Origin of the sequence: Halomonas sp. 5021, assembly GCF_036663435.1 — a bacterium.
GTDB lineage: Bacteria > Pseudomonadota > Gammaproteobacteria > Pseudomonadales > Halomonadaceae > Vreelandella > Vreelandella janggokensis.
In genome coordinates this window covers 1-41209 of the sequence record NZ_JAXOVU010000019.1, presented here as the reverse complement: position 1 = coordinate 41209, position 41209 = coordinate 1, and the positions used below count along the sequence as shown (strand labels likewise).

Sequence of the window (41209 nt, the reverse complement as noted above, 5' to 3'; positions counted from 1 at the left end):
ATCAGGAGCCCAACGGGTTACCCTTCTGGCCAGAGAGAATGGTAGCTAATCATTCCCTCTTGAGAGACACAAGGAGCTCAAATTGATGAGCGATCAGCAGTCATCCGCCACTAAAAAACCATCACCAAACAGAGCAAGGTACCGGCGGATGTGTAAGAGCCCAATTCATTGGGCGGGGCGATCTTTCCAGAATCCATTGCTTCAGCATCAGAGCAACCCGGTCGACTTAGGGCGGAGACAACATGCGTACTTCACGCAAGTCTAAATCAATACAGGATATTTAGTTGAACTCAATATCCCATGTAATGGTACGGTCAGTACCTGAGCATAGAGCACGAATGGTAGTAGCGGGGCTCATTTGTAAATACCCAGTGCTTTCCCAGCCAAGCACTGGGTCTCGCCGCCCCCTAGCTCGCGTCACTTCACAATCGTCTTCTTCCAAGCGACCAGTAATGTTGCGACCATCTCCCATGTCGATCACAAAGCCGTTGCCAGTGATAGACGCCTCAAGATCACGACTCAAATGCAATGAGCTTACATACTCTTTCTGGGATTCAGCTTCCAAGACGTCACGGATAATAAGCTGCTCACCAGGGGTGTATTCGATATTTCGGTTTTGGATAAAGAGGTCCTCCCGCTTGACCTGCCCCGCTATTTGAAATGCACTTTTACCCAATTGAATAGAATCGAGAAACGAACCAGTGGCAGGTAGATCCTTCGGGCCAATGGGTATGTCATTGAGTGAAATAGTGTTGTGTGCAGCTCCGCTGAGAACATATTCGCGCCATTCATCATCTTTATATCCGTACTTGCCACTATCAATGAATATCGGCCTACCATATTCAAAAAGTGAAAAACCGAGCTCATCCGCATGCTTATGTATATTCGAATACTTCATTCCCGTTACGAATAGCATTGACTCTTGCTGGGGCTGATCGGGCAAGCTACGAATGATTGCGTAACCAGAATCGGTAAAATCGCCTACCGCGAAACACTCATCGCTGGAAAAGCAGTGTGAAGGTGCCCCACTGCTATTTAATGTCGGTTGCTGTCCTGTCGAATCTCCTACTTGAACGAAGTCGTCATTCGGCCAAATCAACCACGGTTGAACTTCTCTCGCTCTGTTTAGAAGCTCTTCGACATTTTCATTTTCTAGTCGCTCAGGGTCTAAACGATCTATATTGATAACGGTAAAATAGTGATAATAAGGAGAGTGTTCTTTATGCACCCCTTCCTCAGTAAAACCATGATCGAGAATTTTTTGAAACATACGAGAAGCAAATTTCTCACCTTTGTCACATGCTGGCTTTTGACTTATAACAGTACATAGAATATCAAGTCCGAAAACTTGGAATAAACCATGGTTGCCCAGATTTATATAGTCCTCTTCCTGTAAGCGGTTTGCGTGCTCGTTTGCCATAGCAGCAATCGTTATTTCTTCATCCATTTCAACTTCGATAGCACCGCTGTAGATTTGGTCGATGATATAGCCAAGACGCATGGCGCGGATTCCAGCCGCCATATCGTACCAAGTATACTGATTGTCTCCATTTTCTTCTTTGTGGCGGTACCAATCGACCATAAAGGAAATTGCTTCATCCAGATACACAGGGTCATCAGTTTTTTCGTACTCGATAATAGCGGGATCGACCCCTCGCCAGGCATTCAGTTGGAACCTCCAATTGCTATCGTCGTATGGATCAGCTGCCCAGTCGACCGGTAGCGAAAAAGGCCAAGGCTCAACATCATCCCTCGGCTGGAAACCCGTTTCGTTAAGCTCTGCATAGTTTTGTCGACTATATAGATTTATATCTTCTTTACTTACTTTAGACTGATAATTTTCCGGGGTCTTTAAACCTTCGTTTCCATAAGAAAGAAACGCCATGAACAAAAAAAACAAAACTACGGTGGAAATAAAAAGCATAAATATTCGAAACATAGAGTACCGAAGTAACATTTATTATAAACCTTATTTAAAAGCTAAACGCATGAGCATGGCTATGTTATATAGCTGGCTATGGCTATCGGCAGAAAAAACCTAAAAAGACAACAAAGGAAGTTATTAGAGACAATATTTTATTCGCGGTTAAGCATCAATGCAATTTCTGTAGGTGCTCAACTTGCTGAACGATCAGTAAGAATCAGCCCACACAAAACTATCGCCTAGAAAAGCTAGGTATAGGGGGTTGTAAGAGCCAAATTCATTGGGCGATCAGCAATTATCCCACCACAAAAAAGCAAACCTACCTCGCACCAAAGCCAGTAATAATAATGCGCACGGTATTCAGGATGATCAGTACATCCAGCCACAGCGAGCAATGCTTGATGTAGTAAAAATCGTATTGCAGCTTACGTGTCATGCCGTCTACCTCGGCCGCGTAGCCTTGCTCTACCTGCGCCCAGCCGGTGATGCCAGGCCGAATAACATGGCGATAGCTGAAAAACGGCACATCCTGCTCGTACCACTCGGAAAGTGAGTGCCAAGTTTTTGAGCTAAGCAAAAGAGTTCGAAGATGCCACTTTCCCGATCGCCGATATGCACGCAGCGTTCAGGTGAATCGACTAGCTCAGTGGATAAACGCAAATTATCGAGCCAACGAATACTCTCTTTCTGATCATTGGATACCCGGGTAGGGTTGACCTTACGCTTGAGAGCCGAGCTTCCCTTGAACCTGTCCCTCGTCCAGAACTTGGTGGCCGTCAGGCCTAATGGCAAACCTTCTGGGGTGATCGCCAGACTAGCATGCATCAACAGACCACAGACGGTGTGTTGTTGGTGTCGTCCTTCCTTCATCTTGCGCCCGGTAGATACATTGGTGAACCTGATTTTTTCAGGTGAAGAGCATTTGAAAGAAAACTCTGTTGTATCCTGCAAGATCAGAATGGGGCCATCGGTGGCCTGGATTCGTAATGCCGAGGCTGCAAAATGCCCCTCTAATATTTTGTCTTCGCTAACATTTTCGTTGGCGAAAAAGCGATAGTCGGCCTGTGCATTCGCCCAGTCCTGGAATGCCGTGGGTAGGGATCTATCGGGTCTCTCGCCAATATCTTCCAAGATCATCCCTAACCTTCGGTTCAATCGTGCATCACTCACCCAGATCGCAGCCAGACGTTTCTTCCTCCACCCAGCGTCCCATATTCGTGCCTTTCACAACGTTGTCGAAGATACTCGACAACGAACCACAACAGTTTCCGGCTAATCAAGCGGAAACTCATATGATTGATGACTTGTGGGTAATTGCAAGGTTAGTGGACCGCTTACATAAAAACCGGGAAATCAACTTCGCCACCCCAAGCCTCATCCCTGCCCTGTACGAAGTCAGTCATCGCTTTCTCGTCAGGAAGGGATGAGTCCCATGCTTGCATGACTCGCTGTTTATCCGCTCCAGAAGCATGTATTAAAAGCTTACGAGCATCGATAAATTCATCATGCACATCTTTGCTTTTGAGAAATTCTTCTATGACAAATTTGTAAGCAGAATATAAAGAGGACAGAAGCATCTCAGAGGAGCCACTTTTTATAATTTTTGCAGTTGTGACCATTAAGAACTGTCGCCGAAATTTTTCTAACGTAGCATGCCTTTCGTCCTCATTCTTACATAGGGAGAGGCAGCGCGCCGCGCTCTCTCTTGCAGTAACAAGCCGATCAAAGTATCGCGGCTCTATGATGCTTGATGCCGGCCTAGTGATCGAATTGCGGCTTATATTATGGTAGTAGCCTATAGTTCCGCTTATCAAAAACTCCGAAACATAAAATGGCATTGCCATGGCTAGGAAATTATCTTCATATATGCAGCGCTCGGGATAAAATAGGCCATTTTTTGTGATAAACGACTTGTTGAATATCTTGGTGCATAATCTGCCAAAGCAGTAGATAAGTTGCGACCTGTTTTCATCACTCGCAATATGAGCACCCTGCCCAAGCGTCATTGATGATGATGAAATTTCTCTCTTTGAAATTTTAAAATCTATAAAATCAAAGTTGTGACATTTTGCTTCGCGCAACGTATCTATAGCACTCGGGTTCAAGTTGTCGTCAGCGTCGACAAACCACACATACTCCCCTCGCGATTTCCTGGTGCCTAGATTTCTAGCCGCGCCTGGGCCTTTGTTTATCTGAATATATAACTGAACGTTACCTAGTTTCTTATATAGCAACTCACTTAGTGCTAGGTGCTCTTCATGATCAGATCCATCATCTACAAAAATGAATTCTATATCACAAGATTTAATGAGCGAAAGCGTATCTAGAAGAGGGATGACCTTTTGAGAGACGTTGAAACATGGGATTATTATAGATAGTAACAAGTAGTAATCTCCCTGCTAATGAGCGTTTGTAGGTAGGTTGCATACCTAATGGTACACCGAAGCAACTTAACCGGCTTCAGGCTACGCGAAGATAAGCCCCGATGCGCCGCTAAAATGCTGTCACGATCATTTTATACTTTTCAGGTGATACTCTAAACCTTGTTTTTCCGCTATACCAGTCTCATGGGTGGAATATTTGCTTTTTACTCCCAATTCGCCACGGTGGCCAAACGGCTCAACACTCAAATTTTAGCCGTAGAGGTCCCGCCGCGCTACAATGTCCCGCTAGGGACCTAGCTCTCGCATAGTCTATTCTATGCCTTTTATATGCATGCCAAGCATTATGGGCTAGGCCCAGGCTCAACTATGGCGATTTTTTTACCGCCGAAAAGCCCGGCTAACCATATTCAGCATTCCCTTTGAGGTTTTAGTCGCTTCTTGCCCAGCTTCGATGTTTAATTGTTCAAGGGTATCGCTTTCGCTTACAGCATTAACAGCCTCTTTATAGTCTCCATCAAATGACAACCAATTTGCTTTAAAATTCTCACTAGTTAGTGAAGATTGTGAAAGAAATTTATTTAGATGATTATTATACACCCATAGATTGTCATTAAAGGCTCTTGCCATAATCAAGCGTCTTGTGAACTTGTTGAAAAATGTCGCCTTCCCGAATTTCGAACTACTGAACTCATAAAATATTATCCTGCGCATTGCTTTTTGGTGTTGTTCGCTTAAGTGCGGAAATATTTCTCTAGCAATCTCTACGCCATATCCAGACATGCTTTCATTGACCTGAGAAGTGATCTCTATGCTCTCAAGATCAAACTTTTTACTAAAGATGTATGAAAATATATTTTCCAAGAAAAGTGTTGTTCCAAGGTTCTTGATGGACTCGAATGGCGCTACAAGAAAGTTGTTTCCAAAGTTCTCTGAAAAATCGTCAATTACTTTTTTCCAAGAAATTTTTTCTAAGTCTATTTTATCAACAAACTCGTCAAAAGATAAAAACTCACCTTCTTTCACCTGCTGTAGATAACATGATTCTATAAAGGAATCTTGTTTCCTGATTAGCATAATTACTCGGGTTGGGTATTTCTCGAATATGAGGCCTAAAGATTTAGCGACCAGGTCTGAATGAGTATAAATACCACCATACTCATCAAGGCTACAGTGCCCAAGTATTCCCTCCCACGAAATAAAAACATCATCCGTTGGAGTTGCTTCAATCAATTCCTCTATGCTGGCCTTGGCCACCTGAATGCTCTTATGATACTTCTCCCGGGTAAGCTCTCTACCTCGTTGTGCAATGCTCCTAAAGTGATGAGCAAAATCAGATTTAGCAATCTCTTTGCTCATTAGGAATGATATGCCGTGCTCTCTCTCGAAGAACTCTCTGTTATTTCGGATATTCTCTTGTATTGTCGTTGATGCTGTTTTGTGTGCTCCGACATGCACGTAAACTTTTTTTGTCATGATAACCCTCGTGAGTCCTTGCGTAATTCCAGTTTTCGTATTTAGGAAATGTCTTTTTGACATTGCCGTCCTGTAGCCGAATATTCTCTATCATGGGCATTATGAGCACTACTGGCCATACTGATCGCTGCCTGAGCCTCTTGGTCTTATCTTTTACAGCCATCATATCAGCGGGCTTTTTCAAGCACGTCACGCGCGAGAGAGGATCGCTCGCCGAGCAGTGCCGCGCCGCTGTAAGTCAGGTGACTATAGTCACGATAGAGAATGGTTCCATCTATCTGAGTATTGCACACGCCGTCATCGCAAAGGAAGCCAAATACATCTAAGAGATCGATCCCCGCTAACTCGGCAGCGTCGGCCATCATGTCGAGAGTGTCGCCCCTGTATTCGCGATTTGCATCCATTGTTATAGTGCAGTCAGATTGCGAGCCAAGAATAAGTTTCCCCCGCGCTCGGCGTTCTAAACAGGCGCCAATGTTGGAACCATCAGCGGGCGGCGGTGCGATAAATACAACCTTCTTGCCGGACTTGTGCAACTCCATAGCCAGTGATGCAAGCGCATTCGTCACGATATCGGTGGAGACCTCCCGATCTTCATATTCACCTTTCGCTGTTTGGGTCAGAAGTAGATTGGATTCACTCAGGGGTGATTGCATTCGACCCGCAATAACAACGGTCTCGATATCTTCACTCTCCTTCGCATAGGTGAGGACATTAGAGTTGAACCTCATACAAGCTTTCGCGTATTCCAGGTTGTAAGTGCTGTTTGCTGACTGCGCGAATCGGGCAACACGATAAAGTGGATCACATCCCCCCATCGTGATCTGTTGCATGCCATACTCTCCAAGCGGTCCCATGAGAGCCGAAGACCATGCCATCGAGTATGAGTCACCCCACACCAGAACCTTCGGGTGTTCGGTGGTTTTACAACTTTCTTTGATGGAAAATGATTCGTCGGTCTTCAGAGAGCACTCAAAGGCAAGCCCATAGTTGGTTCTACGGACATGCTGATAGTCTCTGTCCGAGGCGGTAAACGCTGCGATTGCTGAAGGAGAAACAGCAATAACTGCTGAGCACCCTACCAATCCCGCAACAAACCTTCGTGGTTTCACCGGATTTATCTTTCGGAATGGTTCTTCAACGAAGCGATAGAGAGCAATACTGAGTACAAACGACAATGCTACAGCTATCCAAATAGCAGTCGTTGGCGGTTCATCCAGGTATGCTGCTCTCACGAAAACCAATATTGGCCAATGAACCAGGTATAACGAGTACGAAATATCGCCGACGCGGGCTATCGCCCTTACGGGAAGGGTGCTTTCCCAGGCCGACGCATTGTGGCCGAGAATAATCACTAGTGTTGCTCCGCAAACGAGCAATGCATCTAGGCCGGGATGAGGAAGGCCAGTTGGTAAGAAAGGAACACTAATGAGTAAGGCAATCGCGGGAATACGGGCCAGGGACAACCAACGGTTGCCGCTGAGATGTAAATGAACGATCGCCGCCAATGAACCCAGTCCGAGCTCCCACATGCGAGTGAACGGGAGATAGAAGGCTGCATCCGGATAGCGTGGTGCGAGGTAAACACTCAATGTGAAGCTGGCCACCACGATTGTCGCCACAACAAAAAGCCAGGACTTCCTCGGTACAAAGAACAACAAGAGCGGCATCACAAAGTAGTATTGCTCTTCGACGGCCAAAGACCAGAAATGCAGGAGCGGCTTAGTGTCCGCTGCTGCTGCGAAGTAGCCGGTTTGGTCCCAGATAACGAAGTTTGCTATAAATAACAATGACCCAATGACCTGTTCCTTCAGGTCATTCAGCGCGATTTCTGTGAGCAAAAAAGGTGCACAGATTAGGACGAACGCAAGTACCACAAATGCAGCGGGTAGCAAGCGTTTCGCACGTCGGAAGTAGAAGTTCAAGAAACTGAAGCTCCCAGCTTCGATCCCATCTCGAATAATACCGGTTATCAAGAATCCCGAAATGACGAAGAAAAGATCTACACCAAGATACCCAGCGAAGTCCAATTCAGTCAGTTTTGCGTGATAGAACAGAACCAGCAGGACAGCGAAACCTCGCAGAGCCTGAATATCCGTTCTTAATTTTGATTTTGGGGCGCCTGCAGGACTGATATCAGTAGACACATTTTGCCTCTTCGTAAGGTTGTTCGATCTATGACGTGTGCAACCAAAATGATGATTCTTCTTTAACGGCATAACTCTCTAGAATTTGCCGAGCGCGACATTGGCATGGATAGTCAGTTTTTTCAATTTTCTTTCGGTTTGGTGCTTCCCATAAGTGCCTTGCACTCGTAAAAATTTCGCTACTTGGATTACTCGTACGCATAACAAGGTTCAGAACCCTGGATTACGGTCTACCCCTTCGTTGAGCACTACGCTGCGCGCTACCACCACATCTCATCAACTCCACCCCTACTCCGCTCTACAAAGCCGCATCAATAGCATCTTTTTACGCCCCGCCTTGGTCCCACGGCATAGCTCCTTTTTAGGCAGCCCTACTCGCCTTTAAACAAAAGCCACTTGTTGAACGATCAGCAATGCTGACACCACAAAAAAGCGAATTCACCTCGCCCCAAACCCGGTAAAAATAATCCGCACGGTTTTCAGAATGATAAGTACATCCAGCCACAGCGAGAAATGCTTGATGTAGTAAAAATCGTATTGCAGCTTACGTGTCATGCCGTCTACCTCGGCCGCGTAGCCTTGCTCTACCTGCGCCCAGCCGGTGATTCCAGGCCGAACAACATGGCGATAGCTGAAAAACGGCACATCCTGCTCGTACCACTCGGAAAGCGAGGCTGATTCTGGCCGCGGGCCAATAAAGCTCATTTCACCGCGCAAGATATTAAATAACTGGGGCAGTTCATCCAGCCGATAACGCCTCAACACACTCCCCAATGGCGTGATGCGTGGGTCATCGCCCGATATGGTGAAATCCTCCCCACTCATATCGTGGTACATGCTACGAAACTTGAACATGTTGAAAGCACGCCCACGGTAGCCAACGCGGGGCTGCATAAAAAATACCGGCCCTGGGCTATCGCGCTTGATCAAAAACGCTATAGCCAACAGCACCGGCAGCAAAAAAGGCAGCAACACCACCGCACCGATAAAATCCATCACGCGCTTAAAACCTACATAAAATAACGGAGGCAGCAAGCTACCAAACTCATTCTCGGAAAGGCGGTCGATCTGAACGCGGCCCGAGATCGTCTCTGATATCTGCCGCGAGTGATAAACAGGAATATGGCACAGCGTGCAGGTCGCCAAAAACTTCTGCCACTCGGGGGGGAGATCCTGAGCGCGTAGATCGGCCATGACGCCATCCACCCGCAGGCCTTTCATATCAGGGGCATCCAGCATGCGCAGGACTACTTTGGTGTTACCACGGAGCCGCTGCGTATCACCAAACGGCACCACTGCCAACTTCAAGTTACGAAACCGCCGCCCCAATAAGTAGCCCACGTAAAACCACACCAGGCTTGCCACATAACCGCCAAACATCACTTGGCGGGTATATCCCTCACGGGAAAAAAACAGAACAGCCACCACCAGCAAAAAAGCGATGGATACTGTTGGCATGATATTGGCACCAAGCTGGGCACCTGGGAACCGCGACATCCGCCTCAACGTTAACGCCGACGCGGTAAACGCCAGCCCAATGGCAATTAAAGTATTACTGCGAACATCGGGCAGGTAATGCCAAAAGCCCCACCCCCAGCGCTCTAATCCCGGCAGCAGCACCGCAAGCGACATGCCTACTACAAGGTGGAATGTCAGGCTGAAGAGTAACAACTCGTACCAACGGGAATGGCGACGTTGATATTCACGCTTCATGGCTTACCAACATCATCATCTCACTTACCATGGCATTCATAATTTTGTCCCTGCGCCACTGGGCAACAAACGACTGGCGAGGGGTAATCCCCATTGCTAACTGCTCAAAAGCCTTAATCGCCCCATCTACTGAGCCGGGGGGGAAGACGGCAGCGTTATCGATCTCCTGGCTCACAAAGCGTGCGGAGTACCCAGGTAAGCCTCCCCACATTGGTTTGCCCGTGGCCGCGTATTCAAAGATTTTTGAAGGCAGAACACTATACAAAGAAGGCAAAGTATTCAAATGGAGAAATAAAACATCGGCATCTTGGTAGGCCTTGATGAGCGTATCACGGGACACAGGCAGCTCAACCACAACGTTATCAAGCCCCTGGGTGGCAACGTATTCACTCAAGGCAGCTGCGCCCCCACCATCTCCAATGATACGAAACCTAACTCGGCTGCCCAATCGGTGTGCCAACGGCGGCACAATATACTCGATCCCTTGGCCAACACCCAGGTTGCCAGCATAAAGCACTTCCACCGGCCGCTTTGCAGAAACAACAGGGTTAGATGATTGTGCAAAAGCGCCCTGCTCTACCGCCTGCACAAAAGGCAAATCTATCCCGTTGGTGTGGTAGGAAAAACGCGCTGATGGGTAACGCTTCTCAAAATAAGCCGCAAAGCCACCAGAAACTAAATTAATGTGCTGGGCACCGCTGAGCGCCCAACGCTCCGCCAGAGCGAACACAGGCGCCAATCCCCAGCCCGATTTGTAGGGCAATACATAAGGCAGGTTTTCGACAAAGTTATCTCGAATATCCAAGTAGAGTGCGGCACCGCATCGCTTTGCCATCCAACGCCCCAGCAACGTAGTAACCAAACGTGATGAGGTCGCCACAACTAAATCGTAGTCTTCTTGTTGAACGCGTTTTTTTACCTGTCGCGCATAGCTGGCAAACGCCCGCGCCTGGCCGCCCAATCCACGACCGCCGCCCGGCAAGGTTAGCCGTTCAATAGTGGCTAAACCTTGGGTTTCACACGCTAACGCGGCTTTGCCACCCGCGTAGTTCACCCGATTAGGAGCAGAGGCCAGCACATGCACTTGGCTGCCGCTAGGTAGTAAGCGCTCAAAAGCATTTACCAGCGCCTCGGCACGGAAGGCGCCGGCACTGATATCTGGGGGGTAATAAAAACTCAAAAGCAAAATATTAAGCGGCTTCAACGCACATACCCTTATGCAGAATGGGTAGGTAAAATACGCGCATACAAATCCAATAAGCCTTTTTCCTGCGCTTCCCAGTTCAGCGACTGAGCCGCTATTTGCGCATTGACACGGTAGCGCTCACGAAGTGCGGGATCATCCACCAACTTCTGGATAGCATTGGCCAGCGCTTGAGTGTCGCTATCAGGTACAAGCAAGCCCAAATCATACTTGCGGACCACCTTGCTGATTTCGGGCAGTTGGCATGCTACCAAGGGTAAGCCCGCAATAACATACTCGAATAACTTATTGGAATCCGTGGTGAAATGGTTCAAACAAGTATTTTCGATGGGTTGAACGCCGATATCTGCAGAGGCTGTATATTTCGGAAGCTCGTCAAGCGGCACAGTCGGAATGAAAAAAACGCGATTTTCCAAACCTAAAGACACAGCAAGGTGCTTCAACTCCTCATGGAGGCTACCACCTCCTACGAATACAAAGTAGGCCTCAGTAACTTGTGCTGCACACTTAACCAGACGCTCAAGTCCTCGACCAGGCTGCTGGCCGCCCTGGTAAATTACGATAGGGTAAGTCTCAGACAAGCCCAGCTCTTTCCGAATTCGACCATCTCCCTGAACAGACGCCAATCGGGGCCGGTTCTGCAACACCAAAGATCTTGGTATTTTATAAGCACGTGCAAAAAACTTCGCCCTGGCATCTGTGGTAGTAATTGTTCCAGCTGCTCTAGGCATAATTCTCTTTTCGACCCAAGCAACAAGCCGACCAATCTTTCGATAGCCTTCCCGACCGGAGCTAATTTCGTGGGCATCGTATACAAGTTCTGCTCCACAAAGGCGAGCCGCTAACCAGGCCGTGGGTAAAACATTCACATCGTGGGCATGAACTACTGCTGGTCGTAGCTTGAGAAGACTCACAAGAAAACCAACATGAGTAAACATACGGCTGGCCATCAATAAAAACAGCTCAAACCGACTCCGCTTGGCGGTATGCTTCTTTGGCTTCACAAGCATTGCACCCTGCTGATGTCCATGGCGAACAATAACGACACCCGATGAAAGCTTTTCCTCTCGAGGGGTAAGACCAAGTGTAAACAGCCCATGGACATATACTTCGTAACCTGCAGATGACAAAGTATTTGCTTCATTTTTCACACGAGCATCATTTCGGACATCATTCCATACAATCATTGCAACGCGGGACACGAAACCTCCAATGAAGAAAAAGCACTTAGGCGGGCTTGGCCGCTAACAATATTTTAGAGACTAGCGCATGAGCCTCGGCATAGCGTGCGCGCTGCAAACACTGCTCGAATTCTGAAATTAACGCTGCAAGCTGTATATTGCGAGGTTCTAACTCATTAATGTCTGCCCGTTTAGATGCAATATCCCCAAGACTCTCCATAAATGAAGGCTCATAAAGCACCGGTACAGGCAACTTCGCGCCAATAGGTTCAATGCTCCACCGGGTCCAATTGATTAAAAAGCACTCGCCGTTACCTGATTTCCACAACATTCCTGGCCTTATATCCTGGGCAATAAGAGCTAGAGGTAATAAACGCAACGTTTCCTTAATATCATTCAAGCGGATCAATAATTGTTCAACGTCATCAAAATCGGCGAGGCGGTCAAGCAAATCTCTCATTCGAATTATCGACTGCTGGTCTAAGCGCTGCCACAGCATGGGGTGAGATCGCGCATACAAAGAAACTAAATCATTTTGGGGAGACGTTGACATGAGCTGAGTACGAAATTTAACAAGTTGATCTATCGTTTCTTTTTTTCCACACCGTTTAAGGCCAGTGACATCAAAAACATGACAATGAATCCCTTCTACCGATGCAAACTTTACAATTTGGACCGATGGTAAAGATCTCTGACTAGAAAGCAAAGTCGCTTCATGCTTAGCCCAAGCAGACCGATTACTATTGAATAGCTTCATTACATACTCAAACCTACCATCATCAGTCGATACCTTTACGTGGTAACAGACAATGTCAGGCAAACCGATATCAAACCATTGTGTATCAGACTCGAATCTTTCAGAACCAACTATTTCAGCCAGCATCTCAGCAATCCAGACATCACGAGCTCTAGGCACAATCAACGGCCAAAACCCTTGGCTGCGAGAGATAGGTTTCTGGGAAAATGTATGACCATGGAAAAACAAGGCACGTAGCTGGGCTTTCTGCCCATAAAGCCCCTGGATGTCTTTTGCAAAGGTTGCTAGACGTCCAAATGTTTGCCTAGCTAGTAACAAAGCAACAACTGAAACCAGAATTCCTGGAGGACTACCTAACAGATGGTTTAGAACAATATATGCAAATGATAAAAGAAACCCAAGGCTTCCTAGCAAGCGGGAAACGGAACCTAGTTCTTTAGAGAGTTTTGAGTGAAACGAATTAGAGAAGGAAGCTACTATGCACACGAGTAGCACACATAAGCCGATATAAAGCGCAATGACGATCGCGATATCTGAGTAAAACCATGCCATGACCATCAGGCACAATGAAACAAAACCGACTGTAGCCAAATTCTGGCTATATCTTGCGTAGCCTTTTGATGCAATTTCCTGCTGATTTTCAAAAATTGCTAGTTTCTTACTACGGTTCAGTAACTTTTTACAAGCTGAAGTTGCAGCAACATCAACGATTTTTCCCGTTAAAAGATGCGCAAGATAAAAACACACAGAAGCAATGCTGAGGAATACTACCAAGCCGTCTCGACCAACATCCTGAAATACTGAAGGAAAGTATACTGGAACAGTTTCACTGCCAAGTAGCAAAACAACTTTTAGCGGTAATAAAAAACCGGCCAACATGAAAAACTGACTTAAAATGCTACACACAACCGCTAGCAGTGTCAGCCAAGGCACTACCCGCATAAATTTACGGCTCAAGGTAACTGACCAACGAAGTGCACGGCCAACTGAGTAAACAGTACTCGTCATTTCATCATCCCAAGGTCGGTTAAACACCATGCCGAGCAATCAGCTCAGCAGCAGATACAGCTCCATTAGTGACATCAGAGCTATGACCTCGAGATTCAATTTTTAATAACCTATCAACAGCAGCATCAAAAAAATCCTTGGAATATTCAACCATTACCTCATAGGGACCGTAGTGCAGAGACTGTTGAACTCTTTTTAATTGATCGTCAGCCCCGGTTTCTTTGTTAGGAATAAAAAGAGCGGGTAAGTCAAGTGTCACCGCTTCACACACCGAATTGTAACCGCCTGCAAGAACTGCAAAATCGAACGCACGGAAATACTTGCTATTAGGGTAATCGACAATTACCGAGTCTGCATTTAGGTTTACCTGTGGGTTCAATGCTATCGGCGATTGACCTAGCACGACCCGGATCCCCTTTTCTTTCAGGTTATTAATTATTTTATCTTGAACATCTTCTATACCATTGATATTTCCGGCCCCAAGTTGTACATAGGCACAAGGTTGATCTTTAGGTAGGCGCAAAATATCGCGTGCCAGATTACGCTCCATCAAATCACAGCTGTCGAGCAATGATATAGGCTCTACCTGATGAATAGACAAATTTAGTGCAACAGGGTCCTCACCTTCAGGTACAAGCTCTCCAGGCGCTACAACTGAGGAGAAACCCGATGTAAGAGACTTTAACTGAGCCTGATTAACCCCTTCTTTATATAGCCCCCGCTTGATCCAAATGCACTGAAGCTTAGAATACCCACGCATGGTTCTTCGCAAACCAAGATAAGGGATAGTGCCGTCAAACACCAAGCAATTTGGTCGATGTATGCCCAAGACATTCACAAGTGAACGATAAAAGAGCTTATTCCAAGTGATTGCATCTGACTTGAGCAGCTTAGCTGGTGTAATGTGGTGGCACTGGAAACCCTCCTTATGAACCAGCGTCACACCAATACTGGTTGTTAAAAAAACGATCTCGGCGTCTGGTTGCTCAATGCGAAGTTTCCTAGCAATGGCAAGGGAACGCGTCAGATGTCCTAGCCCAGCGCCATTGATAGGAAGAAACAAATATGTTTTTTTTCGTGGTTTATATAAAAGCCCTTGAATTGAAGGCAATCTAATCCAAACATTTTTTAAAAATGAAGATATCAAAAAAACACCTATTCTATAAATTATTCCGTATATAACTTTTCACCTTGGAAATCAGCACGGGCAATGAAGCGCGCCAAGAGTCAGTTACCGACGGGCTGTAATCTGCGAATCTTGAAAGCCACTGATCATCATAAAAAACTGAATTCCAAAATGAAGCTTGTAGGTCTCTTGTAGAGATTTCAGGCGCAATTCTTTCTCTTACAAAGCCATAGTAATCATGCCCAACATCATCAAGCTCAAAATATTGAAAAACAGGAATACCTTCTTCCAGCAGCTCAATGACAACAGATGAGTTAGGCACAATGGCGATATGTTCAAACGGCGGGGTACTATCATAAATAGTAATGTCGCTAATAGTACGAAGAAATTCTTGACTTGCTCTAGGATGGGGCTTGACCCCTACGCTGAGCACATTTGCATTACGCTTTAACGCATCAAGACAAAGCAGAACTGCATCTTGACTGAAAACAGAGCTCAAATAGATAACAACGGAGGCTTTATCGGTAGTTCTTTGATGAATTCTAGATAAATTCTGAGATTTTGGTCGACGGGGCACAATAAAAACATCGCCAGTTACTTTTCCGATGTTCCTGTAAACATCTAATGATTTATGATTACGGAGTACTGATACACTGAAATCTAACGGTGGAAAGGAGCTTGAAACCTCAGCGTGCTGAACGTAAATAACTGGTATCTTCAAGTACTGCATAATCATCGAAGCCGCGACAGGAAAATCTGTATGGTCATTAGCAACTACCAACGCACACACATTCATCTCTTGGCGGCGTGTACTTGCATAGACATTCAAAAAAACCTTTGCATAAGTCAAAAGATACTTTAATGATACTGGCCCTAACTTAATACGAAAAAAATAAAAAAGACATAAAACAAACAATAATAATGAAACTAAAAATTCAAACTTCGTTTTTTTGAAAGTTTTAGCAGACACAAACGAAAGATTTTTCTCTCGTTTGTAATTTTCAACTAATAACTTTTCGGATAGTAAATTAGAGAAAAATGAAAACTCGCGCTCATTATTTGCTGACCCTCCGCAGTAAATAAAATGCACGTCTGGAATATCATAAATTTTTATATCACCTTGCAAAAGATTTTTAGCCAACTCCTTAGCAGAACTAATTACCCCTTTTATTCCAGGCGACGCAAAATAAAACCTTTCAAGAACTTTATCCGTATTGTAAATATCAGGCACATCGCCATAACGGATAATTTTAAAATTCCTTTCAAGCCCTTTGTAAAACCAAAAAACAAATTTTAAAAAGCTCATGAGTTAGCCTCTTGCATTCTAATTACAGAAACTAGAGTTTGCCCCATATCCAAACAAAAAGCTCCTCTTCTTGAGGCTTCAGCGATAAAAATTTTCCCAATAAATCCAGCAGAAACTAAAAAAACCACTCCTGGAGAAGCTAATTGCAATATTCTTTCGAGATAGCTTTCGTAGACTTCGGGCAAATTACCAACAACCGAACTACCAACTTCATTATCTCGAAGCAATCTATGGGTTGGCACTTCAATACATTCCAGCTTACTAACGTCAGGTGCCCAACTTTTAACTAAACGCTCATTAACACCTGAGACAACACAAACCTTTTCTGCCTCTTTAAACAGTGATGCACAAAACTCAATATCAAATAAAAACAGATTGCTTTGACAATCGATAATTTTCTTTTCACTTAGAAAAGTTCTCATCGATTTCATTACACACATGTTACGAGAAATACCCGAATTAATTGCATAGCTATCTCTTTTCTCTAAGTTAAAGTCTTTTACAAGCCTAGTTACCGTTGGAATACCTAAAATATCGGCATGAGATAAGGAAGAAAGGAATTGGCTTTGTATTTTTTGTCTAGTCTCGTGGCATATTTCCCCCCCCCACCAGTGGCGCTCTTGCCTCGACACTCCATCTTGATCAACATATACCCCATCTGAGAATGCATAACTTTCCCCATCGCCGATTCGAATATAACAAATAGATTGTTTGTTTCTTAACTTATCAATTAGCAAATTCTGAAAATCATTTATCGCGGAATTATCATATTGTATCCAAGTGATATTATCTTCATCAGGTATAGAATCCAAAATTGGCTTTAATTTATTTTTATATTCTCTTGAAATTGAAAAATCGAGACTGAGAAATTCTTTTTCTATTCGTTCAAATACATTATGCCCGCCGCCAAAAAGCTCTCCTTTTATTTGCATTAATTTAGCTTTAGCGGCATTGGTAGATATATTTAGTCGCGGCTCCCATTTTTGAAATTCAGCCTTATCATTTTCTGATTTTATCCTCGAAATAAATTTTATCGCCTGTGATTCAGTAAGGACTGCTGGATCAAATGATAATTTTTTTAAATTATCAGATACACTTGATAAAGGAGCTCTTAGCAAAATCAAAGTCACAAGCATGGATCGAATGCTCTGCTTACTTTTAAGCACATCCAAAGCTTCATAATATTGAGCAATTAAGGCCTGCACATCAGAAGATGAAATAATATCTCGAGAAGAGATTACTTCATCAAATATCAATCTTAAACGTATATCATCAGACTCAACCTGGTTAACAGAGTTTTTTATACTCGTGAAATTAAGGCAAGCCCTGCCTTTCAAATCATTTAGCGCCGCCCAAATATCTCGCTCCGAAATATCTAAGGAATTAAGTGTATAATTTAAAGTGAAAACCGGTTCTTTAGAAACCTCAATTGCATGAACCAAAAGCGAATAGCTAGAAAATAATTTTGTTGAGCCTTCATTACAACTTTTAATCCTCGGTTCCATTAATACACTAGGCGCATATTTCTGAAGGAATTTCTTAGTATATCTTACTGCAAATGGCCTTAGGTAAGATTTTACTTTTAAGCTTAACTTACTCATAATTAACCCTTTTCTAATGCGTTACTTTCATACATTTCTATTATAGCCTCTGTTCAAAACGATCGAAATACGGGCGTATGAAGTTTCTATAGGGCCCATCTATCATTAAAAAAATTCTATTGCATAGAGAAAAACTTATCATTGCTTGTAACCTTAAAAACTTAACAGCTTTTCCTGGTGCATCTTTATCTATTGTTGATTCATCTTCAAGAACACCTAAAAATGCACCTATGTTAATAGCACCACTTTGGGATATACCAAATGACCTTGCGTCTTCTACAATAAGGACACTTGGCTTTCTGCGGCGTAGAAATGCTATATGCCCATGAAGCTTATAATCTATGTGCAGGTCTATATCATTGTAGAAATTAAGTTTTTTGATATTCCCAGACAAATCTTTTTTTTTAAAGCCTATTGAACTTACATAGTCTGCAACTTCCTTAGAACTTTCGGTCGGTACACTATGATGCACCACGTATAGTTCTGCTTCTGAAAAATCACGACGCAACAAATCAAAAAGCTTTTTTTACTGACTTAAGAACTTGCGTTTATGCTGTATGGTGACCGCAATACTTTTGACCTTACTCGGAGGTTCAAATTTAGATCCAATAATATCACCATCATATAATGCTAGATCTCCGCAATAAGATGAGGCTACGCCATTGCGATTTAACATTTCAGCAATAAGATCATCCCTACATGGCAATACTCTATCATTAGCAGCCAATCTTCTTAAAAGAACTAGGGTTTTCTCATCATAATTATGTTCTTTATATATAGAATGAAGTGGCAGCCAATGTTGAAAGGAGCAACCTACAGCAAACATTTTATCAATCATCGGCTCCAAATCTTCACTTAGTTTGAACTTTTTTGGATATACATCGTTTGTCACAAAAAAGCCTGGAGCCAAAATAGTTTTCAGATTTTTATTAGCATAAGAGTCTAGTAGCTTGTCTCTGAAAACTATTTCTGGGGAACATCCTGGGACCCTATACCTTATCAGTTTAATTGCCGATTCTATGATTAATTGACCTCCCTCATTTTTTGTACTTTCAGATGGATAGGTTGTAAGTAGAAGGTTGACTTTTTCTTTTTAAATAGCATATCAAATTATCATGTTTATTTACTTTTAGAATTAAAAACATATTACTCAAATAAGGACCAATCAACTGGAGTCCCAATATTAAGCTGCGCTTTAGCACGTTTTCCAATTACGCTATCTAAATTTTTCGGTGGCAAACCATAACCAGGTCGGACGCTACGCACATTTTGGGTGCTGAGCAGCTCCCCAGCTTTAACTTCCTTACAAATATAAAGGGACCTACGGAACTGTGCATTGCCCTTTTCACTTTCTGATCTACCAGTCTTTACTTTGCCCAACGCCGCCCAAGCAGTTTTAGCCTGACGACAAAGATCAGCCAAATCTGCCGGTTCGAGGGAGAAGCTGTCATCTGGCCCTCCACCTTTACGATCGAGAGTGAAATGTTTCTCTACGATTGAAGCACCTAGAGCAACACTAGTAATAGCCGTTGTATTATCGAGCGTATGATCTGATAACCCCGTTACCAACCCATGGCGCTCGATCATTGCTGGAATAGTGCGAAGGTTGTACTCATCCGCAGGTGCAGGATATCCACTAACACAGTGAAGAATCGCCAACTCGCGGCATCCGCCATCTACAGCGGCCTCAATGGCTTCTTGAACTTCCTCTTCATTGGTCATCCCAGTTGAAATAATCATCGGCTTGCCCGTACTGGCGACATACCTGATCAGAGGTAGATCAATCGCTTCAAAAGACGCAATTTTATAAGCAGGCGCATTAAGGTCTTCCAACAGGTCTACTGCCGTGTTATCAAAAGGTGAGCTAAAGATAGGGATATCCAGTTTTCGCGCATGCTCAAACAAAGGCTTATGCCAATCCCAAGGCATGTGTGCTTCCTGATAAAGCTCATACAGCGTTTTTCCATCCCACAAGCCACCATGGATCTGAAAATCTTCAGAGTCGCAATTCAATGTGATGGTATCCGCAGTGTACGTCTGTAGCTTCACTGCATCCGCGCCTGCTTTTTTTGCTTCCTCAATAATTTTGAGAGCCGTATCGAGTTTCCCATTATGATTTGCTGACAATTCAGCAATGATGTAAGGCGGCTGGTCTGCAGCAATGCGACGTCCAGCTATCTCTATATACGGTAGGGTCATGGTAGTTTGGCTCCTTATCTATTTGACCATTCGGTGCCGAGCATGCCGAAACCGATGACATCGTGATATTTGATACCATCGAAATGATGCTCACGAAGAATTGCTTCGCGGGTAAAACCTAGGCGCTCGTGAAAACGAATTGACGGCATGTTGTAAGCCAAAGCCTCACCACACACTTTATGAAGGTAAAGGTGTTCAAATGCATAATTCAGGGCGGTAATGCCTAGTAACCTACCACTACCGGCGGAAGCCTCTGGAGAGAGGTAGAATCCCCAGTTAGCACGCTTGCCTTGTGGATCCACTATGTTGAAGTTAACAAAGCCAGTAGGCTGATCTTGCTGTTCAAAAATCATTTGGTAACGATTTTGATCATCCCGGGTACGGTCAAACCATTCACGATGTTCTTCAGCACTAATTTCGTGCTGTGTGTACATAAAGCGTCGCACGTTTGGGTGATTACGCCACGACAGCACTAGTTCAAGATCACTTTTCTGAAGTGGTCGCAAGTTAACATTATTATTCGTCATATCATGAAATAAGTATTACTATTTCAAATTTTCCGCATAAGCTCATAGACAATTTCACTACCATCTCCAGCTGTGACTGATCGAGCAGTTTTACTTACTTGTGCCAATACATGCGACTGTGTCAAGGACTCCCAACGCACTGGTAGTTTATCCAATTGAGTAGGGTCACCTAGTGTAAGAGCAGCGCCAGAAGCATCCATTGCATACGCTATTTGCTTCTGATTTTCGGCCAGTATCAATATTAGGGTTGGCAAGCCTAAACAACACCGTTCCCAACTGCTACTCCCAGCTGCACCAATCGCTAGATCAGCTTCTGTCATGCGCTTGGCCATATCGTTAATATTAATAGCGACTTCAGTAGGCCAAGCCATGGTTGACGCTATCGCCTGTACATCATCCAAGTGTGGCGAATGCCCGCCCATCACGACCGTGATAGTACAATCCTCGGGTAAAGGACAGTCCTGCAATGCACGTAGCACTGCACCGGTTGCATTGTCTTTATCTACCCCGCCCAAGCTAATCAGTAGATGCCGTAGTTCGCCATCCTCGCGACGCATGAGGTTGTAAGGTCTTAACTCAGCAAACTCCGGTCTAAGGAGTGCGTATTGAGGTCCCACCAGGCAATGCGCATGCTCAGGGAGCAGTGACTTATAATCCGACACTTGCCGCCCTAAATTTTGGTCGAGCAGCACATCGGCGATATGCGTACGGTCCGCCAAGTCGTCGATGACAAACAAACGCTTCCAGTGCTGGCGTGTTGCTTTCTCCCAACAACTATCTAGCGCGTAGTGATCAAGCACGAGCCACTCAGGGTTCAGGTCGCGCAAAACGGATGAACTCTCGTCGGCATCCGTCAACCAGTCGACACCCAGCCATGAGGCGTGAGGAGGCTCTTGTGCTAGATTAGTTCTATCGTCAGGTGCAGGTAGCACATGAACGGTATATCCTCGGAAACGAGTTTGTTCAATTAGGTTGCCGTGCAAATCACGTGAAATGAAGTGACACTCAGCTCCATTGGACGACAAGGCATCCGCCAGCGTTAAACAACGCATGACATGACCTGTTCCAATATCGATAGAAGCATCGACACGAAAGACAACACGCATCGAATCAACCGCGGCCGTCATGAGTTGCTATCTTCTTGGTCTAGCACCCGCATCAACCACTCGGCACGCTGCCAGTCTTCCGGGGTATCAATATCTTGCACGCGATGACGTGGCATAGGAATCGGTATCGAGCGCTGACCGAATAAGGTACGACCAGCCTGCCAAGCTTGCGCTCGCCCCCAGTAAAATTGACCAGCGTCGTGCCAGGCTTCTTCGAGATCCTGTGAGCGTGTACTGAAATGCTCGGGTTGAAACATCTCGACACGCCCATTAGCTGTCTTTCTCAAGGCTCGTTGAATTGGAAATGCGTAGCTAGTCACAGCGAATGCATAGTCGGCATCAGCATGATCACAAAGTGCACGATAGCCTTTCTGTAATGCTTCAGCAGTGACAAACGGAGCTGTCGCATAGAGGCAACATACTGTATCGGGTGTTTCACCCTGAGCCTGTAACCACTCAATCGCATGCGCGATAACAGGAATTGTGCCGGTGTGATCATCAGCTAACGTCGAAGGTCGCATAAACGGCACTTCTGCGTTGTATTTCTCAGCCACTCTCGCAATTTCAGCATCATCGGTACTTACAATAATTCGATCGAAGCACTTACTTTCACGAGCGGCGTCGATGGACCACGCTATCATCGGGCGGTCACCGAAATCCTTGATGTTCTTGCGCGGTATGCGCTTACTACCGCCACGCGCAGGAATGATCGCAATATTCATGTGTCTCCCAACGCATTCTTTAATGCACTGACCACCACATCCTGCTGACTTTCTGTCATGGTGTGGAATAGGGGTACACTAATGGCCTCGGAGTAGTACTGCTCAGCCTCAGGGAAATCGTCTTTATTGAATCCCATCGTCTGGTAATAAGGCTGAGAATGCACAGGGATGTAGTGTAGGTTAACGCCAATGCCCTGTTCGCGAAGCGACTCAAAGACTTCTCGGTGGCTGACCTTCAGGCGATCTAGGTGTAAACGGATCACGTACAGGTGACGGCCCGAGTAGTTGTCGGGATGTTGCCAAGGCGTTGTCAGTGATAGTTCCGATAGCAGATCATCATAACGAGCTGCCAGCGCATTTCGCCGGGCGACGTACTCATCGAGACGCGTCATCTGGGAAGCGCCAAGTGCCGCTTGCAAATCTGTCATGCGGTAATTGAACCCGAGCTCGACTTGCTGGTAGTACCAAGGCCCGTCAGCCTCATGAGTCATTAGTTCCGGGTCACGCGTGACTCCGTGGCTACGTAATAAATCCATACGCTCGGCGAGATACTGATCATTAGTAACTGCCATGCCGCCTTCCGCCGTTGTAATGATCTTCACCGGATGAAAGCTGAATACAGTAATGTCACTGTAGCGGCTATTACCTACAAACTCGCCTTGGTATTTAGCTCCAATTGCATGAGAAGCATCCTCAATTAGCTTGAACCCGTAACGTTTGCTGAGCAAATGAAGTGACTGCATATCGCATGGCTGACCGCATAGGTGTACTGCGACGACTACCTTGGGTAAGCGCCCCTCTCTCTCAGCTCGCTCAAGCTTAGTTTCTAGTGCTTTTGGGCAAAGATTATAGGTATGGGGGTCGATATCGACAAAATCTACCTGTGCACCACAGTACAGACCGCAATTAGCCGAGGCGACAAAGGTGATGGGCGATGTCCAAAGCCAGTCGCCTTTACCCAAACCAAGTGCCAAGCAGGCAATGTGCAGTGCGGAGGTCGCACTATTGACCGCCAGGGCATGTTTTGCACCTACGTGTGCAGCAACAGATTGCTCAAAACGGGGTACCTGTGGCCCTTGAGTGAGGAAATCAGACTCAAGCACCGACACGACAGCATCGATATCCGCTTGATTAATTTCTTGACGACCATAAGGAATCATTAGATCGCTCCAATTTTCTCGCGATTCAGATCAATCCAGTCCTGAAGCTCAGCGTCACTCATCCATTCAGTATTGTTGTCACTGGAGTAGACGAACCCTTCAGGCACTTTTTTTCCATCTTTAATTCGATTGGCATCTTTATCCCAGTTGTTAATCTGTGGCAATATTTTGAAATGCTCCGGATATTCGTAAGTATAATAAGAGTCTTCTCCACTAATCATCTGCTCATGGAGCTTTTCACCAGGGCGAATACCAATCACTTCCTGCTTAGCCCCCGGCGCCACCACCCGTGCCAAGTCAGTTACTTTCATGGACGGGATTTTCTTAACATAAATCTCGCCACCTTCCATGTCCTCAAAAGCGTGCCATACTAACTCAACACCTTCTTCAAGAGAGATCATGAAGCGTGTCATCCGATCATCTGTTATTGGCAATACGCCTTTATCTTTAATTGACATAAAGAATGGAATTACAGATCCACGCGACCCCATCACATTGCCGTAGCGAACTACAGAGAAGCGAGTAGGATTGTGTCCAGCGTAATGATTACCTGCAACCAGAAGTTTGTCTGAGGTCAGCTTAGTGGCACCATAAAGATTGATTGGGCTGCTTGCTTTATCAGTTGATAAGGCTACAACTTTCTTAACACCTTTATCAATGCAAGCATCAACAAGGTTCATTGCACCAGTAACATTAGTTTTCACGCACTCGAAGGGGTTATACTCTGCTGTAGGTACAATTTTAGTTGCCGCAGCATGAACCACGCAGTCTACCCCATCCAAAGCTCGATAAAGGCGCTCTTTATCTCTTACATCACCAATAAAGAAGCGTACCCTTGGATCGCCTTCGAATTTTTTTGCCATATCCCACTGTTTCATTTCATCTCTAGAAAAGATGATTATTTTTTTAGGGTTATATTTTTCTAGAGTCATCGGGATAAAGGTGTGACCAAAAGATCCTGTTCCACCGGTGACGAGTATAGTTTGATTTTCAAACATCACAACTTCCCTTATATCAGGCTTTATGAACGTGATCATAACTTTCAAGATACCTACCACGCGCATCCACTATTAACTGGGCATGATCGCATATCATGTTATAATCGATTCTATCGTGGTCAGTTCCGATTAAAACACAGTCAAACTCGGCGACTACTTCTTTTTCCAATCCAACGCTGGATAGATTGAAATAATGCTCTCTCATTTTTGGGAAAACTGGAACATGTGGGTCGTTATACTGTACATCCGCACCTAACTCTCTCAGTTTTTCCATAATAAACACTGAGGGTGATTCGCGCATGTCATCTACATTCTTTTTATACGCGATGCCTATCACTAAAATCTTACTGCCGTTAACAGATTTCTTTTTACTATTCAGAGCAGCAGTTATTTTTGAAACCACATAATCAGGCATCGAGGAGTTGACTTCACCTGCGAGTTCAATAAAGCGTGTGTGCAGCCCATATTCTCGCGCTTTCCATGTCAGATAAAAGGGGTCTATAGGTATACAGTGGCCGCCCAAGCCTGGCCCCGGATGGTAAGCTACAAACCCAAAAGGCTTAGTCGCCGCGGCGCGAATTACTTCATGAATATCGATATTCATTTTGTCGGCGACAATCTTCATCTCATTCACTAGACCAATATTAACTGCCCTGTGTATATTTTCGAGCAACTTGGTCATTTCAGCCGTTTTAGTCGTTGACACAGGTACTACTTTATCAATCACCTGCTCATACAGCTTAATACCTACCTCTTTGCACGCGGAAGTATGGCCGCCACAAATCTTGGGTATCGTCTGAGTCGTATATTCCAGATTACCGGGGTCTTCTCTTTCTGGTGAATATACCAAGAAAATATCTTTACCTACCTCGAGGCCGCCCGATTCAGCAATAGGCAATAGCTCCTCTTCTGTCGTTCCTGGATAAGTTGTGCTTTCTAAGGATAAAATCTGTCCAGGGCGAAAATAAGGCGCCAGCGATTCAGCCGTTTTGATTACGTAGCTAATATCTGGCTCTCTATATTTATTGAGAGGGGTTGGCACGCATATAATAAGTGCATCGGCCTCGCTGGCTCGAGAGAAATCAGTGGTTGGTTCAAGATTTTTTTCAATTGCTTCGGCAACCTTAGCATTTGATATATGCTCAATATAGCTAAGGCCTTTATTAAGGCTATCAATTTTATCCTGATCTATATCAAAAGCTAAAACCTTGTACCCTACTTGGCAATACCGAAGTACAAGTGGGAGCCCAACATAGCCAAGCCCAACAACTCCAACAACGGCCTGCTTGTTATAAAGTCTGTTTATAAGATCGCTTTTCATAATTACCCTTTCGCCGTAAAATCGAATACTTTATCTTTTTTCAACACGCCACGCGTATCCAGGGCTCGTTGGTTTGACCCAACCTCTATTGGGTAGTCGACAATTTCTTTATGATCCACAAGCAAGACAATTACATCTGACTCCATTGCTTCACTCAGCCCGACCAGTTTAGCTCCATTGCTTGACAAACTTTCCGGCAATTCTTCTAAATAAGGCTCTACTGCCAACACCTGATTTTTAAAGCACTTTGATAATTCAATAGCCACTTCCATTGCAGGGCTTTCACGTAGGTCATCGATATTTGCTTTAAAGGCCAGCCCCAAGCACGCTACTCGAATGTCTCTTTCATGTTTGCCCGTCGCTTTCACAACCTCTGTCACAAGCTCTTTGACTTTTCTGACTACCCAATTTGGTTTTTCATCGTTTACAGATCTAGCTGTTTTAATAAGTCGCGAGCTTGCTGGCGCTTGACTGGCAATAAACCATGGATCCACAGCAATGCAGTGTCCTCCTACACCAGGCCCAGGCTGTAAAATATTTACACGTGGATGCCTATTTGCCAGTTTTATTAACTCCCAAACATCGACGCCTAACTCATCACAAATAATTGACATTTCATTAGCGAAAGCTATATTGACGTCTCGAAAACTATTTTCGGTTAACTTACACATCTCCGCAGTTCGTGCATTAGTAACTATGCATTCGCCTCTTACGAAAATTTTATAAAACTCAGCAGCCAAAGTAGAACAGCGCTTAGTAATACCACCTACAACTCTGTCGTTAGATACCAATTCTTGAAGTATATTTCCTGGCAAAACTCGCTCGGGGCAGTGAGCTATTCTGATGTCTGAGCCTTCACCTGCGTCTTGAGGGAATGATAAATCAGGACGAGCGTCGGCTAACCACTGTGCCATTTTCTCGGTTGCACCAACCGGAGAAGTAGACTCGAGTATTACTAAATTGCCTTTCTGAATCGCAGGAGCAATTGATTTGCTAGCTGCTTCAATATAAGAAAGATCAGGGACGTGATCGTCACCGCCTTCGGCCTTGAAAGGCGTAGGAACTGCTATTAGAAACACATCTGCCTGCTCTGGTTCAGCTGTGGCGCGCAGGTAGCCATCAACTACAGCCGAGTGCACCATACTATCCAGCTCAGGCTCTACAATGTGGATATCACCTCTATTGATGGTATCAACAACGTGCTGATTGCTATCAACCCCTACTACCTGTTTACCACGTGATGCGATAACGGCTGCAGTTGGCAGGCCTATGTAACCCAAGCCAATTACCGAAATTCTATTAAACTCCATTGAATCTACTCATATTTAGTCGAATTCCTATTTTCAAACCTTACAAGCTCATCGATTATTCGACCACACGCTTTTCCATCACCGTAAGGATTATGGGCGTAGCTCATAGCCTCGTAGGCACCTTTATCGGTTAGCAACGTGGTCAGTTGGCTGACGATCCGCTCTATGTTTGTGCCCACCAGCTTGACGGTGCCTGCGTCTACCGCTTCCGGGCGTTCCGTAGTGTCTCGCATTACCAATACAGGTTTACCTAACGAGGGTGCTTCTTCCTGAATGCCGCCGGAATCCGTCAGAATAATGGCCGAGCGGTTCATCAGGTAGACAAATGGCAGGTAGTCCAACGGTGCAATAAGGTGAACGTTATCGATATCTGACAGTAGACGTTCAACCGGCTCATTTACGTTAGGATTTAAATGTACTGGGTAAACGATTTGGCTTTGCGGGTGCTTTAGAGCGGTTTCACGCAGTGCCTCACAAATGCGTTCAAAACCACCGCCAAAACTCTCACGCCGGTGGCCCGTCACCAGAATTATCTGGCTATCCGGCTTGAGGTAGTGAAAAGTTTCGGCGAATTCCGCTTGGAAGGCGCTGTCGTTTTCCAGCTTTTCTACCACACTCAGCAGCGCATCAATCACGGTGTTGCCTGTGACGGTTACCTTGTTAGGTGCCACGCCTTCATCCAACAGGTTTTGCTGGGATAGCGCCGTCGGTGCGAAGTGTAGCTCGGCCAACACACCGGTGAGCTTACGGTTAGCTTCTTCCGGCCATGGGGAATACAGATTACCGGTGCGTAGCCCGGCTTCTACGTGACCCACCGGGATTTGCGCATAGTAAGCCGCTAGCGTGGTGGCAAAAGTGGTGGCGGTGTCGCCGTGTACCAGCACAATGTCCGGCTTTAGGTCCTTCAGAATGCTTTGCATGCCCTCCAGAATCGACGTGGTCACATCGGTGAGATCCTGCCCTGGCTTCATGATATTGAGGTCGAAGTCCGGGGTAATATTAAACAGGTTAAGCACTTGGTCGAGCATTTCGCGGTGCTGTCCGGTGACGCAAATACGGGAATCAAATCGTTCATCATCAGCCAGTGATAACGCCAATGGAGCCATCTTGATGGCTTCGGGGCGCGTGCCGAATACGCATAGCGTTTTAATGGGCATAATGTTCAATCTTGACGTTTTGAATGTTTAAACGTGATTTTTGGTGGCGGTATCATTGCTAATCGCCCAATAAATTGAGCTCCTACAGAAACCTGTTAGGTGTAGCCGAAGGCTAGTACACGCTAACCGATTATTTTAATTAATTTATTGATGATATCGCTTTGCTCAAACGCTTCTGTATTAACGGTCAATTCGGCATCTTTGGGCGCTTCATACGGGCTGTTGATGCCGGTGAAGTCTTTGATTACCCCTTCCCGCGCTTTTTGGTAGAGCCCTTTGGGGTCGCGCTGCTCGCAAATGTGCAGCGGTGTATCGACGTATACCTCAATAAAGCTGCCTTCCTCGAACAGTGCGCGGGCGGTTTCTCTGTCTTTGCAGAAGGGCGAGATAAATGCCGTAATCACGACTATGCCAGCTTCGGAAAATAGCTTCGCTACCTCGCCAATACGGCGGATATTTTCTGTGCGGTCTTCTTCCGTCATGCCTAGGTCCTTACATAGGCCATGACGTAGGTTGTCGCCATCCAACAACATGGTGTGGTAGCCACGCTTATTAAGCTCCACTTCCAGCGCGTTAGCTAAGGTGGACTTACCGGAACCGGAAAGCCCCGTAAACCATACGCACTTGCCAGTATGGCCTTTTACACGGGCGCGCAGCGCTGGCGTTACGCTTGCGCGGTTCCATACTACTTTGGCTTTACTGTCATTATCCCGAAACTCGTAAGGCAGCTGGGTAATCGTCGGTGTTTTTGGATGGTCCATGTCGAAGCTTTGGCCTGTATTAAATCGAGCCCATACCTGAAAGTGCTTTTTATACCTGGGTACAAAGCACTAGAGCTACCGCGATTGATAGGTTACCGTTTTATCGATTAATTGAGGGCTGTAGTTAGCGCTTTTTCCCATCGACTGTCGCGCTGGCCGCAGACGATAAAGAACGAGTTGAGTACGCTCTCCTGCTGGTTGCAGCGTAGCGGCTCGAGGGTTTCGGCATTGAGCACCTCGCCACCGGCGGCGGTGACGATGGCCTGGGCGGCGGCGGTGTCCCACTCACTGGTGGGGGCGAGGCGCGGGTAGAGGTCCGCGTTGCCTTCCGCCACCAGGCACAGCTTGATAGAGCTGCCCATTGAGACGCACTCGTGGGCAGGCAAGCCGCTGCAGAAGGCTTCAAAGATTTCCGCGCCATGGCGTCGGCTGCCGACCACCTTCCAGGGCGCCGTTTCGGGGTCTGGCAGTTCACGCACCTGAATATTGATATAAATGCCCTGCGCGATCTTGAACACCTCTCCGCCTACCTGCCCTACCCAGGTGGTTTGCAGCACCGGTGCGTAGACGATGCCAAAGACCGGTACGCCGTTTTCAATCAGCGCCACATTGAGGGTGAATTCACCGTTCTTGTTGATGAACTCTTTGGTGCCGTCCAGCGGGTCAACCAGCCAGTAGCGCTCCCAGGTCTGGCGAGTGGCAAAAGGCACCTCGGCAGACTCTTCGGAAAGCACCGGTACGTCAGGGGTCAGGTTCCCCAGCAGCGCTACCAGCGAGTGATGCGCGGCCATATCGGCTTCAGTGAGCGGGCTTTGGTCGTCCTTGGTCTCGACGGAGAAGTCACGCTCATAAACCGCCATGACCTCACGCCCGGCGGCGTGTACACCTTCGATCAGGCGGGCGCGTCGTTCATTCGAGATAAAAGCAGTCACAAAAGATCCTTGAATAGAGAAAGGAAATTGAAGAAGGAAGAAGAACGGCGTCTTCCTTCTTAAAATGGCCATACCAATGGCACCAGGGTAATCACCGTGACGGCAACAATCGCGCTGAGCGGCGCACCCAGGCGCAAATAGTCGCTGAAACGGTAACCGCCAGGGCCGAGGACCATCAGGTTGGTCTGGTAGCCCAGCGGGGTCATGAAGCTGGCGGAGGCGGCAAACATGATGGCGATGGCAAAGGGTAGAAAGTTGACCCCTAGCTGATCCGCGACCGATACCGCAATGGGAAACATCAGCACGGCGGCGGCGTTGTTGGTAATCAGCTCGGTGAACGCCACGGTCAATAAGTAGACCAGTGCCAGCGCGGCCCAGGGAGCCAGGTCATCGGCCAGCAGTAACCATTGGGCAACCTGGGCGGCAGCGCCGGTTTCGGTCATGCCGGAGCCCAGCGCAAACGAGGCGGCGATGACAATCAGTACAGACAGGTCCACATAACGCCTGGCCTTGCTCATGGGTACGCAACGAGTGGCCAGCATACCGCCACCCGCCAGCAGCGCGGCTTCCAGAATCGACAGCAGGCCAGTGGCGCTGAGTATCACCATGCTCGCCAATATGCCAAGCGCCACGGGGGCTTTGCGGAAATCCGGCGGTGTGGAATCGGTCAGGCCACTCACCAGCAGAAAGTCTTTGCGGTAGCGGTATTGGTCGACAAAATCCTGGGCGGTTTCCAGCAAAAGAGTATCGCCCACCTGCAGCGTCACGGCACCCAGCTTACCGGGTATACGTTTGCCATTGCGCGAAATGGACAGAATCACGGCCTGGTAGCGGGAGCGAAAACGCGATTCTTTAACGGTCTGGTTGAGGCCACCGAAATCCGGCCCGATAACCGCCTCCACCAGGCAGCGCCGGTGGTGGGCAATATCCAGCTTATGGATATCGCCGCTGGCAGGTTTTAAGCCATGAACGCGGCGTAGCTCGCGGGCACATTCCGGCGCGCCGATGAACACCAGGATATCCCCTGCCACTAGCTCGGTTTCGGGGGGTACGGCCGTCAGCAGGTGGCCATGGCGCTCGATGTCCGCCAGGTAGCCATGCGCCAGGCTGCGTAACCCGGCATCGGCAATGGTTTTGCCTACCAGCGGCCCTTTGGCTTCTACCTCTACTTCGACGGCGTACTCGCGGGCTTGCTCAAGCTGTTCTAAAACGCCCTGGCGGTCGGGCAGTAGCTTGTTGGTAAAAAAATACAGAAAGGTGCCGCCTACCAAGACCAGCGGTACACCGACCCACGCCAGCGAAAACATTGAAAGGCTAACACCGCGCTCGGTCTGCAGCAGGCCATCCACCACCAGGTTGGTGCTGGTGCCTATCAGGGTGCAGGTACCGCCGATAATCGCGGCGTAGCTGAGCGGTAGCAGTAGCTTGCCCGGCGGCAGTTTCAGCCGGGTGGCCCACTCTTGTATCGCGGGGATGAACATCGCGACCACGGTGGTGTTGTTCATGAACGCACTCAGCCCGGCGGCGGGTAACAGCACACGCAGTTGGGCCTGTCGCAACCTTGAGGGCTGACCCAGCAAAAGATGGGCGAGCCATTGAATGGCACCGGTTTCTTTTAGCCCTGCGGCCACCACGTAGAGCGTGGCAATGGTGATCACCCCGGGGTTGGAGAACCCTTGTAGCGCTTGGACGGGGGATAACGTGCCGCTGATGACGAGGCATCCCAGGGCGGCCATCAGAATTGCGTCGGGGGCAATGCGGGTAAGCGCGAGGGCGGCTAAGGTGGCAACCACCACCATCAGGGTAAATATCGCCGCTACTTCCATGATGCTCCGTTTTTGAACCAGACTGTCTTATAAAGCGTCCGGGCACGCTACCGCCCGGGGATTGTTCCGGGCGCTTTCCCTTGCCCTGATCTTGATTTGCGCTGCGTTGGGTCGCTGCGTTTTTGTTACAATGCCCGTTGACCCTAGTGGTATCAAACCCTGTGCTTCAACTCATTCTAACGCCAGGAGCGACATGAGCCTTCATGCTAGCCAAGCCAACGCAGAATGCGCGCAATGGTACCTTATTCAGTGTAAGGGGGGCGAGTCTTTCCGTGCTGCCGAGCAGCTGGAAAACCAGGGCTATCATGTCTTCCATCCGGTGCTGGCGGTGCAACGAAAACGCCGCGGCAAGCTGGCATGGGTCACCGAGCCCCTCTTCCCGCACTACCTGTTTATCAGGTTAGACCAGGTGGCGAGTAACTGGCGCCCTATCCGTTCCACGCGGGGAGTGTTGAAGCTGGTGACCTTCGGCGACCAGCCCGCCGTGGTGCCTGAGCATATTGTGGATACGCTATACCAGCACCTTGTGGGTAAAGAGACCCAGCAGGAGGCGTATTTTCACGTGGGGGATGCCGTGGAAGTCACCGAGGGGGCTTTCAAAGGCCAACTGGCCCAGCTGACCGAACTGAAAGGCCAGGACCGCGCCCTACTGCTGCTCACCCTGCTCAACCGCCCGCAGCAGGTGGAAGTGCCCATCGCGCATTTGCAGAAGCAGTGAACGATGCTGGTAGGTGGCCTGATCGCCCGAAAAGTCGAGCTCTTACGTGGGTTGTGTGCAGGCGCATGGTTTTTTGTAGGAGCGCAATTTATTGCGCGATCAGAATAGATTGTGACGACATCCAGGAGATAGGTTGGATCGCTTAGACTTAGTGTTATCCCGACAGCAGATCCGACACCTGTTTTTCAAGCTTATCCGCAAAATGTTCAAGTACTGCTTTGTTGCTATGCGCTGTGGTAAGCGCATCAAACAGGGTCTGCGTATCTTCAATATATTCGTGGATCATCTGGTTGCGTAGTTGCCTGAGGGCGATCCATTGCTCAGAGGATGCCAACCAACCGTACTTTTCTGCCTTTTCAAGGTTAATAAGCAACGCCCGATCTGGCTCGCCCAGTGCTTATAGCAGCGCTGGTAACAGCTTATCTCCGAGGGTATCTTGCAAACGACAAAATCGACTGACAAATGCTTCTACTTTCATCGCTAGTTCTGGGGTTTTATCCAGATTTTCAACAGCGTCGTAAGTTAACAGCCCACCAAAAACCTGATGGTCTGCATATTCTAGATGTTTGATTTCTTTATCGACTACACGGCTCAGAAACCTGAGTCTTTCTTGGCTCTCTGGATATAAATTCACAGCGCTATTCCTTGCGACTTCGCAACCTGATGAATAGCAACTCTTGGCATATTGGGTGCGTCCAGAAGCACGTCTATTTTCCTGTCGCCCAATTGCTTGATGATTTTTGCCTGCAACTGCGCGGCGTCCCATGCGGGGTGTTCAACAACATCATTAACCGACACCAGCAGGTCGATATCACCGCCTTTAGCATTATCATCCGTTCTTGAACCGAACAGCGAGACCTCTGCCTGGGGCCCAAAAACTGCCTTGACCGATGCTTTGATGATCTGAATTTCGTGAGCACTCAATCTCATGGCATGGCTACCTAGTGATCATGTTGGAACTGGCTGTTGAAGATGCTTATGGCTGAGTTTGGCACACTGAGAAACCATATGAGCAATAAGCATACATTCTCTTAATGATAGGTACTACGCTACTGCGTATTGAGACACCAAGGTGATTGATGGTGGATGGCCTGATCCCCCTGTAGGAACGCAATTTATTGCGCGATCAGCAAGGATATGGGCGTCGAGGGTGATCGCCACCTCCTCTCTTAACTGCTGGGATTGCCCGAGAAGTCGGGCTCGTGCGGGGGATGAATGCCTGCATTGGGCTTTATGGGAGCCTGACCTTCGTCTGGCGATGTCAGTGCTTGGTTTCTTCCCATAATTGGGCAATGTCTTCTACCGTTAACCCTGTGACATCAGCAATTTGCTCGTTGCTGAGCACACCGAGGGCTAGTAGATTGCGAGCTGTTGAGCACTTGGCCTCTAATTGCCCCTCTTGCAGACCTTCCTGACGACCTTCTTGAAGCCCTTCCTGAAGCCCTTCCAAACGTCCTTTTTCTTCCCAGCGCTCCGGCCATTGTTTAATGCGTTCTGCCAACATGTGATGTACCTCATGTAGCTCGTGTAAGTCATTGAACTCGGGCAATTCCATCTCGGGAGCCCGGTTAGGCAGCAGTGCTCGGCGTATCCATACCACAAATGCTCGACGCGGCGACGTTGCGCATTCTATCCGACCATTCAGGGTCGTTAACGATGGCGCCTTCATCCAACAGGAGATACTCAAGATTAGGACGGTAGCGCTCTAACCCGCCCGGTACCCATTCGACCAGATCAAGGTTGATCAGTAGGTTTGGTCGTTTTGGTGAAAACATCAGGGGCCAAATTTCTCAGGGAAGTAGGAGAGCGGCGGCTCACGGTTTAGCCACTCTTCCATCAGACGCTCGCCTTCTTCGCGTTGTTCGGGAGTGATGCTGTCCCGATAGACTCGTAACGCTCGCTCTGAAGACGTGCCGGGCACTTCTTCGTTCCTAGCCAGCATAATGGCCCAACCTTTAGCAGGATCCTTTTGTGTTTGACACATTTCACGTCCTGCTGCTTCAGGCTCGATATAACAAGATGCTTGCCATTGCCTGCCATTAATATGTCCTGCTTCTGAAGCCTTGCTCATCCACTCCCAAGCTTCTTCATGATGACCTAGATGGCTCAAAACTACCGCAAGATCATTCATAGAAGGGGCATAACCTCCCTCTGCTGCCTTTCGAAACCACACCTCAGCGGCTTCCAAACGCTCGGTATCGTTGGCGTAACCTTCTTCGTCGTTGCGGGCAATCTCGCCCAGCAAATGCATGGACTCCACATGGCCTGCTTCAGCGGCACGCCGTAGCCACTTCATTGCCTCATCTTCATCGGGGTCTTTAACATAGTAATAAATATCGTAAAGCGCGGCCATGGCCTCGGGGTCGCCTGCTTCGGCTTTGGGCAGGGTGAGTTCCAACGCTGCCTGAGGCCAGTCGTCGCCGTTTTCCGGGCAGACATCTCCCAGTTTGCAGGCGCCGCCATCAAACAGGCGCAGCATGGCGTGGGGGTCGCCGTGCTGGGCGGCCTGGTAGTACCAGTCCAGCGCGGCTTGACTCATCCCCATATGCCGTAAACGGTTCACCTCGCCCAGGTAATACATCGCCTCCACATCACCCGCTTCTGCTGCTTTTTCTAAATAGGGCGTGCTAAGAGAGCGTTGATGAGCATTGTATAGGCGCATACCTTCCTCTTTAGCGGCCTGAGTCTCTTCGTCCAACGCCCAGGCGGAAGGCAGCATGAACGCTGTGAGCGTTAGTCCTGCTAGCGTTGCCAGGATGGTTGATCGTTTCGGTAACAACATCAGGGGCCAAATTTCTCAGGGAAATAGGATAGCGGCGGCTCACGGTTTAGCCATTCGTCCACCATTTCTTCGCCTTCTTCGCGTTGTTCAGGGGTGACGCTATTGCGGTAAGCACGCAAAGCATTCTCGGATGAACTGCCTGGGACTTCTTCGTGAATAGCAAGAAATATTGCCCACCCCTTGGCTGGGTCTGGGGCCGGCGCTGAACGACATAACTCTCGGCCTGCCTCTTCGGGCTCGATGTTACAGGTGGCCAACCAACCACGCCCATTCATATGTCCTGCCTCGGAAGCCTTGGTTATCCATTCCCAGGCCTCATCAGGCTGATCTAGATGATTCAACACAGAGGCGAGATTATTCATAGAGGGTGCATAGCCTGCCTCCGCCGCCTTGCGAAACCATACCTCAGCGGCTTCCAAACGCTCGGTATCGTTGGCGTAACCTTCTTCGTCGTTGCGGGCTATCTTGCCGAGCAAATGCATGGACTCCACATGGCCTGCTTCAGCGGCACGCCGTAGCCACTTCATTGCCTCATCTTCATCGGGGTCTTTAACATAGTAATAAATATCGTAAAGCGCGGCCATGGCCTCGGGGTCGCCTGCTTCGGCCTTGGGCAGGGTGAGTTCTAGCGCTGCCTGTGGCCAGTCGTCACCGTTTTCCGGGCAGACGTCCCCGAGCTCGCAGGCACCGCCATCAAACAAGCGCAACATGGCGTGGGGGTCACCGTGCTGGGCGGCCTGGTAGTACCAGTCCAGCGCGGCTTGGTTCATCCCCATATGCCGTAAACGATTCACTTCGCCTAAGTAATACATCGCCTCCACATCACCCGCTTCTGCTGCTTTTTCTAAATAGGGCGTGCTAAGAGAGCGTTGATGGGCATTGTATAAGCGCATACCCTCCTCTTTGGCGGCCTGCGCTTCGTCGTCCAGTGCCCAGGCGGAAGGTATCATTAGCGCCGTGAGCGTTAGCCCTGCTAGCGTTGCCAGGATGGTGGGTAGCATTATTGCGATGCAGCTGTGAGGTTAGCTTCCGAGCTTTCAGCCGTTGAGCTTGACTCGTCAGGTCGATCAATCCCACGCCACGTCATAAAACGATACCCTCCGGTAATTTGTGAGGGCTGGTGATTTCGGTAGGCCATCTCTTCGGGCTGCTTGTCATGTAAGCCATAAGCAAACAGTAATCCAATAGGCTCCGGTAGCTCAGGGGGTGGCACTTCCCTTGTCCATTGGTGCCAACTATTGGCCAGTTGAAAATGATGGCGAAGCGTTGCACGAGCATGCAAATAGGTATTCCTGTCTGATGAACGTTCGCGTCGGCGTATATCCTGCGCCTCGCTGTCCACATCTTCGAGCCAGCCCCAGGTTTGCTTTAATGTGGCCATGGCTGCATCAATCTCAGCGCGTTCAGCCGCTTGAAGCGACCACTCTTCTTGATCGCCTGAAACAGACGCCACTAGCAAACCAATGGTGCGATGGTAATAACGGTTGGGCAAGGCATCCTCGCGCGCTTCCAGAGCGGCCTGGGTATCCTGGTAGTCGCGGTAGCGTTGCGCCAGCCACGCCAGATAAACCAAGGTATGAAAACGAAAGTTTTCTTCTGTAGGCTCTTCATGGGAGGCAGATTGCCGGTGATAATGGCGCGCTAAGATCGGTAGCGAGTAGCCTTCGATCTCATCGTTTAGCTCAAACAATTGGGCGGTAAACTCATTTTGCTCATTCAGCGCATCCAGCGGTGGAAAGGGTACGCCAGCGATAGTGGCACGGCGATACATGCGGTGCAGGGCTGCACGCGAAAGCTCTGTACTCGATTTCTGCTCATCGGCGGCCAGACCACCGCCAATATCCTCACTAATGCCAGGGCAGAGTTCTTCATGCCATTGCGAATTTTGCCCTCCCAGTGGGCGGCAGCGGCGGTAGTAGCGGCGCTCATGGGCAGCGATCAAGTGTAGCGCCCGCTGGCAGCCGGGGTGCAGCTCTCCGCCATCATCAAGCACCGGGGTTAGCGGATGAAACCAATCTATCGGCCCCATCTCAGGATGAGTGCGATCCACGCAGTCGAGCAATCCAACGAACACCACCTCCACATCGCTGCCCTGATAAACAAAGCGCTCTCCTTCTCGTTCGCATACCTCATCCAACAGTTGTCGCACAAATGCCTTGGCCATGGCGGCCCCAAAATCAAAACCAAAGACGGAGACGCGTATTCGGGTCAGTTCTAGTTCGCTATTTTGCTTAACATCCGCAACGCTTTGACGGAAATCGCCAATAGCGGAGGAAAGGCGTGTATGGCTGCCGCTCATCAATAGATTAGCGGCAAGGGAAGAGTCTCGGATAGGCGCAACGGCTTCAATACCCGTGCGAATAGCGGCATCCCGGGCCGCTTTTATCCAGTTCCAGGGTTGAGTGATAGATACTTTAAATGAACGCCCAAAAACCTCGTACCAGCGCCCCGAACCACCACCAGAAAGAACTTCTTTTGCGGCATCCGTGCCACTGGAACGCAACTGCCCTTCACCCGTTCCGACTGCTTCACTAGGAACTCGGTTCGAAGCACCCACCACATCGTCAGAAAGACTGGAGTCGAAAGATGTTCCAAGGCCTGAGTAGTAATGCCTATTAAATTTATGAGCAATGGTACTGTGGGCTCTTTCTGGATAAGCGCTATATAAACGACCAATATTACTTACTTTTCCGCTTTGTATATCTTGCTCAAGATTTCTGCTAATGCCATCAAAAAAGAAACCAATATCAAGTATCTGGTTGCAGTTAGCCCCTAGGTACTCATTTGAAGTAATACCGTTATCCACGCTCAACGATTGGATGCACTCCAGTGTACTCTGGTCAATCATTTTGAACCTCTTCTCGAAGCTTCTCAGACAGAGGAGATTGCAGGTCAGGGCTCCAAGCAAACTCGACTTTGTTATCTGGGAGAAAATGTACGTGCAGATACTGGTCCTCTCGCTTATGTTCTGGCATGGGAAGTTCTACGCTATGCCTTTCCTCCTCAATCCCTTGGCGTGACTGTTCTCCTGTCATGCTTAGAATCCAAACTACCTCAACAGAATCTCCTTTAAAGGACCAACAGCAGGTGGTTCCACCTCCTGTATATAAACCTCCAGAGTAGGCGGATAGATTACCCCCCCAATTACCATCAACCCAAAAACTGCCAATAGGTCTCTCAGTAAGATTGTGACCCATTAAAGAACCACTCTTTGATGGGCTAAAAAGCATGCTCCAAGCTAGCCATGCAGCGATCATTGCACCTAAAAGAACCTGAAGCCAAATGGGTATCAGGCGCATATAACGGCTTATTGCCCAGCGTGCTAACATACGTCAATTACTCCCATAGCTATTGTGCACTGACTCTTTAATAGTTACTGACTCTATTTTGAAGATTGGTAAATAAAAAATAAGCCGACCAAATAGCCTGATGCGGATTTTACTTATCATGGCTGGCCTCAGAACTGCGATATTGATCAAGCTTTGGAGAACGGATATTAGAGCTCCAGACTAAATCAACATTATTATTTGGTAGAAAATGCACATGTAAATATTGATCTTTTCGATTATATTCTGGCATGGGTAGAGTAACGCTATGCCGTTCTTCTTCTAAGCCCTGACGCTTTTGTTCTCCAGTCACACTCAATATCCATTCCACTTCGACAATATCCCCTTTGAAGGACCAGCAGCAGGTCGTCCCGCCATTTCCTCCATAATTACCATCCACAAAATATCTACCTATAGGGCGATCTGTATGATTGTACCCGACTAAACTGCCACTTTTTGATGTATTAAAAAGTGTGCTCCAAGAAAGCCATGCCACAACCAACGCACCTAAAGGCACCTGAAGCCAAACGGGTATCAGGCGCATATAACGGCTTATTGCCCAGCGAACTAGCATTCTTCAGCCTGTTGATAAGCGGTCGCCAATAAGACAGCCAGTGAGGCGTCACTATTAGCCGCGCGTTGCAAAAGGCGTTGCATCTCTTCCGGTGCCCAGGCGTCATTACCCTGGCTTAATTGCACATAGACAAAGGTTCGTTTGTCAGCAGTGGCGGTCAAACCATGGCTGCTGGCTAGGGTAAGCGCTTTAGCCACCTGACGAGGCCGCTCGCAAAGACATATACCCTCAAATAATGACGGTGAAAAATCGACTAACTCAGCGGTCAATTGCATAACTTCCGGATCACCGTGCAGGGACTGCCAACGGGCTTCATCTACTCTCAGCTGCCATGGGAGCACACTCTCTGGGATAGCTTTCCCTTCAATGGCCGCCCAGCCTTTTGTTGTATCTCGATACCACCAGCGGGTAACACCTGAAAATAGCGCATTTGCTGGATTCTCATACGCATCGTGATGTAGCTGGGTAATTACATCGGGGAGGTAAAACCGTAGCAGTGAACGCTGCTTTTGCGGGCTTTCAACCACCATGGCTGGGGCCAAGTGACTAGCCAGTTCATCCCCTGTCAACGGGGTCTCTATCCAGCTGTACAAGGCACACTCCATGCCTTCAAGCGTTTGCAATGTATCAAGCTTTTCGTGGCTTATACTCAACAACCAAGGGCCTTCGCGCTGCAAGTGAGGCTGGCGTTCATCTTTAATTAGCGGCCAATAGTGACCGTCGTTAGCTATCTCATTAAAAAGGGTCGTTCGTGCTGCCCCCGGTAGTGGAGCCATCTCTATCAACGCATAACGTTCGATTTCCGGTACTTGCGTTGTTGAAGGACTTTGCCAGGGAGAAAGGCTGCCGGTAGTCATACTTGCTCTCCAGATATCGCGTTCTGTCCTTCAGCTAATGCTTTCTGCCAGCACTCTTCACATACTTCCGGCAGTTTTAAGTGGCTCTCCAACAGTGCATTCTGAGAGGACGGATCAACTCGCTCATGCCCCTCTGCTACCGTATGCCCAGGCAACAACGGCCCTTCCACCGCTTGCCCGCTGCCACTGCCGGGGCTGCCGCCTGCGTTGACGCGCACCTTGGGGCCCACCACGGTGACGCCGCTGCCGTCCAGCTTGAGGAAGCTGCCGCCAGCGTTCAGGGTGAGTTCGTTACCGGCTTCGAGCACCACTTTATGGCCTGCCTTGATGTGCAGCTCCCGGCCGCTTTCACTCAGCCAGGCCTGGCCTGTATTGATATGCAGGGTGCCGTCCACGCTGAGGTGCTGCTGGCCTTCGGTATGCTCGAAACGGTTGCCGTGTACCGTGTGGTGATCGTCGTTGTCGATCTCGCTGATGCGGTCGTTATTGACCTTCAAAAAGCTGTCGTTGTGGGTCTCTTCAATACGGTCGTTAAGCGTCAGCAGCTCCAGGTCTTTCTGGGCGTGGAGCCAGATTTGCTCTTCGCCCGCTTCGTCTTCAAAGCGCAGTTCGTTGAAGCCTTCTGCCTTGTGGCTTTGGGTGCGCAGTACCGTGCGGGTCTTGTGTTCCGGCAGCGGGTACGGCGCGGTGTTGACGGCGTGATAAGTACGCCCGGTGACCAAGGGCTGGTCCGGGTCGCCTTCCAGAAACGAGACAATCACCTCGTGGCCAATGCGGGGGATGGCGATGCTGCCGTAGCCGCCGCCTGCCCAGCCCTGGGCAACCCGCACCCAGCAGCTTGCCGTTTCATTGGGTTCGGCATAGCGGTCCCAGGGGAACTGGACCTTGACCCGGCCGTGTTCGTCGCAGTGAATCTCTTCGCCGTCGGGGCCGACCACAAAGGCGACCTGGGGGCCGTCGACACGGGGCTTGGGATTTGGCGTGGCCCGCCAGGGCGCATCGCCAGGGATCAGCGTGACCTGGTTGTAATAACGGGTCATACCGTTTGCATCACCCTGGGTGATGCCGTCCTCTTCCAACGCCTGGGGTTGCTCGCCGTGGTGAGTAAC

Annotated in this window: 40 protein-coding genes; 1 reads left to right on the top strand and 39 read right to left on the bottom strand. The window is 48.0% G+C overall.

Annotated elements, in window-relative coordinates:
- Positions 1–280 precede the first annotated feature (280 nt).
- The 27 genes from R3F64_RS18485 to R3F64_RS18355 all read right to left on the bottom strand — a co-directional run bounded on the left by R3F64_RS18485 (position 281) and on the right by R3F64_RS18355 (position 31843).
- Positions 281–1924, bottom strand: a complete 1644-nt coding sequence (locus tag R3F64_RS18485; protein ID WP_332613047.1) for a heparinase II/III domain-containing protein — start codon at positions 1922–1924, stop codon at positions 281–283.
- 319 nt (positions 1925–2243) lie between these two features.
- Complete coding sequence (locus tag R3F64_RS18480; protein ID WP_332613045.1) at positions 2244–2450, bottom strand: sugar transferase; 207 nt, start codon at positions 2448–2450, stop codon at positions 2244–2246.
- Positions 2390–3139: an IS4/Tn5 family transposase DNA-binding protein gene (locus R3F64_RS18475; RefSeq protein ID WP_332613048.1), complete on the bottom strand. Its 750-nt coding sequence runs from the start codon at positions 3137–3139 to the stop codon at positions 2390–2392. Before R3F64_RS18475 ends, R3F64_RS18480 begins: the two co-directional genes overlap by 61 nt.
- A gap of 119 nt (positions 3140–3258) precedes the next feature.
- Positions 3259–4308: a glycosyltransferase family 2 protein gene (locus R3F64_RS18470; RefSeq protein ID WP_332613043.1), complete on the bottom strand. Its 1050-nt coding sequence runs from the start codon at positions 4306–4308 to the stop codon at positions 3259–3261.
- Between the two features lie 378 nt (positions 4309–4686).
- Positions 4687–5781 (bottom strand): hypothetical protein, encoded by a 1095-nt coding sequence (locus tag R3F64_RS18465; protein WP_332613042.1) that lies wholly within the window; start codon positions 5779–5781, stop codon positions 4687–4689.
- Positions 5782–5948: 167 nt separating this feature from the next.
- The gene (locus tag R3F64_RS18460) at positions 5949–7928 is read right to left on the bottom strand and encodes an acyltransferase family protein (RefSeq protein ID WP_332613040.1); all 1980 of its coding nucleotides are present in this window, start codon (positions 7926–7928) and stop codon (positions 5949–5951) included.
- Positions 7929–8366: 438 nt separating this feature from the next.
- Positions 8367–9641, bottom strand: a complete 1275-nt coding sequence (locus R3F64_RS18455) for an exopolysaccharide biosynthesis polyprenyl glycosylphosphotransferase (protein ID WP_332613039.1) — start codon at positions 9639–9641, stop codon at positions 8367–8369.
- Positions 9631–10845, bottom strand: a complete 1215-nt coding sequence (locus R3F64_RS18450) for a glycosyltransferase family 4 protein (protein ID WP_332613037.1) — start codon at positions 10843–10845, stop codon at positions 9631–9633. The genes R3F64_RS18455 and R3F64_RS18450 overlap by 11 nt, the downstream gene beginning before the upstream one ends.
- A gap of 11 nt (positions 10846–10856) precedes the next feature.
- On the bottom strand, positions 10857–12047 hold the full coding sequence (locus tag R3F64_RS18445) for a glycosyltransferase family 4 protein (RefSeq protein ID WP_332613035.1): 1191 nt from the start codon (positions 12045–12047) through the stop codon (positions 10857–10859).
- 25 nt (positions 12048–12072) lie between these two features.
- On the bottom strand, positions 12073–13791 hold the full coding sequence (locus R3F64_RS18440) for a hypothetical protein (protein ID WP_332613033.1): 1719 nt from the start codon (positions 13789–13791) through the stop codon (positions 12073–12075).
- A 19-nt stretch (positions 13792–13810) separates the two neighbouring features.
- Positions 13811–14938: a hypothetical protein gene (locus R3F64_RS18435; RefSeq protein WP_332613031.1), complete on the bottom strand. Its 1128-nt coding sequence runs from the start codon at positions 14936–14938 to the stop codon at positions 13811–13813.
- A gap of 13 nt (positions 14939–14951) precedes the next feature.
- The gene (locus R3F64_RS18430) at positions 14952–16223 is read right to left on the bottom strand and encodes a hypothetical protein (protein WP_332613029.1); all 1272 of its coding nucleotides are present in this window, start codon (positions 16221–16223) and stop codon (positions 14952–14954) included.
- The gene (locus tag R3F64_RS18425; protein ID WP_332613027.1) at positions 16220–17824 is read right to left on the bottom strand and encodes a hypothetical protein; all 1605 of its coding nucleotides are present in this window, start codon (positions 17822–17824) and stop codon (positions 16220–16222) included. The genes R3F64_RS18430 and R3F64_RS18425 overlap by 4 nt, the downstream gene beginning before the upstream one ends.
- A 40-nt stretch (positions 17825–17864) precedes the next feature.
- Complete coding sequence (locus R3F64_RS18420) at positions 17865–18335, bottom strand: hypothetical protein (protein WP_332613026.1); 471 nt, start codon at positions 18333–18335, stop codon at positions 17865–17867.
- Between the two features lie 15 nt (positions 18336–18350).
- Positions 18351–18716: a hypothetical protein gene (locus R3F64_RS18415; RefSeq protein ID WP_332613025.1), complete on the bottom strand. Its 366-nt coding sequence runs from the start codon at positions 18714–18716 to the stop codon at positions 18351–18353.
- 254 nt (positions 18717–18970) lie between these two features.
- Positions 18971–20023 (bottom strand): pseudaminic acid synthase, encoded by a 1053-nt coding sequence (gene pseI / locus R3F64_RS18410; RefSeq protein ID WP_332613023.1) that lies wholly within the window; start codon positions 20021–20023, stop codon positions 18971–18973.
- A gap of 14 nt (positions 20024–20037) precedes the next feature.
- Positions 20038–20550 (bottom strand): UDP-4-amino-4,6-dideoxy-N-acetyl-beta-L-altrosamine N-acetyltransferase, encoded by a 513-nt coding sequence (pseH, locus tag R3F64_RS18405; protein ID WP_332613021.1) that lies wholly within the window; start codon positions 20548–20550, stop codon positions 20038–20040.
- A gap of 23 nt (positions 20551–20573) precedes the next feature.
- A complete protein-coding gene (pseG, locus tag R3F64_RS18400) occupies positions 20574–21677 on the bottom strand; it encodes a UDP-2,4-diacetamido-2,4,6-trideoxy-beta-L-altropyranose hydrolase (RefSeq protein ID WP_332613019.1) in 1104 nt (367 codons plus the stop codon).
- Positions 21674–22378 carry a pseudaminic acid cytidylyltransferase gene (gene pseF, locus R3F64_RS18395; protein WP_332613017.1) on the bottom strand — a complete coding sequence of 235 codons (705 nt, stop codon included), beginning with the start codon at positions 22376–22378 and terminating at the stop codon, positions 21674–21676. The genes pseG and pseF overlap by 4 nt, the downstream gene beginning before the upstream one ends.
- On the bottom strand, positions 22375–23538 hold the full coding sequence (gene pseC, locus R3F64_RS18390; RefSeq protein ID WP_332613015.1) for a UDP-4-amino-4,6-dideoxy-N-acetyl-beta-L-altrosamine transaminase: 1164 nt from the start codon (positions 23536–23538) through the stop codon (positions 22375–22377). The genes pseF and pseC overlap by 4 nt, the downstream gene beginning before the upstream one ends.
- On the bottom strand, positions 23538–24536 hold the full coding sequence (pseB, locus tag R3F64_RS18385) for a UDP-N-acetylglucosamine 4,6-dehydratase (inverting) (RefSeq protein ID WP_332613013.1): 999 nt from the start codon (positions 24534–24536) through the stop codon (positions 23538–23540). The genes pseC and pseB overlap by 1 nt, the downstream gene beginning before the upstream one ends.
- A gap of 16 nt (positions 24537–24552) precedes the next feature.
- Positions 24553–25857: a nucleotide sugar dehydrogenase gene (locus R3F64_RS18380; RefSeq protein WP_332613011.1), complete on the bottom strand. Its 1305-nt coding sequence runs from the start codon at positions 25855–25857 to the stop codon at positions 24553–24555.
- A 2-nt stretch (positions 25858–25859) separates the two neighbouring features.
- Positions 25860–27167 carry a UDP-N-acetyl-D-mannosamine dehydrogenase gene (gene wecC, locus R3F64_RS18375; protein WP_332613009.1) on the bottom strand — a complete coding sequence of 436 codons (1308 nt, stop codon included), beginning with the start codon at positions 27165–27167 and terminating at the stop codon, positions 25860–25862.
- 5 nt (positions 27168–27172) lie between these two features.
- Entirely contained in the window at positions 27173–28318 is a 1146-nt protein-coding gene (gene wecB, locus R3F64_RS18370; protein ID WP_442908842.1) for a non-hydrolyzing UDP-N-acetylglucosamine 2-epimerase, read from the bottom strand.
- A 128-nt stretch (positions 28319–28446) separates the two neighbouring features.
- Positions 28447–29085, bottom strand: a complete 639-nt coding sequence (cysC, locus tag R3F64_RS18365) for an adenylyl-sulfate kinase (RefSeq protein WP_332613006.1) — start codon at positions 29083–29085, stop codon at positions 28447–28449.
- Between the two features lie 107 nt (positions 29086–29192).
- Positions 29193–30017 carry a 3'(2'),5'-bisphosphate nucleotidase CysQ gene (cysQ, locus tag R3F64_RS18360; RefSeq protein ID WP_332613005.1) on the bottom strand — a complete coding sequence of 275 codons (825 nt, stop codon included), beginning with the start codon at positions 30015–30017 and terminating at the stop codon, positions 29193–29195.
- A 59-nt stretch (positions 30018–30076) separates the two neighbouring features.
- Complete coding sequence (locus tag R3F64_RS18355) at positions 30077–31843, bottom strand: SLC13 family permease (protein WP_332613004.1); 1767 nt, start codon at positions 31841–31843, stop codon at positions 30077–30079.
- A gap of 193 nt (positions 31844–32036) precedes the next feature.
- On the opposite strand from R3F64_RS18355, the gene rfaH reads away from it, so the two are divergent.
- Positions 32037–32561 (top strand): transcription/translation regulatory transformer protein RfaH, encoded by a 525-nt coding sequence (gene rfaH / locus R3F64_RS18350; RefSeq protein WP_268900929.1) that lies wholly within the window; start codon positions 32037–32039, stop codon positions 32559–32561.
- A gap of 154 nt (positions 32562–32715) precedes the next feature.
- Here the strand turns inward: rfaH and R3F64_RS18345 are convergent, their stop codons facing one another.
- The 12 genes from R3F64_RS18345 to R3F64_RS18290 all read right to left on the bottom strand — a co-directional run.
- A complete protein-coding gene (locus tag R3F64_RS18345) occupies positions 32716–32934 on the bottom strand; it encodes a hypothetical protein (protein ID WP_332613001.1) in 219 nt (72 codons plus the stop codon).
- A gap of 24 nt (positions 32935–32958) precedes the next feature.
- Entirely contained in the window at positions 32959–33195 is a 237-nt protein-coding gene (locus R3F64_RS18340) for a hypothetical protein (RefSeq protein WP_332612999.1), read from the bottom strand.
- Positions 33192–33491, bottom strand: a complete 300-nt coding sequence (locus R3F64_RS18335) for a nucleotidyltransferase domain-containing protein (RefSeq protein ID WP_085920286.1) — start codon at positions 33489–33491, stop codon at positions 33192–33194. The genes R3F64_RS18340 and R3F64_RS18335 overlap by 4 nt, the downstream gene beginning before the upstream one ends.
- 331 nt (positions 33492–33822) lie before the next feature.
- The gene (locus tag R3F64_RS18330) at positions 33823–34065 is read right to left on the bottom strand and encodes a hypothetical protein (protein WP_332612997.1); all 243 of its coding nucleotides are present in this window, start codon (positions 34063–34065) and stop codon (positions 33823–33825) included.
- Between the two features lie 64 nt (positions 34066–34129).
- Positions 34130–34336 carry a hypothetical protein gene (locus tag R3F64_RS18325; RefSeq protein WP_332612995.1) on the bottom strand — a complete coding sequence of 69 codons (207 nt, stop codon included), beginning with the start codon at positions 34334–34336 and terminating at the stop codon, positions 34130–34132.
- A complete protein-coding gene (locus R3F64_RS18320) occupies positions 34336–35343 on the bottom strand; it encodes a tetratricopeptide repeat protein (protein WP_332612993.1) in 1008 nt (335 codons plus the stop codon). Before R3F64_RS18320 ends, R3F64_RS18325 begins: the two co-directional genes overlap by 1 nt.
- Positions 35343–36344 carry a tetratricopeptide repeat protein gene (locus tag R3F64_RS18315; RefSeq protein ID WP_332612990.1) on the bottom strand — a complete coding sequence of 334 codons (1002 nt, stop codon included), beginning with the start codon at positions 36342–36344 and terminating at the stop codon, positions 35343–35345. The genes R3F64_RS18320 and R3F64_RS18315 overlap by 1 nt, the downstream gene beginning before the upstream one ends.
- Positions 36344–38191: a phospholipase effector Tle1 domain-containing protein gene (locus R3F64_RS18310; protein WP_332612988.1), complete on the bottom strand. Its 1848-nt coding sequence runs from the start codon at positions 38189–38191 to the stop codon at positions 36344–36346. The genes R3F64_RS18315 and R3F64_RS18310 overlap by 1 nt, the downstream gene beginning before the upstream one ends.
- On the bottom strand, positions 38184–38672 hold the full coding sequence (locus R3F64_RS18305) for a DUF3304 domain-containing protein (protein WP_332612986.1): 489 nt from the start codon (positions 38670–38672) through the stop codon (positions 38184–38186). Before R3F64_RS18305 ends, R3F64_RS18310 begins: the two co-directional genes overlap by 8 nt.
- Before the next feature lie 109 nt (positions 38673–38781).
- Positions 38782–39243, bottom strand: a complete 462-nt coding sequence (locus R3F64_RS18300; protein WP_332612984.1) for a DUF3304 domain-containing protein — start codon at positions 39241–39243, stop codon at positions 38782–38784.
- The gene (locus tag R3F64_RS18295; RefSeq protein ID WP_332612982.1) at positions 39237–40100 is read right to left on the bottom strand and encodes a DUF4123 domain-containing protein; all 864 of its coding nucleotides are present in this window, start codon (positions 40098–40100) and stop codon (positions 39237–39239) included. The genes R3F64_RS18300 and R3F64_RS18295 overlap by 7 nt, the downstream gene beginning before the upstream one ends.
- Positions 40097–41209 (bottom strand): type VI secretion system Vgr family protein (locus R3F64_RS18290; RefSeq protein WP_332612980.1); only part of this gene is annotated, 1113 nt, incomplete at its 5' end. The genes R3F64_RS18295 and R3F64_RS18290, both read right to left, overlap by 4 nt.

Excerpts from the sequence above, each read along its gene's own strand:
- R3F64_RS18485 (WP_332613047.1), bottom strand. The coding sequence starts at position 1,924 with ATGCTTTTTATTTCCACCGTAGTTTTGTTTTTTTTGTTCATGGCGTTT.
- R3F64_RS18465 (WP_332613042.1), bottom strand. The coding sequence starts at position 5,781 with ATGACAAAAAAAGTTTACGTGCATGTCGGAGCACACAAAACAGCATCA.
- R3F64_RS18455 (WP_332613039.1), bottom strand. The coding sequence starts at position 9,641 with ATGAAGCGTGAATATCAACGTCGCCATTCCCGTTGGTACGAGTTGTTA.
- R3F64_RS18440 (WP_332613033.1), bottom strand. The coding sequence starts at position 13,791 with ATGACGAGTACTGTTTACTCAGTTGGCCGTGCACTTCGTTGGTCAGTT.
- R3F64_RS18430 (WP_332613029.1), bottom strand. The coding sequence starts at position 16,223 with ATGAGCTTTTTAAAATTTGTTTTTTGGTTTTACAAAGGGCTTGAAAGG.
- R3F64_RS18425 (WP_332613027.1), bottom strand. The coding sequence starts at position 17,824 with ATGAGTAAGTTAAGCTTAAAAGTAAAATCTTACCTAAGGCCATTTGCA.
- pseI (WP_332613023.1), bottom strand. The coding sequence starts at position 20,023 with ATGACCCTACCGTATATAGAGATAGCTGGACGTCGCATTGCTGCAGAC.
- pseH (WP_332613021.1), bottom strand. The coding sequence starts at position 20,550 with ATGACGAATAATAATGTTAACTTGCGACCACTTCAGAAAAGTGATCTT.
- pseG (WP_332613019.1), bottom strand. The coding sequence starts at position 21,677 with ATGACGGCCGCGGTTGATTCGATGCGTGTTGTCTTTCGTGTCGATGCT.
- pseF (WP_332613017.1), bottom strand. The coding sequence starts at position 22,378 with ATGAATATTGCGATCATTCCTGCGCGTGGCGGTAGTAAGCGCATACCG.
- pseC (WP_332613015.1), bottom strand. The coding sequence starts at position 23,538 with ATGATTCCTTATGGTCGTCAAGAAATTAATCAAGCGGATATCGATGCT.
- pseB (WP_332613013.1), bottom strand. The coding sequence starts at position 24,536 with ATGTTTGAAAATCAAACTATACTCGTCACCGGTGGAACAGGATCTTTT.
- R3F64_RS18380 (WP_332613011.1), bottom strand. The coding sequence starts at position 25,857 with ATGAAAAGCGATCTTATAAACAGACTTTATAACAAGCAGGCCGTTGTT.
- wecC (WP_332613009.1), bottom strand. The coding sequence starts at position 27,167 with ATGGAGTTTAATAGAATTTCGGTAATTGGCTTGGGTTACATAGGCCTG.
- cysC (WP_332613006.1), bottom strand. The coding sequence starts at position 29,085 with ATGGACCATCCAAAAACACCGACGATTACCCAGCTGCCTTACGAGTTT.
- R3F64_RS18355 (WP_332613004.1), bottom strand. The coding sequence starts at position 31,843 with ATGGAAGTAGCGGCGATATTTACCCTGATGGTGGTGGTTGCCACCTTA.
- rfaH (WP_268900929.1), top strand. The coding sequence starts at position 32,037 with ATGAGCCTTCATGCTAGCCAAGCCAACGCAGAATGCGCGCAATGGTAC.
- R3F64_RS18335 (WP_085920286.1), bottom strand. The coding sequence starts at position 33,491 with ATGAGATTGAGTGCTCACGAAATTCAGATCATCAAAGCATCGGTCAAG.
- R3F64_RS18330 (WP_332612997.1), bottom strand. The coding sequence starts at position 34,065 with ATGTTGGCAGAACGCATTAAACAATGGCCGGAGCGCTGGGAAGAAAAA.
- R3F64_RS18325 (WP_332612995.1), bottom strand. The coding sequence starts at position 34,336 with ATGTTTTCACCAAAACGACCAAACCTACTGATCAACCTTGATCTGGTC.
- R3F64_RS18320 (WP_332612993.1), bottom strand. The coding sequence starts at position 35,343 with ATGTTGTTACCGAAACGATCAACCATCCTGGCAACGCTAGCAGGACTA.
- R3F64_RS18315 (WP_332612990.1), bottom strand. The coding sequence starts at position 36,344 with ATGCTACCCACCATCCTGGCAACGCTAGCAGGGCTAACGCTCACGGCG.
- R3F64_RS18310 (WP_332612988.1), bottom strand. The coding sequence starts at position 38,191 with ATGATTGACCAGAGTACACTGGAGTGCATCCAATCGTTGAGCGTGGAT.
- R3F64_RS18305 (WP_332612986.1), bottom strand. The coding sequence starts at position 38,672 with ATGTTAGCACGCTGGGCAATAAGCCGTTATATGCGCCTGATACCCATT.
- R3F64_RS18300 (WP_332612984.1), bottom strand. The coding sequence starts at position 39,243 with ATGCTAGTTCGCTGGGCAATAAGCCGTTATATGCGCCTGATACCCGTT.
- R3F64_RS18295 (WP_332612982.1), bottom strand. The coding sequence starts at position 40,100 with ATGACTACCGGCAGCCTTTCTCCCTGGCAAAGTCCTTCAACAACGCAA.